Annotated in this window: 37 protein-coding genes and 4 pseudogenes; 22 read left to right on the top strand and 19 right to left on the bottom strand. The window is 34.7% G+C overall.

Annotated elements, in window-relative coordinates:
• Nucleotides 1–465: 465 nt before the first annotated feature.
• Nucleotides 466–2,421: an alpha-amylase gene (locus CJF42_RS11210; protein WP_095366769.1), complete on the bottom strand. Its 1,956-nt coding sequence runs from the start codon at nt 2,419–2,421 to the stop codon at nt 466–468.
• A gap of 371 nt (nt 2,422–2,792) precedes the next feature.
• Between CJF42_RS11210 and CJF42_RS11205 the strand changes: the two are divergent.
• Nucleotides 2,793–2,930, top strand: a pseudogene (locus CJF42_RS11205) (IS4-like element ISMps1 family transposase); the annotation flags it as partial.
• Between the two features lie 99 nt (nt 2,931–3,029).
• Here CJF42_RS11205 and CJF42_RS11200 read toward each other — a convergent pair.
• Nucleotides 3,030–3,602 (bottom strand): response regulator, encoded by a 573-nt coding sequence (locus tag CJF42_RS11200; RefSeq protein WP_095366767.1) that lies wholly within the window; start codon nt 3,600–3,602, stop codon nt 3,030–3,032.
• 1,016 nt (nt 3,603–4,618) lie between these two features.
• Here CJF42_RS11200 and arfB (CJF42_RS11195) point away from each other — a divergent pair.
• Nucleotides 4,619–4,873: pseudogene (gene arfB / locus CJF42_RS11195) on the top strand (alternative ribosome rescue aminoacyl-tRNA hydrolase ArfB); the annotation flags it as partial.
• 159 nt (nt 4,874–5,032) lie between these two features.
• On the opposite strand, the gene CJF42_RS11190 reads toward arfB (CJF42_RS11195), so the two are convergent.
• From CJF42_RS11190 to CJF42_RS11175, 4 genes are read right to left on the bottom strand one after another with little or no spacing between them, the layout of a single operon-like run.
• Nucleotides 5,033–5,377: an arsenate reductase/protein-tyrosine-phosphatase family protein gene (locus CJF42_RS11190; RefSeq protein ID WP_095366765.1), complete on the bottom strand. Its 345-nt coding sequence runs from the start codon at nt 5,375–5,377 to the stop codon at nt 5,033–5,035.
• Between the two features lie 6 nt (nt 5,378–5,383).
• Nucleotides 5,384–5,728 (bottom strand): hypothetical protein, encoded by a 345-nt coding sequence (locus CJF42_RS11185; RefSeq protein ID WP_095366764.1) that lies wholly within the window; start codon nt 5,726–5,728, stop codon nt 5,384–5,386.
• Nucleotides 5,729–5,745: 17 nt separating this feature from the next.
• Nucleotides 5,746–7,227 (bottom strand): DEAD/DEAH box helicase, encoded by a 1,482-nt coding sequence (locus tag CJF42_RS11180; protein ID WP_095366763.1) that lies wholly within the window; start codon nt 7,225–7,227, stop codon nt 5,746–5,748.
• 15 nt (nt 7,228–7,242) lie between these two features.
• Nucleotides 7,243–7,746, bottom strand: a complete 504-nt coding sequence (locus CJF42_RS11175; protein WP_141235541.1) for a VspR family transcription factor — start codon at nt 7,744–7,746, stop codon at nt 7,243–7,245.
• A 139-nt stretch (nt 7,747–7,885) separates the two neighbouring features.
• Here CJF42_RS11175 and CJF42_RS11170 point away from each other — a divergent pair, with 139 nt between their 5' ends.
• From CJF42_RS11170 to CJF42_RS11120, 11 genes are all read left to right on the top strand, one after another.
• Nucleotides 7,886–8,134 (top strand): helix-turn-helix domain-containing protein, encoded by a 249-nt coding sequence (locus CJF42_RS11170; protein ID WP_095366761.1) that lies wholly within the window; start codon nt 7,886–7,888, stop codon nt 8,132–8,134.
• Nucleotides 8,135–8,194: 60 nt separating this feature from the next.
• On the top strand, nt 8,195–9,448 hold the full coding sequence (locus tag CJF42_RS11165) for a hypothetical protein (protein WP_095366760.1): 1,254 nt from the start codon (nt 8,195–8,197) through the stop codon (nt 9,446–9,448).
• Between the two features lie 184 nt (nt 9,449–9,632).
• Nucleotides 9,633–10,202, top strand: a complete 570-nt coding sequence (locus CJF42_RS11160) for a restriction endonuclease subunit S (RefSeq protein ID WP_095366759.1) — start codon at nt 9,633–9,635, stop codon at nt 10,200–10,202.
• Between the two features lie 52 nt (nt 10,203–10,254).
• Complete coding sequence (locus CJF42_RS11155; protein WP_095366758.1) at nt 10,255–11,772, top strand: type I restriction-modification system subunit M; 1,518 nt, start codon at nt 10,255–10,257, stop codon at nt 11,770–11,772.
• A complete protein-coding gene (locus CJF42_RS11150) occupies nt 11,762–13,009 on the top strand; it encodes a restriction endonuclease subunit S (protein ID WP_095366757.1) in 1,248 nt (415 codons plus the stop codon). Before CJF42_RS11155 ends, CJF42_RS11150 begins: the two co-directional genes overlap by 11 nt.
• A gap of 13 nt (nt 13,010–13,022) precedes the next feature.
• A complete protein-coding gene (locus CJF42_RS11145) occupies nt 13,023–14,759 on the top strand; it encodes a hypothetical protein (protein WP_095366768.1) in 1,737 nt (578 codons plus the stop codon).
• On the top strand, nt 14,756–16,504 hold the full coding sequence (locus CJF42_RS11140) for a hypothetical protein (protein WP_095366756.1): 1,749 nt from the start codon (nt 14,756–14,758) through the stop codon (nt 16,502–16,504). The genes CJF42_RS11145 and CJF42_RS11140 overlap by 4 nt, the downstream gene beginning before the upstream one ends.
• Nucleotides 16,504–18,432, top strand: a complete 1,929-nt coding sequence (locus CJF42_RS11135; RefSeq protein WP_095366755.1) for an ATP-dependent nuclease — start codon at nt 16,504–16,506, stop codon at nt 18,430–18,432. The genes CJF42_RS11140 and CJF42_RS11135 overlap by 1 nt, the downstream gene beginning before the upstream one ends.
• Nucleotides 18,429–21,755: a type I restriction endonuclease subunit R gene (locus CJF42_RS11130; protein ID WP_095366754.1), complete on the top strand. Its 3,327-nt coding sequence runs from the start codon at nt 18,429–18,431 to the stop codon at nt 21,753–21,755. Before CJF42_RS11135 ends, CJF42_RS11130 begins: the two co-directional genes overlap by 4 nt.
• Nucleotides 21,756–21,764: 9 nt before the next feature.
• Nucleotides 21,765–22,562 (top strand): M48 family metallopeptidase, encoded by a 798-nt coding sequence (locus tag CJF42_RS11125; RefSeq protein ID WP_095366753.1) that lies wholly within the window; start codon nt 21,765–21,767, stop codon nt 22,560–22,562.
• A complete protein-coding gene (locus CJF42_RS11120) occupies nt 22,555–24,258 on the top strand; it encodes a hypothetical protein (RefSeq protein ID WP_095366752.1) in 1,704 nt (567 codons plus the stop codon). The genes CJF42_RS11125 and CJF42_RS11120 overlap by 8 nt, the downstream gene beginning before the upstream one ends.
• 41 nt (nt 24,259–24,299) lie before the next feature.
• Here CJF42_RS11120 and arfB (CJF42_RS11115) read toward each other — a convergent pair whose 3' ends face one another.
• From arfB (CJF42_RS11115) to CJF42_RS11095, 5 genes are all read right to left on the bottom strand, one after another.
• Nucleotides 24,300–24,713: an alternative ribosome rescue aminoacyl-tRNA hydrolase ArfB gene (arfB, locus tag CJF42_RS11115; RefSeq protein WP_054201514.1), complete on the bottom strand. Its 414-nt coding sequence runs from the start codon at nt 24,711–24,713 to the stop codon at nt 24,300–24,302.
• Between the two features lie 212 nt (nt 24,714–24,925).
• Nucleotides 24,926–26,317, bottom strand: a complete 1,392-nt coding sequence (locus CJF42_RS11110; protein ID WP_095366751.1) for a tyrosine-type recombinase/integrase — start codon at nt 26,315–26,317, stop codon at nt 24,926–24,928.
• On the bottom strand, nt 26,318–26,839 hold the full coding sequence (locus CJF42_RS11105) for a hypothetical protein (protein WP_095366750.1): 522 nt from the start codon (nt 26,837–26,839) through the stop codon (nt 26,318–26,320).
• Between the two features lie 8 nt (nt 26,840–26,847).
• Nucleotides 26,848–29,205: an integrase gene (locus CJF42_RS11100; RefSeq protein ID WP_095366749.1), complete on the bottom strand. Its 2,358-nt coding sequence runs from the start codon at nt 29,203–29,205 to the stop codon at nt 26,848–26,850.
• A 29-nt stretch (nt 29,206–29,234) separates the two neighbouring features.
• Nucleotides 29,235–31,598, bottom strand: coding sequence for a hypothetical protein (locus CJF42_RS11095; RefSeq protein ID WP_095366748.1), 2,364 nt, complete (start codon nt 31,596–31,598; stop codon nt 29,235–29,237).
• Nucleotides 31,599–31,746: 148 nt separating this feature from the next.
• On the opposite strand from CJF42_RS11095, the pseudogene CJF42_RS11090 reads away from it, so the two are divergent.
• The 3 genes and pseudogenes from CJF42_RS11090 to CJF42_RS29290 all read left to right on the top strand — a co-directional run.
• A pseudogene (locus tag CJF42_RS11090) lies at nt 31,747–31,944 on the top strand (alternative ribosome rescue aminoacyl-tRNA hydrolase ArfB); the annotation flags it as partial.
• A 34-nt stretch (nt 31,945–31,978) separates the two neighbouring features.
• Nucleotides 31,979–32,173, top strand: a pseudogene (locus CJF42_RS29295) (transposase); the annotation flags it as partial.
• Nucleotides 32,169–32,258, top strand: coding sequence for a hypothetical protein (locus tag CJF42_RS29290; protein WP_353651681.1), 90 nt, complete (start codon nt 32,169–32,171; stop codon nt 32,256–32,258). The pseudogene CJF42_RS29295 and the gene CJF42_RS29290, both read left to right, overlap by 5 nt.
• A gap of 217 nt (nt 32,259–32,475) precedes the next feature.
• Here CJF42_RS29290 and CJF42_RS11080 read toward each other — a convergent pair whose 3' ends face one another.
• On the bottom strand, nt 32,476–35,886 hold the full coding sequence (locus tag CJF42_RS11080; protein ID WP_170940579.1) for a PKD domain-containing protein: 3,411 nt from the start codon (nt 35,884–35,886) through the stop codon (nt 32,476–32,478).
• A 549-nt stretch (nt 35,887–36,435) separates the two neighbouring features.
• Between CJF42_RS11080 and CJF42_RS27445 the strand changes: the two genes are divergently transcribed.
• Nucleotides 36,436–36,600 carry a hypothetical protein gene (locus CJF42_RS27445; RefSeq protein WP_170940578.1) on the top strand — a complete coding sequence of 55 codons (165 nt, stop codon included), beginning with the start codon at nt 36,436–36,438 and terminating at the stop codon, nt 36,598–36,600.
• On the opposite strand, the gene CJF42_RS11075 is transcribed toward CJF42_RS27445, so the two are convergent.
• The 5 genes from CJF42_RS11075 to CJF42_RS11055 form a co-directional block, all read right to left on the bottom strand.
• Nucleotides 36,538–37,050, bottom strand: coding sequence for a YehS family protein (locus CJF42_RS11075; protein ID WP_095366747.1), 513 nt, complete (start codon nt 37,048–37,050; stop codon nt 36,538–36,540). The two genes, CJF42_RS27445 and CJF42_RS11075, sit on opposite strands and share 63 nt — an antisense overlap.
• A gap of 176 nt (nt 37,051–37,226) precedes the next feature.
• The gene (hspQ, locus tag CJF42_RS11070) at nt 37,227–37,538 is read right to left on the bottom strand and encodes a heat shock protein HspQ (RefSeq protein ID WP_095366746.1); all 312 of its coding nucleotides are present in this window, start codon (nt 37,536–37,538) and stop codon (nt 37,227–37,229) included.
• A 279-nt stretch (nt 37,539–37,817) separates the two neighbouring features.
• The gene (locus CJF42_RS11065; RefSeq protein ID WP_095366745.1) at nt 37,818–38,366 is read right to left on the bottom strand and encodes a hypothetical protein; all 549 of its coding nucleotides are present in this window, start codon (nt 38,364–38,366) and stop codon (nt 37,818–37,820) included.
• Nucleotides 38,345–39,505, bottom strand: coding sequence for a peptidylprolyl isomerase (locus CJF42_RS11060; RefSeq protein WP_095366744.1), 1,161 nt, complete (start codon nt 39,503–39,505; stop codon nt 38,345–38,347). The genes CJF42_RS11065 and CJF42_RS11060 overlap by 22 nt, the downstream gene beginning before the upstream one ends.
• Nucleotides 39,506–40,516: a phospholipase C/P1 nuclease family protein gene (locus CJF42_RS11055; RefSeq protein WP_095366743.1), complete on the bottom strand. Its 1,011-nt coding sequence runs from the start codon at nt 40,514–40,516 to the stop codon at nt 39,506–39,508. It lies immediately after the preceding gene.
• 244 nt (nt 40,517–40,760) lie between these two features.
• Between CJF42_RS11055 and CJF42_RS11050 the strand changes: the two genes are divergently transcribed.
• Nucleotides 40,761–42,794: a methyl-accepting chemotaxis protein gene (locus CJF42_RS11050; RefSeq protein ID WP_095366742.1), complete on the top strand. Its 2,034-nt coding sequence runs from the start codon at nt 40,761–40,763 to the stop codon at nt 42,792–42,794.
• 12 nt (nt 42,795–42,806) lie between these two features.
• Here the strand turns inward: CJF42_RS11050 and CJF42_RS11045 are convergent, their stop codons facing one another.
• Nucleotides 42,807–43,181 (bottom strand): hypothetical protein, encoded by a 375-nt coding sequence (locus tag CJF42_RS11045; protein WP_095366741.1) that lies wholly within the window; start codon nt 43,179–43,181, stop codon nt 42,807–42,809.
• Nucleotides 43,182–44,235: 1,054 nt separating this feature from the next.
• Nucleotides 44,236–44,499 carry a hypothetical protein gene (locus CJF42_RS26770; protein WP_141235540.1) on the bottom strand — a complete coding sequence of 88 codons (264 nt, stop codon included), beginning with the start codon at nt 44,497–44,499 and terminating at the stop codon, nt 44,236–44,238.
• 140 nt (nt 44,500–44,639) lie between these two features.
• Here CJF42_RS26770 and CJF42_RS11035 point away from each other — a divergent pair, with 140 nt between their 5' ends.
• The 4 genes from CJF42_RS11035 (at nt 44,640) to CJF42_RS11025 (ending at nt 48,473) form a co-directional block, all read left to right on the top strand.
• Nucleotides 44,640–45,449 (top strand): hypothetical protein, encoded by an 810-nt coding sequence (locus tag CJF42_RS11035; protein WP_095366739.1) that lies wholly within the window; start codon nt 44,640–44,642, stop codon nt 45,447–45,449.
• Between the two features lie 52 nt (nt 45,450–45,501).
• Nucleotides 45,502–45,648, top strand: coding sequence for a hypothetical protein (locus tag CJF42_RS27440; RefSeq protein WP_170940577.1), 147 nt, complete (start codon nt 45,502–45,504; stop codon nt 45,646–45,648).
• Nucleotides 45,649–45,656: 8 nt separating this feature from the next.
• Nucleotides 45,657–47,078 (top strand): hypothetical protein, encoded by a 1,422-nt coding sequence (locus CJF42_RS11030; RefSeq protein ID WP_095366738.1) that lies wholly within the window; start codon nt 45,657–45,659, stop codon nt 47,076–47,078.
• A gap of 111 nt (nt 47,079–47,189) precedes the next feature.
• On the top strand, nt 47,190–48,473 hold the full coding sequence (locus tag CJF42_RS11025; protein WP_095366737.1) for a Glu/Leu/Phe/Val family dehydrogenase: 1,284 nt from the start codon (nt 47,190–47,192) through the stop codon (nt 48,471–48,473).
• The last annotated feature ends 82 nt before the right edge of the window (nt 48,474–48,555 follow it).

The raw sequence follows: 48,555 nt of genomic DNA, 5'->3' as shown, positions 1-48,555 counted from the left end.
CCTATATACCCGTGCTACATGGAAATACATAATTTCAGCAAGTCGATAAGCGTGCCAAATGCAAGGCATAATATGTATCGTTAAGTTATTCTCAACACAAATCTTATAACAACGCAGTTAGCAACTTATCGTCTTACCCTACGGTAGTTTGGGTAGAAAACGATTATGACGTTATGATCCATAATCAGGGAATATCATGAATTACAAATAATGCCTTGTACTCGTATCCTACCCAAGCTCTGTAATCTGCATTTCCACGTAGCGCTGATATACCCAAGCTACTTGGAAATGCATGATTTCAGCGGGAATTTATCTGGTAACTAATCACTACGTTACATCAGTTTGAAAGGCAATATCCTAAAATGATGTGCCTTGTGCTAACTCACCTGATAAATTCTGAAACAAGCATTAAAGTGGTTTGGGTATATATGTCATACCAATATAAATGAACTAACTGTTAACGGCTTAAAACTCGTAAACTTCTGCATTATCATTGTTGAATCTAAACATATTGATTTTTCCACACTGCGCAAAATGATTATTAGATATATAAGGCGAAGGCACTTGAACAATATTAGCCTCCCAGCCTTGACCATTTTTAACAAAAGCTTTTACTTCAAACTCACCATTTACGGTTTGACTACAATCCATCTCAACATCTAGCATCCAATAATGTTGGCCCCAAATATTCAGAGGATCTTCACCATAACCGTCTGTTGCGGTAGTGCGTTTAACCCCCCATTGACTTAGCCAAAAATTAGTAGTCCAATCTAGCGGCGTTCCCTCTACTTCATTACTTTGACTAGATTCATTACCATACCAATCTAAATACAATTCATTGTTTTTCCAGGGTGTAGTCGTGGCATTTAGTAAGTTATTGTGTTTGATAGGAATAGCACAATTGTAATTATTAGCTTGGCAGTTTTTACCTAAATAATTATTAGCATAATCGTGATCAATACCGCCACGAATAAACATATCTTGCCCACTTTGAGTTTGTGCTTGAATAAAAATTACCGTGCGCTGCCAATTTTCTTCAGGCGCAACCTCAAGTTTTGCTCCTTGATGAATAGCAAAAGCATCCCATGCCCCTACATTAGCATTAATAGTACCATTGCTATTAACAACAACCGTTTCGCCTGAACAGGATTGTTTATCCTCTGATAATTGACCTTTTAGCACATTACAATACGACCCTGCCCCCATTTCCGTGGTTAAGATGGTATTTAAATTGAAATCTTCTTTGTTAATGGCAACAAACCCCGAGTTACCCCGACCAAAGGCTATCTGATTATTACCATTATCCCACCAATGATTAATATTCCAGTGATCAGTAGTATTATTTCTAAAGTCCACTGCACCCGCAATGTAAGACCATCGGTGCTCACACTGCCAATTCGAACCAAAACAGTCTAAGTTTCCATTATTATGTACTGGTGTACTGGGCGAACCTGCATCGGTATCTCCATGGTAATCATAGCTAGACATTACTTTCGGATAACCATAAGGGTAAGCCAACATAAATACGTTGGCTAAGTCGTACAAGCGACCATCTTCAAATGTTATTACACTACCGGCACCACCATGGCCACGCTGATTATCATGATTATCAACAAAAACCACTGCAGAGCTACTAGCCATAAACCCCCAAGCTTTACCAAAGTTATTTAACCAAGCCAGTTTACCATTATTAAAGGTTTCACCTAATTTGACTGAATATTTAAACTCTGTAACTAATCCTGTACTGATATATTCGTCAGAGCCTATAGCTTCACCACCTTGATCAATCACCTCTTGAAATACTAATGGTGTCCCATTGATTTTTGATAAAATATTTTGAATATCCTCAACAGCCATATGTTTTGAAGCATCAAAGCGAAAACCTGCGACACCAATATTGATTAAATCATTCAAATATTCAGCCAAGGTTTCTTGAACATAAAATGAGTCGGTATTTAAATCTGGTAAACCAACTAATTGACAGTTTTGTACTTGCCAACGATTAGTATAATCATTAATAGCACAATAATTATGAAAATCTTGAGGGCTATATATAGGATAATTATTGTTGCCATAACTGCTGCCAGCTGTACCGATACCACTTCCATTAGCCATATGATTTATAACAGTATCAACATAAATATCAACACCAACTGCGTTACAACGATTAACCATATCAACAAATTGTTGACGTGACCCACCACGGCTTTCTAATTGATAACTGACGGGTTGGTATCTGGTCCACCACTGTGCTCCTTGCATATGTTCGTTAGGTGGTGAAACTTGCACAGCTGCAAAACCTTTGGGTCCTAAATAACTTTCACACTCTTGGGCAATATCTTGCCAGCGCCACTCAAATAAATGCACAAAAGTAGTCGCTTGAACATCGGCCCTTATTTGCATGCTAGTTACTAAAGGCATTGCTATTACTGTTCTAATTAAATTTTTAGTTAGTTTGTATTTCATTGCAGTTCCTCTTATTACTGGTTTTATTCGGTACTATTAATATGAAACCCTCTAGATGATTGCTCAAAATTAAAACACTGTCATGGTTAATTTTCTTGAATACGTATGCAGTGAACGGCATAAACAACATAATTCAGCCATACATTTTTTGAGTTTTAACATTATTGATAACCAGATCAATAATGTTAAATTATCATCAAATTTTTAAATAAAATGCTTATAAAAGGGTAAGTAATATATTTGTAAATGCTAAATTAGGAGATAAACTGCGCACTCAGCAACTAGTCAACAACGACTTATAATACCGTTTTCGCCTTAGGTGATAATCGGTTGATTCTCAGATCGATTTATACAGTCACTTTGTTAAGTTAACGGAAACAGATGTTCAATATAAACCTTTTCACAATCAACTAAGCAAGCCTCAATTTGTAACCTTGATAAAATCATTAGTTAATATAGCGTTATATTCTCTAAAATGGGGTTTTATGGATAGGGATAGGGATAGGGATAGGGATAGATTTAGTAGAAAGGATATAAGATAAAGAATATATGTTTAGGCAATGTTATTTAAAATAACTTTTAAACTTATCTAGAATCATTTTTTGATTTACAGGTTTTACCATATACCCTGTGGCACCCATGTTAATCCCATTTAAAATATGTTTTTTTTCTGATAACGATGAAATAAGATAAAAGGGAGTTCGCCACAAATCCTTATCAATACGGATTTTCTTTAATAATGTTAACCCACTTACTTTTGGCATTTCCCAATCCGATATAATCAAATCATATGGATGATCATTATCTATTGCTTTCTTCATCATTAGGAAAGCACGGTTGCCATCTTCTGCTAAATCAATATTTTTAAAACCAGATTCCATAAAATAATGTCGATGTATTTTTCGCATGGATTCAACATCATCGACAATTAATAATCTTATTTTTGTTGATCTATTGTCTTTTTCAGCTTGTTGATGATCTAGTTTGTTTACAATTGATACTGTAACAATTAGTTTCTGCTCAAGTTTATCTCGACGCACCCCTTCAATGGCTGGATTATCTAGCATAGTTTGAATTTTATTGATGAAATTATGTAGTTCATTTTTCAAAAATGAGATTTCAGGGGATGAAAACATGATAAACCTTATTATGTGTATCTTTTATTAAGTATTTTCGATTATTCAAATAAAGCAAGTAAGTTACTATGGACTTTCCAACAGGAATAACTTTGTTTACGATATCAGATTCATTTTATTCAACCATATGAGCAATAGAACAACATACCCTAGCAATTGATGTTTTAATTATGGCAACAAAAATACAAATAGACACATATTCGAACAATAACTTTGACCATAGACGTGCTTGGTTAATTGACCGTTATATAGAGTAGATGAAACAGCTACTTTAAATTGCATCATGTATGTTATTTTAAATCCCATAAGAGCCAAAATAACTAGGGGTTCTTGATGATTTAGTTTTAACTTGACTAAAAATGGATTTTCCAATCATTGCCTGCATACTTAAGTTTTTTGATGTACTTAGCTCAATTTTTACTTTTATTTTGGGCACAGATCTAGCTGCACAGCTAAGTAGCTTCTCTCTATCCGTTTTTTATGATTTTTTCGTCGCGGCTACCTCGTAGTTATCTGGATTCAACATTAAACCCATTAAGTTCTCCCAATCATCTACTTACAATCATCCTTATGTTGGTTCTAAAATTTCCCATAAATGGGATTTTGAGCCAAATGACAACCGACAGACTTAATATACCCAAGCTACTTGGAAATGCATGATTTCAGCGGGAGTTTAAATGTATTAAATCGACTTTATATAATATAGCCCTCTAATACTGTAAAATAGCATTTCAACTAATTATTTATATCCATTCCGATAATTAAGTGGCCACTCAGAGCTTATGAGGTTTTACAATTCTAGGCATATCAGTGAATTCATATTCCCTTTAGAGCTGACATAACAACGAAGTGTAAATTCTCAAAAGTTCCTTTTAGGCGGCTTTCAAAGCGCTTTGAACTCCCGCTGATTGACCACTTTATTAACGGAAATGGTATTAATACTCTTAAATAGCTTATAATATACTTCTGAATGAAGTGACTATATCTAATCTCAAATGTATTGACTTAGGAATAAAATGCTAGAAATTTCTAATACTGTAATATTGTCAGAGTGGGAGATTGAATTAAATGCGATACGTGCTCAAGGCAATGGTGGACAACGCGTTAATAAAGTTGCGACTGCAATCCATTTAAGGTTTGACATCAAGCGATCTACCTTACCTAATGTATACAAGGAACGATTACTTAAACTGACTGATAACCGAATTACATCAGAAGGTATGGTAGTAATTAAAGCTCAATTTCCCAGATACCCTCAAAACAACAATAAACTAGTCAATCAGTTGGTGTCTTAATTTACTTACCTTGTTATTTAATTCAGCTTTATTAGCAAACATATTGATCTCTATATTTATGTGTAAAAGTAATTTCAAAACTAATGTAGTGAATAATTATAATATTTTAAAGTTATAAAAAAGTCAGTTAAAACTTTACAAACATTCATTCTGTAAAAAGCTACACCTTTCCAATATCAACAAAATAAGCTCACGTTGAAAATACTGATATTCATCTTTTATTTGTAGATTTAAAATTTTAGAAAGAAAAGCATCACCAGTGTATTTTTTAATACGTTCAATATGTGCATTTTCAAAGACATAAATCTTGTCTGCCCAAGCTAACATCTCTTCAGTGCAAAGCGTAGTATTAGCCTTAGCGACATATTTAGCACTTAAGCCGGCTGATTGGTAAGTATTGGCTTTATCTAAAGCACTAAATAGCTCTTCAGCTGTTCGACTTCTTTGCTTATTGGCGGTACATAAAAATAAAATATTCATAGCAAACTAAGAAAAGTCACCTTGCTCCAATCGCTCTATTAATCCTAAAACTGCTTCTTTACCACCAGGGTCACTAAGCATTGAAATAGGTGCATTACCTTGTAGGTAGCTTTGTTTTTTATTAAGCCATTGAAAAACATAATCTTCAGTTTTGAACAAGCCCATTAACTTATCGAAAACGTCAGTTGGAACATTTATGCTTTTGCTTTTCCATATTTTAATGTGAGGATCGCAACTAAACTCAATTTGATCACCAGATGATAGTTCAAGTTTATCTTCAATAGTTTTTGGTATTGCTACATAGTACTGATTATTTATAACTACTATGTTTAAAGTTAGTTTATTTTTCATTCACGAATACCCTGAATTTAGTGAGGCGAGGCATTATTAAGATCACTCAATTTCTGCATTGAAGTATCAGATATTTGGTACATACCTAAGTCAGCAATTTCTAATTGCTCATGACTAAATATTCCCTCTATTGCCATGTCATGAATTTTTGTATTAAGAGCTGCTTCATTTGCAGTTCGTCTGTCTTCCTCAAGCCTTTGGTTACATTGATCGGAAACCTTTAAATTGATACATTCAGGGACTTCTACACATAGCTCATCTAGCTCACTTTTTTCAACGGTTTCGGCTTCTGAAATATCAGCATTTAGTTCTTCGTTCATAGTAGTAAGGATAACCTTGCTTAAACCATCTGGTATGTCCTGAGCCACACGAAAGGCATAGTCCAGTAAGTTTGGTTCAGCGGGTATAAACATGAATGCATCTTGATTCTTTGACTGAGTTTTCCTTAATATTCGCCCTAATATTTGACGAAAATACATTTCGGTCTTCACATTAGAGAGGTTGCAACAAACCTGAAGCCTTGGGATATTTGTGCCTTCGCTTACCATGCCAACGCTAATAAGCCATTTATCCTTACTTTTCCTAAATTGTTTGATGATAGCGCTAGGTTTCTTTTCGTTACTGGTGACAATAATGGCATCAGTGTTAAGCAAGCATTTCATTATATTTTTGATTGAACAGGCGTGTTCAATCGATGATGCGACAACTAATCCTCCGGCATTATGATTAATACCCCTAATCTCATCTAGTTTATTGATGGCTCTCAGCAAAAGCTGCTCTACAACAAGTTCGTTTTTAACTAATTGAGTGTATGGAATGATATTTTGAGAAAGCAACTCTGAAAAGCTTTGAAAGTTTTGATGCTCTTGATTACCAGTAATGGTGATCTTATCGTTATCAACTGCAATTATTTGGGGTATTCGACAAACGTTATCTCGTACCGCTTCTTTTAACCCATAAATGTAATCGCAGAGCACTTTTCCAGATTGCTCGCAATACTCTGACAGTGCTATTGGTAAAGAGTCAGAACGCCAAGGCGTTCCTGTTAATGCAATTGTGTACTCCGCTTTGTCCCTGATTTTATTAATAATTGGCGTGCCCCATGCGTTGGCATCATGCTCACTAGAACCTGCGCAATGATGGATCTCATCAAAGATCACAAACACGCGATATTGATCTAACAAACGCCAAGTCTGCTCAGGTATTGAATTTAACTTTTGATAAGTAAATGAGTCACCCAAAGCACCAATTGTACCGTCAAAGTGTGTACCAAATTGCTCAACCAATGCATCACTAAAATCAGAAGAAACCACTGATGAAGGCGCAAAGCAAATTACTAAATCAATTAGGTCTTGCTCATACATTTTCTTGGCAAGCACCGATGCCATGTAAGTTTTTCCAGCTCCTGGAGTCGCTAAGCCTAAAAAGTGTTTTTTAAAACTCTTATATTTTTCAATTGCTGAATTCACACATTCAGACTGCCAATTTCTTAATTTCACCTATTTCAGTCCTTGTTAACTTGTACTCAAAATATCTTTAAGCGCTCTAATCTTACCTTCTAAGATATGATTATTTTCTTGCACAGCTTTGTACTTATTTTTAAGCTCGTGGCTTTTGTTCGGGTATTGCTGCCATAAATTCATGTAAGTCTCCAATGCACCTAGCCCTTTAAGTAACTCAATATTCGATTCATTGAGTGAACGTTTAAGTTGTTTTTTTAGACTGGAGTCAGGTGTTTCAGAGGGAGTCTCTTTGGTTACATTTTCTTTTAATGTGTCACAATCAAATAGCTTCGTTTTCTTAAAACGAGAGATCCCTTTAACATCAGATGTTGTTTTGCTCAGCCAACCTCGCTTAACCAATTTGTTTAATTCGGCATATACAAACTTCCTTACAGTCACCTTATTTAGGTTAATGTTGTTAGAAAGCATTAAGTAAGCAGTTCTCACTTCTACTACGGTGAAGTGATCAATGTTGGGCATCGTGATAATTTGACAGACTAAAGGATCTAATTTCATTATTATTATTGCTATAAAAGTCAACTTTTTGACAAAAAAGTTCTTTAATTGATATATATGTAAATTAGTTTCATTATATGTCATGGGTTGAGCCACTGCAATATGGGAAGATTTATTCTTTTACTAGTGGAATACCTTAATGCAGCCGGTACAAAAGTTGATAGGCATGAATATAAAACTTGCCCGTACGAAGCGCTCTATAGCTCAGGCTGAGTTAGCAAGTAAAATAGGAATAGAGGCAAGTTACCTCAGTCGAATTGAAAGAGGTAATGTACCTGTTTCATGCGAAAGGATATACGAAGTTATTCATTTCCTTCAATGTGGTATTAGTGAAATATTCCCAGAGCCATCTGAGGTAGAAACACAATTTGATAGGCATGAAAAATAGCCTACTCACACCTACATTTCGCCACTTCATCAATTACACTAATATCAAAAGAATAACTATATGATTTCAAGTCAGGATGTAGCCATTTTAATGGATCGATATAACCACATAGAAAACGTTAATGATCTTGTTGGGAAATGGATGCTTGATAATCGCACTATAAAAGGCATCACTATTTTATATGGTTTTGATGATGCTGGTAACGAGATGCCAATTCAGTCAGGAGTCGGGGCATATGATGGAGAAAAATTCTTTGTAAGGAGCATCTTCTCAAAATCACAAATCTATTTGCTTAATGAAAAAATTTTTAGTGATATGACAAATCAGCAAAGGTTTCCTATCAATTCGGAATTGCTATTAGACACGCAAATAGGTAAGTACGCACTATCTTATTTTAATGATAGGGAAAAATTTATAACAGGTCATTTAGGGCAGAGCTTTGAACAATTAATAGATTTCATATTCAAGTCTGATATTACGTTTAACTTTGCTTTCTACAACTTTGAAAATTATGCCAACTATCTCATAGGCAAAAATAAAGAAATTACCAATCAGTTATTTGCGTTGCATAAACTAGCAAATATGGATCGTGAGCACTTTTTGAAAACGAGAGAGGTAAAACTTCCTTTTGATGGTAATACCCTGAAGAACAAAGTATTTGATCATTTAGAATCTTTTGAAAATAAAGTTACTGTAGAGGCGTTCGATAAAAAAGAACAACTGCAAACTCACATAGCAGCTATTGTACTTAAGTCCGTACTATTGAAGAAAAGCTCTTTGTCAAAAGAAGATAAAGTTTTAAAACTCGTGGAGTTTATGGACGAAACTCTATCAGTAATCATGATGCGTGAGCTATACATATGTGGTGAATGGCTTTTAGGTGAAAATATTTCCTTATTTGACCCAGTAAATGGAGGACAAAACCTACATGAAATGCCAAAAAATATAAATGGTATTGCATGGGACTTATTGCTTTTAAGGTTTACAGAAGAGTTCAGTACCATTATTAAACATGGTGTCCCAACTATTGCATATTACGCTTCTTTTGATCGCAGAATTATCGAAGTCGGTGAGTTGTTTAAATCCAAAGGTGCTATTTTCCCTGGCAAGGAATGGTCAAATAAGTTTTATATGATTCCTGATGTAGATATACCTTCATGGGTTAATCGCACAATTGGGGAGTCAAAAAATAATGAAGTGTTCAATCACGAAGCCATGAATAGAAGAGCTAAAAATAAGCCTTCATATACCAGAGTAGCTACTATCAGAAAGCAACTGGAATATGAGGTAATAAAGGCCTTTTCTGCCAAATAAGCATATATATTAATACACACTCCAATCTCGTGGATTGTATCCATATCTAGATAACTAACCAACATTTTCTGCCTTATATTCATTGTGCACCATTTAAAAGATGCAAAATAAAGCTTGACTAAATAATCATCGCGAATCATTATTTATGCATCATTGGTATGGTGCAAATAATTGAGTATGGCAAATGAATAAAACATTAGCTGATATTGCGATTGTAAAAGCAGGCCACCCGTTTAGGGGAAAAATACCTGAATACAAGGATGGTAACGCCTATGTGGTACAGATCAGGGATATTGATAACGATGGGTATATTCATTGGCAGCAAATCATTCGTACAGAAATAACTGGGCGTAAAAGCCCTGAATGGCTTCAAAAAGGTGATGTACTTTTTGCAGCTCGTGGTGGTCGCAACGTTGCTGCATATGTTGATGATATTAATCAACCGACAGTTTGTGCTCCGCATTATTTTTTAATTCAAATTACAGATAAAACCGTTTTACCTGAGTTTGTTGCTTGGCAACTAAACCAAAAAAATGCTCAACGTTACTTTGCAAACTCTGCCGAAGGCAGTGCGCAAGTGAGTATTAGAAGAGCCGTTTTAGAAGCGATACCGTTAGTCATTCCAAGCATCGAAAAGCAAATGGCAATTGTAGGGTTTGATAACAAAGTTAAACAAGAAAAGCGTTTGTTCAATGCTTTAATCGACAACAGAGCCAGCCAGATGCAAGGCATCGCACAAGCATTACTTGGTTAAGCATTGGCTAATAAAGGTTTAATACAGAATTTAAGTTTAAGGAAATTAAGATATGACAACAACACAGATTAATCAGGATGAAATAAATAAGGCCGTATGGGCAGCTTGCGATACCTTTAGAGGCACGGTAGATCCGTCTATCTATAAAGACTTCATTCTTACCATGTTGTTCTTAAAGTATATCTCTGATGTTTACCAAGACGAATACGACAAACTTGTTGAGCAATACGGGGATAATCCTGAGCTGATACGTGCAATGATGGCAAAACAGCGTTTTGTATTACCAGCAGGGTCAAGTTTTTGGGATTTATATGAAGAGCGCCATAAGGCTGGCAATGGCCAACGCATCGACCAAGCGCTTCACGCTATTGAGGAAGCCAATGGCACTAAACTTAAAAACGTGTTTCAAGACATCAGCTTTAACACTGATAAGCTCGGCCAAGAAAAACAAAAGAACGATATTCTTCGTCATATTTTAGAAGATTTTGGTAAAGACATTCTTAATTTACGCCCTAGTCGTGTTGGCTCGCTCGACATTATTGGTAATGCTTACGAATACCTAATCAAACACTTTGCCGCTGGCAGTGGTAAGTCGGCAGGAGAATTTTATACGCCACCGGAAGTTTCAGATTTGCTTGCCACTATTTTAGAACCAGCAGAAGGCGACCAAATATGTGACCCTGCATGTGGCTCTGGCTCACTATTAATGAAGTGTGGCGCTATGGTGCGCAAAAACTCGGGTTCTAAAAAGTATGCTTTATTTGGGCAAGAAGCGATTGGATCTACTTGGGCACTTGCCAAAATGAACATGTTCCTACACGGTGAAGACAATCACCGTATTGAATGGGGCGATACCATTCGCCACCCAATGCTGTTAGATAAAGAAGGTACTGGCTTACTACATTTTGACATAGTAACAGCAAACCCTCCGTTCTCACTTGATAAATGGGGACATGAAGGAGCAGCTAATGATGAGTTTGGACGTTTTCGCCGTGGCGTGCCACCAAAAACTAAAGGTGATTATGCGTTTATCAGTCACATGATTGAAACGCTAAAACCAGAGTCTGGCCGTATGGGAGTTGTAGTTCCGCATGGTGTATTATTTAGAGCGTCATCTGAAGGTAAAATACGCACACAACTCATTGAAGAAAACTTACTAGATGCCGTTATTGGCCTACCTGAAAAACTCTTCTTCGGTACGGGTATTCCCGCCGCCATTCTTATTTTTAAGAAAAATAAAGCAGACAAGAATGTCATGTTTATCGATGCCAGCCGAGAATTTAAGTCTGGCAAAAATCAAAACCAGTTAACCCATGAGAACATTCAAAAAATTATCGACACTTATAAAACTCGTGAAAATGTTGATAAATATGCTTACTTAGCAAGCTTTGATGAAATAAAAGACAATGATTTTAACCTAAACATTCCTCGCTACGTAGATACCTTTGAAGAAGAAGCTGAAATTGATTTAGTCGCTGTACGTACTGAGCGAGTGCAACTACAGAGAGAATTAAAAACACTTGAAGCAGAAATGGAAAGCTACTTGAAGGAGTTAGGTTATGGTGCCTAATCAACATACAAAACTTGAATTAATTCAAGCTCAGGTAACTTTCATTCCTGATGATTGGAAGTTAGAGAAGGTAGGCAATGCTTTAAATATTAGGAATAATTTCCGTAAACCAATAAGCCAAGAAGTTCGGTCAACTATGCAAGGTAGTTACCCTTATTATGGGCCAACTAAAATTCAGGATTATATTTCTGATTATGAACAAGATGGTATATATGCATTGATTGGAGAAGATGGTGACCACTTCCTTAAATACTCGACAATGCGTCAAACTCAATTTATAAGCGGCAAATGTACTGTAAATAATCATGCACATATTATAGAAAGCTCAAAAGAGTGTGATTCAGAGTGGTTTTACATCTTTTTCAAGCATCGTAACATTACCAACTTCCTTTCGAGGCAAGGTGCTGGGCGTTTTAAATTAAATAAAGCAACTTTAGAAAAACTTCCCCTATTGGTTCCTCCTCTAGGGGAGCAACGAAAAATCGCAAAAATCTTATCAACTTGGGATAAAGCGATTAGCACTACCGAGTGCTTAATCGACAACAGCAAACAGCAGAAGAAATCCCTAATGCAACAACTGCTCACAGGCAAAAAGCGGCTACTGGACGATTCAAGTAAACCGTTTAAGGGTGAGTGGAATACAATGTTAATTAGCGAAGCATTTGAAGTAGGCTCTAGTAAAAGAGTTCTTCAAGCTGATTGGTGTGATCGCGGCGTACCATTTTTAAGGACTCGTGAATTAGTATCTTTGACGAAGAGAGAGCCATTCAAAAGTGAAATTTTTATCAGTGAAAAGTTATTTTCTCAGCTTGAAGAAAAATATGGTTTACCGAAGGAGGGTGACTTTTTAGTAAGTGGTGTCGGTACTCTGGGTATTATTTACCAAGTAAAAAAGGACGATAGATTTTATTTTAAAGATGGTAACGTTTTGTGCTTTAAGTCTAATGGTTCTGTGGATAGTAATTTCTTTAATTATTGCTTTGAAAGTACATACATTCAAAACCAAATTTTAAATCAGACCACGATCACTACAGTCGGAACCTTTACAATTTCAAATGCAAAACAAACTAAATTTTTCTGTCCCCCAACTGTTGAAGAGCAGAAAAAGATAGCAAAAATTTTATTAAATGCGGATAAAGAAATCGAATTGTTAGAAAAGCAACTTGCCGATTTAAAAAAAGAAAAAAAAGCGTTAATGCAGCAGTTGTTAACAGGCAAGCGCAGAGTATCGGTATAGGAATTAAATGATTATGGATGAGCTTAAAGAAAAACTATTAATAGCTAATGAGGATGGCAACTTTTTTGAGTTCATCCAAGACATTTACTATCAAGACAGAAAAGATGAAAAGCTTCTACCAAGCACGTTGGCTGAATTACATAATGATGGAAATTTGAACCTTATAGGGTTATTTCAAAATTTTAAAAACACACCTGAAAATCATGATTTCTTTTCAGTAAGGCGAGTTTTTGAAGAGGTTTTACCTGATATAAATGCTCCGGTAAAAGGCGTAGCTCAATGTGTGAAGCATCTTACGCTAGAAGCTGGTCAAGATGGTTTCGCTTACACACTAATGTCACCATTCAAAGAGTTCTGTATAAAGGGTGATGATAGAGCCAAAGCTCTTTTGGATATAGCTTTAACCAATATTGATGAAGACTTTGACCATTTAACTACTGCTATTGAAGCAGGTGCAAGTAATGATGAAGTTACTTATGTAAATCAAGCTATTGAACTGCTTACTCATGAAAATGAGTTAATTATACAAAGAGCCATTTTTGCATTGGGTAGAATTAACTTCCAAGACAAAACGCTCTTGGAACCAGTTGCAATAGCTATCACTAAATCATCCATTTCTTCACCAACTGATTTGATTTTGGCTACATCAATGCGAGCGATGTTTACCGTTGTTTCTCAGTCTGATGATTTAGAATGCTTGTTCTTAGATTTTTTAAACACGCATTCAGATCACTTAGATGATCGTTATATTCATGCTGCTTCAGAAATATTGTTTTATGACGAAAAAAAGGTAAGCAGTAATGTTGAACCTAATTTGTTGAATATTTGCTGTTATACCAAACCTGAAAACAAAGGCACTATCAATAATGTTGACTTTGCTTTGGATAGACTACTAAAAAGCAATCGATTCGATGATTGTGTGCTTTTTTTAGAGCGTTTTTTCGAATTAAGCGAGTACAAATTATCAGTAAAGTATTTTGATAGTTTTGTTCGAGAACTACATAACCACCGAGATACTCACCTATCCGCATTACTTACAAGATGGTTGTTATCAAAAAGAATTAAGCTAGGGAAATACGCTTTTGACCTTCTTCGTGATTTAGACAAAGGCATTTCTATTGGCTTTGATCGTGCCCTCGTAGCCAAAGAAAGCAAAGGCGTACACCTTTTCTTAGCGAGAAAAGCTTGTGGGTGGTTCTTCAATCAGCCTAAAACAGCAATTAGCTTAATTGAGTCGTTAGTTCTTAATGCTCCTGATGATGAATTAGCAGATATTCAGCAACTTATTTTTCACCCTCTCTGTGTAAGTTACCCAGGAAGTATTCGAGATCATTTGGAAGCATTGAATGGGTCAAAAGAACACAGGGTTAAACAGCTTGCAACGGATGTGCTATCTGAATACAAAGAATACCAAGCATCAGTAAAAGCAGCTTTTAAAATAAACGAATTAAGCCCTAGCCAGCAAGATAGGCATACATATTGGCGGCATCACAATAAGCTAATGAATGAATCTATGAAACAGGCTAGAAAAAAGTCGATTTTTACCTCTTTGTTAGGTGGAAATGAGTCAGTATTGCTCTATGGAAACAAGTCGATTCACTATATACATCATGGTGAGCAAAAGACCCGTCAGGAAGTTCCACTTAGTGAAATCAGTACATCATTTGAGTTTGCATCAATGCACAATCTTGACCCACACGGTTTAGAAAATATGATCTGGCAGTTTAAAGCGGAGGGATGTACCTCATGAAATTAGTGATAAGACAATATTTAGCCTCTTTGAAAGAACGAGGCGAATTGGATGCTTTATTACCTGATTTACTATCACAAATGGGCTTAGAAGTTTTCTTGAAACCAGGTGTTGGCAGCAGACAATATGGTGTGGATGTTGGTGCTTTTGGTAAGTTGTCTAGTGAATCAGAAAGTAAGGTATATTTATTTTCGGTAAAGTCTGGCGATTTAGACCGTAGGGATTGGGACAGTGCAAATCCACAAGACTTACGCCCGTCCATTAATGAAATTATTGATGTATTCATTCCGACCCGTATTCCAGCTGAGTACAATGAAAGTCCTGTTGAAATTTGTTTATGTTTTGGTGGTGAAGTTAAAGAAGAAGTAAGATCTAACGTAAGCATGTTTTTAGGCAAATTAAAAGCAGATGATTTAAGTTTTTCTGAATGGAATGGTGACAGGCTTGCTGATTTAGTCGAGCAACATATGCTTCGTGAGGAACTGTTACCTAAGAACTGTCGCAGTTTACTTCGCAAGTCATTGGCGATGATTGACGAGCCAGAAGTGTCTTTCAAACACTTTAGCCAGCTTGCCATTAGTCTCACTTGTACTGATGATAAAAAGCCAAAAGATATTTTAACGGGTATTCGCCAATTATATTTATGCCTTTGGATTTTATACTCATGGTGCAGAGATGAGGATAACCTAGAGAGCGCATTTCTATCAGCAGAGTTTACGATGCTAAATGCCTGGGAAGCAGCAAAGTTTGCGTTTGGCAAAAAAAACAAGGTAGCAGTTTCAACAATGACAACTTTGGATTCAATTCTTAAGTTAAATTTACAAGTATCAAATCAGTACATTGAAGAAAAAATAATACCTCATTGCAATAACTTGTATGCTTTATCACATGCAGTAAATCCGTCTTGTTCCACAGATGTAAACTTAAAGTTGTTCGATGTGTTAGGTAGGTTAGCCCTAACTGGTTGTTGGTCATACTGGTATTTAAGCCAAGTTAGTGATGAAAATGTAGAAGCTGGAAGATTTTTTTCAGAAGCAGTAACTAAATATCAAGATAGCATTAAGCAGTTAATCGTAAACAATCCTATTTTGTTTACACCATACAAAGATGAGCAAGCTATCGATTTAGTATTAGCTCTTTGGTTCCTTTCTCTCGATCATAAACATTGGCGTGATATCAACTCTTGGTTAAGCAATATGTCCCGAGAGATATATCAAATGTTTAAGATTGGTGATAAATACCCAACTACAATTCAAAGCTATGCTGAATTAATAGAACACCCCATTGATAAAACCGAAGAGTATAGAAAGAGTGTTACTAAGGGGGCAATACTGTACCCCTATATATCTACCTTTTCAGCAATTATGGGGGTTACAGAACCATATGAAATAGTTAAAAAAATTAAAGAAGAATTTTTACCGCACTGTAACTTTCAAGTGTATTTTCTTGATGAGTCTTCCGAAGAACACTTTTACCGTTTCGATAAAGTGCATGGTGCAACGTTATCTGATGTTTGCGTGACTGAAGAGCCAGAAGAGTTGATTAAACAGTTGGTTAATGAGTGCGACCAATCAAATAAAGTTTATGATATGTCTGCTTTTCAATTTTCTTTTTGGCCGATTATCTTAACTGGATGTAGGCATTACAGGTTGCCCGTACCAATGCATTTTATTATCGATATTTATAAGCAGAGAACAGAACAAGAAGAAGCTGGTAGCCAAAAAAGCGCTGAGGGAATTAAATAATGCAAATACGATTGAGTGAGATCCAACTAAAAAACTTTAAATCTTTTGAAGATTTAACTATTTCACCAAATAACAGCTTTAACATAATCATTGGTGAGAATAGCGCAGGTAAATCTACAATATTTGAAGGCATTCATTTATGGGAAAAGTGCTATGAAGCATTCATTTTAGCTTCAAGAAAAGGTTTTTATAAAGTTCGAAATTCGACTAGCCGTTATGTTAATTATCAAGAGTTAGATTTTCTAAGACTTACTAGTGATAATGATTTATTTTTTCATTCAGGCCGAACAAGAAATGCAGAAATAACTGTTACTTTATGCGTTGATGGTGAGCAATTTAATCTTGGGTTTAAGATTTCACGACCTACTTCTATTTCAAATGCATTTTTTCGGATTCAACCTATAGAGCAAAATCAATTCTCTAGTTTTGCTGAAAAAATTGTGGCTGATGGCAAGACACTAGATGAAGCAATATTCATATATCAAACAAGGCCCGTTGCTGGTGTTTTACAATACGAACCTTATTTGAATGACGCTCAGGTCACCAAAAAAATACAGAAAGGTATCTCTCACGAAGTTTTGAGAAATAAGATCATTGCTAAACGAGAATCTATAGAGCAGCTAGAAGAAGCAATAACAAAGATATTAGATAAAACAGTTAAATTCGATTTACCGCCTAAGACACGTGCAAGAACTGATGAATTTGTTTCGATCAAAGTCACTATAGGTGCAGGTAAAAAGCAAGACTTACATTTACAAGGCAGTGGTTTTTTACAAATAGTAGAAATCCTATCAACTATAGAGTTTCTAGATGCTCCATTAAAACTGTTACTTGTAGATGAGCCAGACTCGCATATTCATACTAAATTACAATCAAACCTTATTAGTCATTTGCGAAGTATTCTTGATAATCAGTTTTTTATTATTAGCCATAATGACCAGTTTGTTACTAATGCAGGGGAAGGAGAAGTATTCTTTCTTAGTGAAGAAGCGAAGGCTGACAAGCAGCTTATTCCAATAGAACACCGAAGCTTTGATACTATCAAGCGAGCATTAGGTGGCGTAATTCTATCGTTAGAGCATCTAAACCAAGCCAAGCATATCGCTTTCGTGGAAGGAAATGATGATGCAGAGTATTTAAAGGCTATTAATGTAAAACTAAAAGATATCACTGAAGTTAGCGGTTGTTTATCTGATGTATCATTTTTTCCGTTAAGAGGTAAAGATAACATTCTTCAAAAAGTTGAATATAACAAACGAACACTGACCTCTATTTTAAGAGGGAAAACTTGGAATGTTATTTTTGATAGAGATTTTTCAACTAATGAAGTTGATAGTGAACTGAAGAGACAAATTCAGGGTAAACGTTGTAACCCGTTCAGCCATACAGGATATTGTGTCGAATCAGTGTTATTTTCCGACATAATAATTTTAAAGCGATTTATTTATACTTTTGTCGATTATTTACCAGAAGCTGATGTAAATAGACGAGTCGATACGATTTTACATGACTCTATCTTACAGCCTATCAGTGATATTCATTCAGATTTAAACCAAACTGTAGAGAGTAGATTTAATGGTCAAAAAAGGAATAGACCAGAGTTTTCAAATCTAGAGTATGCCGATGTTATGCGCTCTTGGACTATAGACGGCAATTTTCAAACGGCTTTGGTAATGTCAAAACCATTTATAAGTCTATTTGTAACTAAGCTAGAAGAAAGTCTAGGTCGTTCATTGTTTATTCGTACTTCCAATGATGATGAAGAAATATCTTCAAAGCTTTTTCTCGCTTATATTGAGTTTTTAAATGACATTAACGATCTTTATCCATCACTAAGAGAGTTGTTTGTTCAGTTAGAGGTTTTAGTGGAAGCAGATGAGCAACAAGAGCAAGAAGGACAAGAAGGACAAGAAGGACAAGCAGCATGACTATAAGTTTAGCAAACTTCAAGGAAGAGTTTAGCTCGAAAATCCCAGCCCTTACTCTGCTAAGTAAACTTGGGTACTCGTTTATTCCTCCTCGTGGTTGCGAAAAAGCTAGGGGGAACTCTATAGCGGATAAATCAACTGGTCAGGTAATGTTATTGCCTGTTATACGTGAGTTTTTAAGTAAACAAACCTTCCCGTTCGCAGGTAAAGACCACAAACTATCAGATGCCGCTATTGATAAGATCATGCATGAACTTAACCCTGCGATGAATGAAGGGCTAAAAGGTGCAAATGAGAAGTTATACAACGCCTTGATGTATGGTGTCGGCGTCACTGAGTTTATTGATGGTAGAAAAGCCTCACCAACTATTCAGTTGATTGACTGGCAAAACACAAAGAACAACTACTTTCACTTTACTGAAGAGATGGTGGTGCAAAACGCTGAAGGTACAGGAAATCGAATTCCTGACATTGTCTGTTTTGTAAATGGGCTACCTTGGGTAGTAATTGAAGCAAAACGTCCAGACTCATCTACTGAAGGTAAATCAACATTAAATGAAGCAGTGTCGCAGCAAATCCGTAATCAAGGCCAAGCTGAAGTCCCTCACTTATTTGCTTATAGCCAGTTATTACTGGCTGTTAATGGTCATGACGGTTTGTACGGCACATGCGGCACGCCTGAGAAATTCTGGGCTAAGTGGAAAGAAGAAGAAATAGTTGAAGATGAATTTTCTCGGTTAAAAAATGCAGGTCTAAGTGCAGAGCAATTAGATGCGATTTTTGCGCACCGTCCAGCCGCAGCTAAAGACGAGTATTTATCATTATTAGCGGGTGGTGAGCTTGCGGTAACTGGTCAAGATAGGCTGATTGTTAGCCTTCTTAAACCTGAACGTTTGTTAGAAATGACTCGCTTATATACATTGTTTGATAAGAAAGCAGGTAAGATTGTGGCTCGTTATCAGCAGGTGTTTGGTATTAAATCTTTAGTAGAACGTATTACTAGCTTTGATGAAACAGGTACTCGACCAGGAGCTAGAAATGGCGGTGTAATCTGGCATACCACCGGAAGTGGTAAGTCTTTCACGATGGTTTTCTTGTCAAAGGCACTTATTTGGTTACAAGAGCTTGCTCAATGCCGAGTGGTTATTGTGACTGACCGAGTAGATCTTGAAGATCAGTTAAGTAGAACATTTGCTTCTGGTGGCGTATTAACTGAACGCGATAAAAAAGATGCGATGGCGACATCAGGCAAACGTTTAGCACAGCAAATTGGTAAAGGTAATGAGCGAGTTATCTTTTCAATCATCAATAAGTTTGGCTCTGCAATAAAATATGATGAGTGCTACAACGATAGCCCTAACATTTTGGTATTGGTTGATGAAGGACATCGAAGCCAAAATGGTGAAAATAATATTCGTATGCTGCAAACCTTGCCAAAGGCAGCGTTTATTGCATTCACAGGTACTCCATTACTTAAAGATGATAAAACCGAAAATAAATTTGGCTCGATTATTCACTCTTACACTATGCAACAGGCAGTTGAAGACCAAACGGTAACACCATTGCTCTATGAAGAGCGTATTGCTGATTTAAACGTGAATGACAAAGCTATTGATGCTTGGTTTGATCGTATAACTGAAAAACTAACAGAAAGGCAGAGAACGGACTTAAAGAAGAAGTTTTCACAAAAAGGCCAAATCTATCAAACTGAAGGCCGTATTGAGCTAATTTCACATGATATTTCTGATCATTTTCAAAACTTTAAGAAACAAGGTTTAAAAGGCCAACTCGCTTGCGATTCTAAAGCGTCTGCTATTCGCTATAAAGAAGCTTTAGATAAAATAGGTAAAGTTACCTCTGTTGTTGCAATGTCGCCTCCTGATACTCGTGAGGGGCACGAGGCGGTAGATCAAGAAAGTAAGGATATTGTGCAGAACTGGTGGAAAGGCAATGTTGCTGACTCCTTCGGACAAGATGAAAAAGCATACACCAAATCAATAATTGAAGATTTCAGCAAAGATGATGGCCCAGATATCATGATTGTTGTTGATAAGCTACTAACGGGCTTCGATGAACCGAAAAATACAGTTCTATATATCGATAAACCACTAAAAGAACATAGTTTGATTCAAGCTATTGCTCGTGTAAATAGGCTACACAGCAAGAAACAGTTTGGTTACTTAATTGATTACCGTGGCATTTTGAAAGAACTCGATATGACCATTGAAAAGTATCAAGAACTGGCAGAACGCAATCAAAATGGTTTTGACGTTGATGACCTCAAAGGTTTGTATAACCGTATGGATACGGAATACAAAAAGTTACCAGGTTTATATAACGATTTATGGGCGATTTTTGAAGGGGTGCCAAACAAGAAAGACCATGCAGCACTTAGACAGGCTCTTACCCCAAAAATAGAAGATGTTCAGGGGCAGTTGTTAGATAAAAACCTTAAGAAAAGAGATGAGTTTTATTCCGCATTAACGGCATTTTCAAACTGCATGAAAGTCGCATTACAGTCAGCAACCTTTTTTGATGACAAAAGCTTTGACGGCCCTGCATCGGCTAAAGGCTCTCGTGATCATTTAAAAGAAACACTAAAAATGTTCGTTAACCTTCGTAAACAGGTACGTGAAGATGCGAACGAAACGGTAGATTATGATGTTTATGCAGAAGATATACGCCAATTATTAGATAAACATATCGCAGGTATTGAAGTTAAAGAGCCTGATGGCGCGTATTTGGTTGGTAATTTAGGGAAAGATGTTAAGCCGCAAGACTTAACTGATGATGAAGCTCGTAACCAAACAGATAAAATCACCGGCCGCATCACTAAGATGATTGAACAAGATCTTGCTGATGACCCATATGCTCAAGAATACTTCTCTAATTTACTCAAGAAAGCGATTGACGAAACTAAAGCGATGTTTGATGCACCCGTTAAGCAATACATATTGTTTGCTGATTTTGAACAAGAAGTGAAAGAGCGCAAGGTTGAAGGCATGCCTGAAGCATTCACTGATGCTGATGGAAAACAAAACAAACATGCTCAGGCATACTTTGGCTTGTTTAAGCACCTTTTTAAAGATGGTGTACTAACGAGCGGCAATATCGATGAAGATAAATTAGTGCAATATGCGTTTGATATCGACGATGTGGTTAAAACAGCAGTTGCTGAATTTTCGATAAACCCTGGTGAAATTGAAAACGCGATTAGTGTAAAACTACTTCCAATGCTATTTGCTGACTTTGGTATTGAGAGTGCTCAGAAGCTAATTGAAGAAGTGCTTAAAATCACTCGTCTAGGATTATCTCGTGGGTAGCTTAAGTAAATGAGTGAAATAAGTAAAACGACTCAAGAGCAAGGTAAGTTTGTTTATGGTGAAGAAGTCATTAATTATGACATCGTTCGTTTAAGTGAATCGTGCCGCACTGTTGTTGATAACAACTCAAAGGCTAAAGCTAGAAAGGTAGTGATAAAAGTTCATCCTGACCAAAGGGTTGTAGCAACAGCACCTAGTGATGCTACACCTGAAGCTATACAAGAAGCTATGTTAAAGCGTGCTCGTTGGATTTGGGAAAGTATCGTTGAGTTCTCTACTCAGCAGGAATATGTGTTGCCGAGACAGTATGTAAGTGGTGAAACACAATTCTATTTAGGTAGACGCTATGTACTAAAAGTGATTATAGATCCTGAGCTAACACCAAAGGTGAAATTGCACAGGGGTAAATTAACCGTCACTTTTAAAAAAGACTGTGATGAACGGGCGGTAAAAATAAAAGCACTTTTAGATAAGTGGTATATCCACCGGGCTAATGCTGTATTCCATGAAAGACTGCAAGCGATGTTACCTAAAGCCTCATGGGTTAAAGGCTTACCTTCATTTCGTATTATGGTGATGAAGAAACAATGGGGAAGCTGTTCTACAAAAGGTAGCTTAATGCTTAACCCACATTTAATCAAAGCCTCTAAAGAGTGTATTGATTACGTGATCCTTCATGAACTTTGCCATATTGCTGAACATAACCACAGTGACCGTTTTTGGCGTTTGCTCACGCAGGTAATGCCCAATTGGAAAGAAGTTAAAGCTAAGTTAGATGATATGGCGGAGTTGTATTTGAATGAGTGAAGATCAGAACTTTATGATTAGTAAACCAACATTAGATGAATCTAACTTCAACCGTGATTTGGAGTTAGAGCTTAAAATTGATAAAGCTTTAGCTCTTCGTTGTAAACCAGGAGTTTATGGTTTTCTAACTAACATTGATGAATACATTCAGATGACCTATAACCCAAATCAATTGAATCAAACCTGGGGAAATAAATCATTCAATGATTTAAAAAAGATGCTCGAACGAATTCATACCAATATTAGTTATGAGCATGAATCCTTTTTGCCCATCGAACTTAGAGAACATTTTGTTAAAATTAAAGACCATATATCAAGACTCCATAAAAAACATGTTGGAACTAAGGTTTATCTTGAGGATATTCTAAATGAAATTAATCGACTTCTTGATCGGCCTGTTTACAATGCAAGTGATATGGCCGAACTGATTTCAAAGCATGCTTGGTTGAATAAAAAAGCAGAAGGAATATATGAAGTAGAAGAAAACTTGGTCATATTACTCAATAGAGGGAAAGTAAAAATAGAAATAATATTTAATATAAACTCTATAAAACCAAACGTCTTTTCTGACTCATATTTATTTTTTGTTGGAAGCTCTATTGATAATCATTTCATTAAAAATCTGATTGAAAATGATACCTCTATCAGAGGAGTATTTCTTAATAGAGAAGATAGATACCTTCACAATACAACGATTGTAACTGATGCATCTAGAAGATTAGCAAAGTTGCGACTCCAAATTGAGGAGAATTCATCTCAATTTCCGTTGGAAAATTTGGGCCATATAATAAAAAAAATAGAAAATAGGCTAAATGAACTTAATGAATACTATGAGCGCTATAGGCCTTATGCTAATTTGAACACTCCAAATGCAAGAGGTGTTGTAAATTCGGTTAAACTTATTCGAGCCGATTTCTTAAAACTACTCAGTAAAGATCTTCATTATATTTATGACATAAAAGTTAAAAGAAATATTCTTGAAATGCTCGAAAAATCTAGGCTAGAACTACTTTTATTAGCAAATAGAATTGAAGTATCTAGTAATTTTGATAGCAATCTAATGTTTTGTTTAGACGAAATTAAACAAAACAATACTTTATATCTATTGTCTAAGAATAAAAATAAAACAACAAAAGAGGTAGACTTCACTCCATTCAATGAAGAAAACTTGTCAGGAATTATCGCATCAAACTTACGTTCTATATATCGAACTGAAAAACATGTTTCAGTAAGCACTGAGTTGTTTTTGGGTTGTGGGAGAACTGATATAACTATCAAATCCCACAATAAAATAATGGGGCACATTGAATTCAAGCTGCTGAAAAAACAAGAAGATATAAAATCAAAAACTATAGACGGATTATTTCAGATATTTGGTAGATACAGTGAAAACGATGGTATTGATAATAGATTTCATACAGGACATTACCTTGTATTATTTGCACATGATAAACGAATTATAAACTTCATTGATAAAGTTAATGATGGAATCCAACATTATGCAACAAGGGAAAAGTTATCTCTTACATTATTGAATGACTTTAAAAGTGAAGGTAGGTTAACTTTTACTTTACGCCAATCCAGAAAGCCATTTTCAGATAAAGTTCGTGAAATAACTGTAGTTATATGTAATTTAGAAGTTGACCATAATAGCCGAAGAGCTGAGGTTAGAAGAAAATCTACTTACACACCTTAGCTGTAGCTTCATTGAGTTGAACTGGTCAACTCAGGGGGGGACTAAAAATCCACCTTTTTTCTCAACGCTTTAGAAGCTCCTCGTTTGGTTTTACTATCCATTCGGCGGCGTTGAGAGCTTTTCGTTGGCTTTGTAGCTCTCCGACTTTTTTGCACAACCATGGCTGATAAAATGAGCTCTTTTAAACGCTCCAGAGCAGCTTCTTTATTTAGTAACTGTGTTCTAAATTGCTGTGATTTGATAATGATAATACCTTCCGATGATATCCGGCTATCAGATAATTTCAGCAGCTTTTCTTTATAAATAGCGGGTAGAGATGATCGATTAATGTCAAAACGAAGGTGAATAGCAGTAGCTACTTTATTAACATTTTGCCCACCATTACCTGCTGATCTAATTGCATTGAGTTCAACTTCCCAATCGGCAATTGTTACGGTATTTGAAATTATGAGCATACAGCGCCTATTTATTCTTAATTAAAAAATCATTTTAATCCCCTATTAAACATCGAGAATTAATCTTCTCATAGTACCAAAAAAATAGTTTTCAACATACTAAAGAGGTGTACTTTGCTAATCAATTATGAGACTTGCATAATGTATTTTAGCTATGATGCCTGTGTTCTCAGAAGTGAAGAATGATTTTAAAATGTCAATGAGGGTTTAGATTAGTGCCTTTCATTTAATGATTGTTCTATATCTTTTTCAAATGCAGATAGTGTTTCCTCAATTAGATGCATTCCTTCAGTCACTGTTATTTCCTTACCTTTTAGTTGCTGCTTAACTCGCTGAATTTGTCGTTTAACAATTTTCACTGAATCATTTAATTGAACAGCATTATATGCGGTGCTGTAGCCATGTAAGTCTGCAAAGACTAGGTCTATATAGGTATTAAGCGAATGTATATGTGTATGTCCTGTCCACTGCTGTAATTGTATCTTAAAACGCTCTGTATGCAGTAAATGTTCGCGAAACTTATCAGCTGAAGTAATGTCTTTATGCTGTAAAATAATTTCTTTAAGTTTATTTGTTATAAATGCGTGCCTATACAAGTGAGGGTGTAACTCACCTTTAATACCTAATTCATCTTTCCATTTGTTCATGTACCTAGTCAATGTTGCACTCTGAAGTGCTCTTCCTGTAGTTAGTGAAACAAATAAACAACCATGGTCCTTATTTTTTCCTAATGTACGCTTTATGATTTTTTTTCTAACTTTGTTAATGTATTGCTTAATATCGGTAAGTAGCGCTGAGGTTACAGGTATGCTTCGAGAAGAGTCATCCTCTTGTTTTAATGTTGTTATGGTTAAATGCGGATTGACTCCTGATTTAATCGCATTGTCAATATCTTCTAACGTGATTAAGTGGATCTCACTCACACGAGCGCCAAGCTCCTCTAGGCACTGATACAGTGCTATATCACGAAGTCGCTTCTCCCGGTTTTCTTGAGTTTTTATAAAATCCCATACTTTAAGTGCATCATCTTCACTTACTGGAAATCTGTTTTTAACAGCATCTTTGGTTGGTATGCAAGCATGACTAGTAACCTCAACTTCTTTTTTTTTCTTTGAGCCTTCGATTGATATTCGATGAATTTTTATGGTGATTCGGATTGCGTTCTCAGTTCCTTTACCAATAAAGTTATTAAGGTCATGGCAACTTTGCACAAAGCAAAGAAAGTTCAGACATCTTTGCGCTATTTGAATGACGTGGTTGTTGCTACGAACAAGTTCACCAAGTTTATCGCGTTCTCCCTGTAGGCCTTGAACAAAAAGTGTGAAAGTAGAGTCCGTAAGTTGACTAAAACGTAATTTGTTTCTGTAGCAAAAGCGCACTATGTGATGAATATGCTTTGCGTAAGTTTTTAAAGTTCCCCCTTTAACACGTCGAGACCTTGTTAACCCCAGCTGTTGATTCATATACATATTTGCCTCAAAACAAGGCATACCATTATCGTAAGTGACGAAAGGAGTGTTGCTGGCATCTACCATTTTTAGTTCACGATCGAGCGGAGAGTAAAAGCCCCAACGCTCAAAGTCTTTCAAAAGGGAAATTGGCATTTACAGCTCTCCGTAGAGTACATAATTTAGTTTTGCTTCAATTTGGCGGTTGAGATATTGATAGTGTGATTCCTTTTGGTCAGGCGTGTCATCTGAATAAGCCATTCTTTTTAGATCACCGCGTAATTCGGTAATAATAGTTTCTAATAAAAAATTACTTTTTTTCATTGTATTTAATTTAGACTCTAGGTCATCAACTAGATTCCTCAACCCTGCTTTTGTTGCTTTATCGGCCTTGCTGCCTACCACTGCTTTTTCTATTGCATTCTTGGCATTAATTCGCAATTCATTTAGCTCAACAAAGCCTCTATCTAGCAATAGCTCAGAGGCGTTTTTAAGTGTATTTAGTGAACAAGGAGCGATGCCTCTTTCACTATCACTAAATTTAGCTAACCCTTGCTGTGAGTGCAGTGCTGTACTTATTTCATCAATGGCTTTGAAATTTTCAGGTGTTGTAATTATTTCTATTAGTAGTGACTTTGTTTCGAGCACCTTTTTTTGGTTTACTTCTAACGTTTCCATGCTTATCTCTAACCTATTTCATTGATTTGAAGTGTTAATGAGAAGTCATTGACTTTTTGGCCATCTTGTTCAATCGTGAAAAATTCTGGCTCTAAAGAAATAATTCCGTCTTCTAATAGTTCGAGAACTTGTGATTCTAACTTCTCTTGCTTCTTTAGTTCTTCGATGTGCGGTATTGTCTTGTACTCCGATGTATCTTCATAATCATCGGTTGCATCGGTTATTGTTGAGAGTGAGATATTGGCGTTATTCACCCCATAACGTTCTGCTAGTTTTTCAACCAACTCTTGCATATTATCAAGCTTGTTTTTATCCATAGCATCAATGATATACGATGCTTTAATACCATTTAATACAGCGCCTGTTTCACTTTCAGTTATGTAGCGATACAGATGCTCTAGATCAGTGTGGCCAAGCATCCACCTAAGAGTATCAAGTCCATCAAAGCCCTTTGACCAAAAAAAGACCATTGCAAAGAATCGCCTAAGTTGATGTTGACGAACGTAATATCTGCGATGCTCATCGTTTCCGAAAATGACAACCGGTAGCTCAAAGTAATCACAAACAGCATTCAAATGTGAATTATATGAACGAACATTAACTTGTCCTATTTTCAACTTTACGGGGTCAATGTTGTTAAACAAAGATAAACTCGATTTTGTTAAGTTTGCTTTTATCAGACCTTGATTAAATTGTTCTAGTTTCCAAATTATTAGAGCGAATGAGCGAGGAATTGGTCGTGCAATAGATGAATTTTTTCCATGCTCACCGCCGCTACCAGATTTCTTTAAACTGGCTACTAATTCATATTCTGTTTTCTTACCCTTTTCACTTGTTGGGTCAATGTTAGGAGACAAGTTATGATGAGGTTTAAGCGTTATTAATTCATCAATGCGCTTTGCCATTATCACGCCAGTTAGGGTTTGAATTGAGCCAATGAGTACATTATAAAGATCGAAAAGACTTTTATTATTACGTCTTTTTTCAAACACATCTTCTTCTGTGCCAGGTATTGATAACCGATCAACACCTAAGTTTTGTAGTTTGTCACAAATTAAAAGTAAAGCCCCTGTATTAGTCCATGCCCCTCGTTCAGTGGAAGGGATATTAGGGTCATGTTTTGGACTCTTGTGTTGAAAAAAATCTTTATTCGAGTTTTTGCCGGTACTTTTGGTTAGACCTTCTGCAAGAACAGACTGCACGGAGCTGAAAATGGACTCTTGATATTCTTGAATAAATTCATAACAGTTTTTAATTAAATTAAAAACTAATTGAGGTGGTAGTGTTTTAAATCGACCTTTCTTTTTCAGTTTGACATGCTCTCTAATTCGAGAGCATGTTATTGATGTCATTATGGTTGGGAAATACTGGCTGGTATCATCTCTCCCATTAACTGTGTTTAATAACTTAAGCGCACTTATATAGTTTTCAATTAATGTTTCACTCATCTCCCCAGTTATATCTTCTGTACATGGGATACTTTTAAATTCTTTATCTTCTACTTTTTCGTTAAGTTTTAATTCTTCAAAAGTTGAAATACCTTTATTATTAACAGGAATAATTTGACCGTCATAGATGAAGTTATGAAGAATAGCGGAATTTCCTTGGTGGTGATTTCGTATCGATATTCCAGTCTTGCTTTTTTTACTTTTAACTTCACCTTGGTAGTAACCTATACTATTTAGCCAACAGCATGCTTTTACCCTCTGTGTAACAGATAGTCCAAGGGGCATTTCTTCAGGAAGTAATGTTCGAGCACAAAAAGGGTATTTCTCTTTAAACTCTTCAGCTTCATTGTCACTAATAATCGATATGTGTTTTAGCAAAGTTTCCCGAACTTTATTGTTATAATCATAGAGTCCATTTAATGTACCTAATGATCCAAGCCTGACCATTAGAGACATTAGAAAGTCCTCTGATAAAGCTGAAAAGTGTAACTTTGCAAGCTGGATACTTTCACCATGAATCAATATTGCATTAATAAGTGCTGTAATTAATTGAATGCTAAAGTTAACTGATACTCCTTTTTTGAATTTACCTCCATTCTCTCTAGGGTTATCTGTCGCAGTGATCCAGTACTTAAATGCGTTAAGAAGCGGTATGTGTTTTTGATCAGTTAACAGAGAATTATCTGCGAAAGACACTGCACTCCAATCAATAGTTCTTGTAAATGTTTTACTATTATCTTTGATCTCAATATGCCAAGTGTTTGATGGAAACTCACTCAATAGCCAGTATGGCTTTTGTTCTTCATAATCGTAGATCCCTGTTACATTGTTTGTTGCGAGCTTTAATACTCGAAAATCTCCATTATTAATAGATGCTTGATGTAAAGACCAAAGCTCATCTTCAGTAAGAGCTGACAAAGATTTAGATTCATCTAAGATGCTTTCAATTAATTTGAGTGAAATAAGATATTCTCCTTAAATACATTAAGATTCAGAGGGTTATTTAGTGCTGATTCGTATAATGGAATTGCTTCTTCTGGTGGTCTTCTATATTTCTCACCTTTCTGACTTAATTGGAAATGGTTTAAAATAAATACTGCGGATTGATACCATTTATTGATAATAGGTATAAATACCTCATCATTTTTTGCAGTATCGATAACGCTTTGAATAGCCAGTAGTACTTGTAATAAAGGTGTACTCAATGTGAAAACTAATTCATCTAGATTGTTGATATATTCTTTGTTTTCTTTTTCATTCGCACTGATGCGTTGAAGATTATCAGGCAAATCACCTAGACGATGATTTTTAAGAAATTCATCAAGTGCGCTTTCATCAAAATCTAGCGCATCAAATAAATAAGGAGAATCTTTTAGCGCTTCAAAAATGATGGCATTTTGGAATTGACGAACCCATCGCTTGTTAAAATACTCCATGAGTGGTTTAGGCAAGTAAACCTCTAACAATTCCAGGCGTATTTCTTTATGACCTAATGCCTCAGCAACCGCCTTAAGAGATTGTGTTTTCAAGTAAATTTGCAAGCCTCTAGCTCTACGAATACTTCGAGGCGTGACTACTTTCGCTAAATTCGTAGCACTCTCCTGGTTCAGTAGTGCCTGCTGATTATTATCATAAGACTCTACAGCAAGTGCTTTTTGGTACGGGCCATGAGCAGCTAGTTGTTGACCTAAATTTTTAGGTAGGCTAGCACCTTGTAAAGTGGCGGTTAACATCATATAACGCCAGTCACTACCTCCATTGCTTTTAAGTGCATCCCTTGCAAAGCTAGTGTGTTCAATTAATACGTCGATGATTGTTTTAGTGTAATCGGTCAAGATCACTTCTTGTTGAGCAGTTGTTGCCCCTTTCCGATTTTTAAAGCTTACGGCTATCCATTGTTTACCAGTTTGCTTTAACCCAACCTGATTTCCATTTCTATCGTATAACTCCCATTCTTGAAGCCAGCTTGGTGTAATTTTGGGGTGCTCTAATATTAAAAGTGAGGCGATAATATTTAAGCTCTTAGTTGTAGGTAAGTTAAGTTCTTCTATTAATGCGTCTCCTTGACCATCGAAACCTAAAAAAGTTGATGTTCGACTGCCAACAGCGAAACCATGATGATGAAATGTAGCTACAGTGTTTTTTAAATGATCAATACCGGTTGGTATTTTATCCCTTTTACCTGTGTTACTTGGGAGAGGCTTTATTTCACCACTTTCAACAAATTTTTTATTGCGTTTCTGTCGTGATTGAATGCCTTCAAACATTCTTTTAGTTAAAGTGCGTATGTGTTCAAGATCGAGGTTTAAGCGTTGTTGAATCACTTCTAATGCAGTTTCATCTTTGATTTCTAAGGGAATACCAGTAAGCCAACGGTCCTTCTCCTCTTCTTTCAAATCACCACCTATTGAAATCGAATGAGAGCTTGTTTTCGGCTCTTTAAACTCAGGCATTAGAAAGGGCTTTAACGGCTCTTCAAAAAAGCTCGTTTCAATGAAGCATTTATTAAATAGCTGAATAGTCTTAGTCCAATTTTTTATGAAATTTTTAGGATCATGATTTTTTATCATTGATTTAAACAGCATTGAATTTAGAACTTCTTCCATGAATATTGGAGAGTTTTCACATTCTAGCGAGCGTCCTAAGGCTTCTTTAGTTTTGCAATGCAAAGTAAATTCATTTAGTAAAGCTAACAGCTTAGATAGTATGCTTGAGATCCTTGTTGTTTTATGAGTTATAGTAAAGTTTGATATTACTGTATGTATTAAAGAAGTGAATTCAGCCCCATATGTATCGCACCATGTAGCTAGGTGCAGCATATGTGAATTTCCTAATTTATCTTTACACATCCAGCCCGAATAATACTCAATAAGCTGAGTGTTGGTAGTTATGGATTGGTATAATGTAATGCAACTATTTGTATCATCAACAAGCCTAGTGTCTGATATTTTAATGTTGGTTATGTGCATACCGTAACGACCAGCGAATTCAGCAAATACTTTTTTAAAATAATGAGCATACTTGTATCGAGCACCTAAGGAGGCTTCAACCTCTTTATAAATAAAGCCAATAAGTGCTGAAAGGTGGGTATTTAGTGTTATTTCATTATTTCTAATATCTAATGCACTATATGGAGTACCAGATGTTCTAACGCTGATATCTACAAAGCAATAATATACATTTAAGCATGGAGCAATTTCGCTCCCCTTAGCTTTTGCTGCTGATGAAAGAAGATCTTTTACTTCCTTCTTGTACCCTGTAGCCAAGACACCTTGAAGCCTTGGAAAGAAACTAAGTTGCTTAACTTGCATTTTTAATTGTAGACCTCATTTAATAAGTAACTAAATACAACATAGTAGACGACTGACGATTGTCAATGTAAATATTGATTTATATTTATCTTTAAGTTTTTGTTTGTATTGGTAAATATGTATGATTGACTGTTTTTTAAATTCTGGGAAAGCGCAATCATATAGAACGCAAGATCAAAATAAAGCTGATGCCCTTGAGCGATTGAAAGAATTGATCCTATCAGCAATGGTTGTTCAAAAAGCAAGAAGAGCGACTAAACCAACAAGAAATTCTCAACGCAGGAGAATGGATAGTAAGACAAAAAAAGGTTCAACAAAAACTTTAAGGGGCAAAGTGAAGTTCTAAGTAGGGTATGCGCATGAGCGTTTAAAAAACACTCATGCGCATACCTTGGTGGATACCTAAGTATCGACGTAAAATTTTTTTTGAGCCTTATCGTGAAGCGATGAAAGTTATAATTCAAAAAATTGCTTACAATTACGACATAGGTATAGTTGAATTAGAAATACCAGAAGACCATATTCATATGGTCGTAAGAAGTGAACCAAAAAATATCACCAAGTCAGATCATGCAGATGATAAAAAGTATTTCAGCAAGAGAGTTTTTCAAATTATATCCAGATATAAAAAGACGTTATTTCTGGGGTGGGAAACTTTGAATTCAAAGTTATTTTGTCGAAACAATTGAAAATGCAACAGAAGATACTATTCATAAATATGTGCAGAACCCAATTGGTTGAATTAGATAAAAAAGAAGTTCACGCAAGTCAGTTGTAAATTCTTTTGCTCTATAGATAACCTCTGTATCAATATAATAAAATATGGATAACCTAGGTGATCCATATTTCAAATAATTTTTAATTTATTTTATAAATTTTAACGACATCCTTGAGCGTCCATATCAACAATAATCGTTGTGCCAGAAGCACCGCCTGATAATTTTAAGTAAGACCAATAGTTGGTACCTGCTGCAACTTCAATACACGTTGTAGTCGAGCCTGATGCAGCGCCATCATTACTATTAATACTAGGCCAGCCGCCATTTTTGTATAAAATATCTATATTTCCTTGTCCATGGCCAGTAGTAATTGCAATTGTTTGGTGGTTATTTACTTCAGGAATACTAAACCACATAGTTGAAGTATTACCTAAACAAGCAGCAACGCCATTTTCTAACCTACCACTTGTAACTGCATTTTGTGTTGCACATGCATCAACTAAAGTTGTTGTTGGCATTGTAGGTGAAATAACAACTTGTGCTGTATCTGTATGTGTAGCACCTTGATTATCAGTTACCGTTAAAGTAACAGTATAACTTCCTGCACTTGCATACGTATGTGTAGGATTGATATCAGCACTTGTATTACTTGGTGAACTTGTATCACCAAAGTTCCATGCATAAATTGTAATCGTACCATCAACATCAGTTGAACCTGAGCCGATAAAGTTCACCATATCCCCCTCTGTTGCTGCATAAGATCCATTAGCATTTGCTACTGGATCTTGGTTTGTAGCTGTACTTACTGTAACAGTATAATCTTCTACTTCACCATCACCTAAGTTGTCACAAGGGTTTATCGCTTCACTACCATATTTCATAGCAATACGCATACGAGCAGATTTTCCGGCCATATAATTTGGAATTATAATGCTTCCAGTTACTTGATTACTACCAGATAAACCAGATAATAACTTTTCATTATTATCAAAAGTACCATCGTTATTTAAATCAACCCATGCAGCCCAATGCTCTGTATAACTGCCACCAGCTGTTAACTCAATTGCATTACTTCCAATCATCATAGGTATAATGACAGAGGTGTTATCAGCATAACCTTCTTGCGTACTTGCATGCGACACACCCGATGATGAAACATTTGCTATCCATTCATAACCTGTACTACCTGATGCCGAACAATATGAAAGATCTGTTACAGTTGCATTTGTCGTTGCTGTAGAAGTTAAACCACCATTATCCGTTACACTTAATGTAACAGTATAATCACCTGCAATTGAGTATGTATGTTTTGGATTTTCTTGAGAGCTTGTATTACCATCACCAAAATTCCAAAAATAAGTCACAATTGAACCATCTGAATCAACAGAGCCTATACTATTCATAATAATTTCTTGACCTGAAATCGATGAATATGGACCATTAACTTTTACTATAGGCGCTTCGTTTGATGCTTGAATAACGACATTTGCAGTATCTGAAGCTGTGTTATTATCATTATCAGTCACTGTGAGTGTTGCGGTATATGTTCCTGTAGTAGTGTATATATGCTCAGGGTTTGCGATATTGCTTGTATTTCCATCACCGAAATCCCACAAATAACTATTTATTGTGCCATTTGTATCAACAGTGCCTGCGCTGCTAAATAATACTTTTTGTCCTAATAATGCAGTATATGCACCATTAGCTTCAGCCAAAGGTAAATCAGATCCCAGTGCTCGTTCATAATAAACTCTAAACGTAGCATTGGCGTAATCTAAAAACGGTTCGATTATTATATTTAATTCACCACCGCCAGCATTTAATTCACAAAACTCACTCAATCTAGGCGCACTAAACGGGCCACAGTCAAAAGTAGTGGTATCTGGAACGCTATTCATGCTTACATACATATCAGGATCACCAGTGTAACCGCCTGAAATAACAGCAACTGTACGTGTTGCATCAGAAGGTACTTGATACTTAAATATTTTAACTGCATCACCTTTTGTTGCACTTAGACTTGTTTCTTCAGCTAAAAATACACGCTCACAACCATTACATAATGTTTCATCATCAACTGCTAAAACTTGTAATCGTGCATGTGAATAAGCACTAAATGCATCAATAGTCGTATTGTATTCTAACGTTGAAGAAGGTGCAGACACAGTAACTAACTCAGGTACACCTTTTGATTTGAATGATATAAAATCAGCAATCCAGGTATCACCATTTTTTGTAGGTGCAGTACCTTTAGAAACATATAAGTCAGGATCTTCAGTATATCCATCTAAGTAAAATGCCACAGCTTCTGTACCAATTGGAATATTAACTACATGATTATCAATACTACCTATCATTGCAGATAAATTTGTATGTTCACTTATCACAGTACCAGTAGGTGCTATGTCTATGCCTGAGCCATCCCAGTAATGCTCTGCTGTACTTGTTAAGTCAGATAGACCTGTTGCGATTAAGTTTTCATTTGACCATAAAGTTGCACGGGCAGGACCATGCAATGCAGCTGTCATTCTCTTAACTTGCCCAGCTGTATACATGGCATAATTATCAGAATAATGCATAAAATTTTCTGTATTAGTCGGCTGCCCTAAGCAATTTAGTGTGTTATTTTGTAAAATACTGCTACTCATTTGAGGCGTATCACAGTTATTATCGCCTGTTGCAGCACAAAATGCTTCTTGATGTATAGAACATACATCACCATCAAAAGTATGAGGTAAATTTAGCCAATGACCAAATTCATGAGTAAATACCGAGCGGAAATTTTCATTTGAATTTTCACCTAAAAAATTACCGTTATATACCACACGGGAAAGACTTGCTTGTGACATATTAAGTTCAGGATACCATGCAACCCCTGAGCTATTAGTTGTACCATCATTGTATAAATCTTGCTGAATATAAATATTCATATACTTGAAGTTATCCCATGCATCAGCTGAGATCTCACTATCAAATTTAGAACCATCACCATAACCAGATTTAGCACCATGACGAACAATACCATTAGTCGCTTTACCAGTTGGGTCTTTTTTTGCTAAAACAAATTCAACGTTTAAGTTGTCACGTATTGCTTGGAATTGTGCTGAGATTGGTCCATCTAATGTATTTGTACCAAGAAAATCTTCATTAGTTCTGTTAAGTGCATCTAGGATTTTAGCTTCGGTTAAACACATTGCACTTTCATCAGTACAATTGAATTCATTGCCATAAACATGAAATACAACAGGTATGTAATAACGACCAGCGATTCCGTTGCCTTCAGCAGCTTGAATATCAACACTATTATTTGATAATTTTTTTAAAACGGCATTAGCAATACTTGATTTATCTTTCAGTTGGAATTTGTTAATTTTTTGAATTTTGTTCCAGTCTTGCAAGTTTGTATCGGTACCACATACAGTGCCTTGCTGGATTTTTGTTTGTTGAGTTGAATCTAATTGATTTTTAAGTGTATTAACGCTTAATTGACTTGAACCAGCCATTGCAGAAACACTGGTTAATGCGAATATAGCTGACAATAACCTAGATGCATTATTTGTATAAAACATTGATTTCCCTTAGTAATAGTTTATTTTTTATAAATTTTACACTCATATCAGCTATTTAAAGCAGACATAGACCAAATACCAATATGTGAAATTCAACTATGTAAACTCCATTAAGCCTTTCGACTGAGTTAAAATTAAGTAATGATAAATGGTACAATACAAAATAATGTATACAATATTTAATATACTTGCAACCTTTAATTCACAATTAAACCTAATACAAACACAAGAAATTGATCTAAATTTCGATTGTTGAGTATTAATCAATAAAATTTTTAATCTAGATCAAGTTGTATAAGAGTTACTTTAGGAGGGTTATAGCAATTATAGATTGAAGGCAGTTTTAATGGCCGCCTTAAATTTGGAGTAAAAACTAAAAAAGAGTGATGACTATTTATACCCAAACCACTTCAAGATGCAGGATTCAGTTGGAAGTAGAAATACTTTAGGCTAGGCATTGATTGAAGAACATGGTTATTCCCTTTTCAAAATCAATAACGCTGCATAAAGTATTTATAAACCAACCTTACAGGGACTTCTGAGCAAATCATGCTCGTTGTTGCCTGCATGGATGTAGGTACTAGAGCAATGCAGGAGCATATTGCCGGTCCATCTTTTTTTAAGGGAGTAACCATTAATGCAAAGATGCGCCTAGATCATGAATTGCTCAGCAGTCCTGAACCTCACATCTTGAAGTGGCTTGGGTATAGTTGAGTTTTTTAAGGTGACACCTTTCATAAAACACGCTAATGTTTGAGAGGTACACTTTTTGTAATGTTTGTTAGCGGGTTTTCTAAAAAAAGCACTGATTTCGTGTTTACTTAACTCTAAACCAGCAATTTCAAAGTGTGCAATTAAATCTTCTGCTTTTAAATTAAGCGCAATCTTTAATTTGGTAAAAATAATGTTGTTATTAAGCTTTATTGATAATGCTGGAATGCCTTTATCACTTGGTCCACGTTTATGAACAATGTAACCATTTAAAAATGTTTCTAAACTTTTATCATCACAAGGTTGTGAACCTGCTTCATCTGATTTTAAAATCCAAGCATTTAATTGTGCTTCGGTAACTATTTGCTCCGCAAGCGCAAATATCTCAAGCATTTCAAGAGTTGTATGATTAAAGATAGTGTGGATCTTAAATAGTAAATCGTTATTTGTCATTTATGTGTTCCGAATAGTGTTTAAGTAACTAACCTGCCTAAATAGAATTAGACAATTTTAACAGGTTTGAACACAAACACATTATTTTATTAACTTAGAAGATTAAATTGTATAAGCCGGCTAAGATTGTTTAGATCATAAAACACCTCATTATTACGCATGCTAATTAATATCAATTAACTCAATTTAGCCTTAATGAAATATCTCTTGCCATCGTATTTATTGAAATAACGACCTAATAATGGATGTTCTATTTGCGACATATTTTCACTTGATATCAAGTTTCTTTGTGCGACATAGGTAATATCAGATGATTGATCGACCAGTACGTTATACCAAGGTTTATTTTTTGGCGGCTGTGTCACTGCCATTTGTTCATACCATTGATTTGAATTGCTAAATATAGGATCAATTTCAACAATCACGCCTCGATAATTAAAGCGTATATGATTTATGATTTGGCCTATATAAAATTTAGATTCAATCATCATTTAGCCTTATAGTTAATTTAGACTTTCGAATGTGAATATTCATTAACTATAGTTCTAACAGAACTCTTTCATAGTGATATGGCTAATTAAATTTTATGAGATTATACCCAAGCCACCTGATAAATTCCCTACGGGCGGGTTTTAAATGGTCAACTACTGCGTTATTTATGTTGATAAGGGAATACCATTACCTGCAATAAATGTCTTGTATTTGACCATTTAAACTCCCGCTGAAATCATGCATTTCTAAGTAGCTTGGGTATATATCTATAAAGTTTAATATTGATTTAAAGTTATTTCTTTTACCAATTTTTTGTTTAGGGTTTTTAAATATTGTATTTTCTCTTTTGCAAATGCCATTTGTTCTTCTGAGATCCCTTTTACTTTTTCTTGGGCTAAAAAATGCTCTAAAAATTTAACTTTATTGTTACTTGCTTCGATAAAACTTTGTTTTAAAGCTTTGTCTTTATGTACTTCAAACATTTTATATTGATCAAAATCATTTAAATCACCTTGGTATTCAATTCCTTTGATGGAATGATTAATGATTGGAATATAAACTTTCAATTTATAGTTTATTTTCCGATCTGACTTAATTTCTTCACTCACGTTTTTTCCAGAAATCGTATTGTTAACAACATTAATTCGATAACCCATTTCTTTCTGAACTATGACATTTATTTTTTTATCATGAATCTTACTTGGTGTAACTACAACTTCATTAACCTTATCAACATGAATATAAATAAAAATTAATATAATGAGCATTCCAAGTAATATCAATGCTAAAATATTTATGCACTTTAGTTTTGTGATTTTAGCCATTTATTGAAACCTGAATAATAATTTTTTTTTGCTAGTAATTTTGCTATGTGTTTTTTAGCTTGATACTTCACTGTTGTTGTATTTAGTTCATATAACTCGTAAATTTTATTACCGTTACTTAATACTAACCAATGTCCTTTTGGCGAACGAATTGGTGGAGAGATTTTATTTTCCGGATAATTAAACGCTGTTTGAATAGCCCAGTTGTTTGAATTAAGCTTTCTGCTTAACCTATTATGATACTTTCTAAAAATATCATTCAGAGCCGCATTTTTTACGGTCTTATTCCAGCCCGCATTATTTACACTAATATAAAATTTTTGTGCTTTATCATGAGTGTCAAAATACACAGCTTTTGATTTTACATGAGATAAGTATTTAAAGTTTTTTATATTATCTTTATAAAAATCAGATATTTGCTGTTCAGTAATCATCTTTTCATAATGAACTAACATGATAGACTCTGAATGCATCGTTTGGTTAATACCAAAGTAATTCTGCATTGGTGAACGTAGAATTTCTGCTAATGCGATATTTTCAAGCGCTCTAAAGCTTATATTTTTATGTGTTAATATAGGTTTTATGTATTCACTTATTTGTCTAAATGCATACCTAAAATTAACCTCTTGAAGTAATATACTTTCATCTCCTTGATGCAATTTAAATCTATTTTGCATCGACAATGATTGGTATATCTCAAAAAGTGTTAAGTTTATTAATTTATTACTTATTAGTTTTATAGATTTTAGTTTGATCTTTTGGTTTTTACTCAACCTGCCATTAATTGGATATGTACCTAAAATTTCTTGCAATTTTTTTTTTGATATTGAATCCACTTGTTTAACAACAAATTTACTGTTTAAAAATGGTTTAAATAAAGTTAATAAGTAACGACGTTTATGATAGTTAGTATCAAAACCTACTTTTGACTGCCTTTTAAGTAATTTAGGTTGAAGTATTTTAGCTTGAGCTAATAAATATTGATCTTCAATTAATCTTCTAACCACTTCTTTTTTTGATAAGTCAGAATTGTTACCGTGATAGATATTTTGCATTAATACAATTTCTTCATTTGAAAAATGTGTCATAGCGCAAAGTGGTAGACAAAAAATGCCTACCATTAGTAAATAAAACTTCATTTATAATTGTTCCATTGCATGGTTTAAAATATGAACTACCATAGCAATAGCTGATGGAATGACTTGTTGGGCAGTACTCACACGATCAAAATGATTTGTTGAATTAAGCACTATGCCACCTTGCGCATAAGAAAATGCACCTCCTTGTGTCAAAAGCGGCCTTACATCAAGATCATTTTTATTGAGCGGTGTAAAATTATCTATCGCATTTCTAACTAAGCCAAAATTGTTTAAGTTTTCTTGATCATAATAATCTTTTACCCATGCTTCCCAACCACTATGATTTAAATCGGAAGTTGTCCATGTATGGTGAGGTTGGAGTAAGTCTGTTGTATGAAATACGAACCCAAGAATTTGTGGGTTTTTAGAAGAAATAAAAGATTGGTACCAATATTGACCTAAATTATCAATCGGTTGAAATGGCGCCTCTTCGAAGTCATCATACATTTCATAATTTGATTGACTATCTATTCTATAATTCGCCTCAGTGACACCGTAGCTATTATATTTCGTTTTATCAGCATTGAACCAACCAGTTTCACCACCTTGTCCATCATCTAAGTAATCCCCTTTTAACCATGTAGCGGCCATTGTATCTATGGCCCCCCAAACGGTTAACTTTTCATAGTTATAACCACCAAAATCATTACCATGTGCATCGTGACCTTGACTATGATTTTGAAAATGCCAATAACTTGTATATTTAACAATATTTTCAGCTGCTCCCCATATAGGAGCTTGAACACAAGATCCTGTTATTGCACCACATAAAAACGTATCTTCAAAGTCATCAACGTCATATGCAGCTTGACCCATCAAATTACCTAATGCCTCAGGAGTTGTATTTAAAGTATTTGCCCATTCTTCTAATTTGTTATATTGAGTTGTCTGCGGATTTTGCTTCATATATTTAACAGCATCAATCACAATTTTTTTATGTGTTTCTTGACTAAAAGCGTGTGAAGTAACGGAGAATGTCAGCAACAATGTACTTGCTATAATTGTTTTCATTTTTATTATCCAAGTATTATATTAGGAACAACATTAAAACCTAGAGTAATGACAATAATATGACAATTACCTTACAAAATGATTACACGACAAGCCTTTTTTATGAAAAAATAAACAAATAATTAAGAAGTATTCAACGAATATTCTGCTAAAATTCTATGATAGGAGCTTAAATACTATACATGTTAATAAAATGTGATTAAAATCATTATAAATAGAGGGTTTACTCTAATTAGAGGTATTAATGTCACACCTGCAAGCAACCATAAAACAAAAAATCATTTTAGGGTTTAGTACGATAGGAATTTTATTAATAGCAGGAAGCAGCTTTTTTTACTACTCACTTAACTCAATCAGCATAGCAAACAGGAATGTCGAAACGATTGCTGTACCAGTACAAAAACAAAGTAATGCACTTCAAATTAAATTACTAAATATGATGAAAATAAGTGCTTTGGGTTTTACTCAAAATGATATTTCATTACTCAATAAGAGTCTCAATAGTTTTTCACAATTCAATAATGAATATTTATCAGCTGTTGTTATATTAGAAAAAAAACTCTCTAAGCAACCAAAAATGCTGGATACATTAAAACAAACACAAAGCCACTATCAAAAATTTTTGAAGCAAAGTAATACCATTTTTAACGCAAAAATAAATATTGCGAAGGCAAAAATAAACTATGCTAGCCATTACGACAAATTTGAAGTGAGTCGGAACAAAGCCAGTGATAATATGCTTGATTTAGAAACCATTGAAGCACCTAAACAACTAAATTTACTTGATGTTGTAATAGGGAGTGGAACACGAGTAGATGACTTATTGTTTACTTTGAAAAATACGATGCAAGCACTAAAAAGAGTCGATAAACTTGATACTATTGGGCAACATAAAGAAGATGTCAGTTTTTTACTGAGTAACATTCAAAATAACTTTAACTATTTGAAACAACAAGCAAAACCATTAAAAGATACCCGCCTATTAAATGAATTTACAACAAACTTATTTGATTTAAATATATTATTAAGCAAACCAGGTCAATTGTACGTATTGCAAACACAGTCAATATATTCAAACTTACAAGCTCAAAAAGCCTATATAGCTGCTGAGCAAGGCTTTAATGAAACCTATAAAAAACTCTCACTATTAGTTAACTTGGCGGATCAAAAATTTCAAGCTTTACAAAATACAGCCAAAGACAAAATCAATACAGGGGAAACCTTAGCGATAGCTATGGCTATTATTTTTGTTCTGCTCGCTAGTTTTATCGCATCAATTACGACTAAAGCGATGCTTGTGCCATTAGCCTCAGTTAACAAAGCACTTGACCGGATAGCTCAGGGAGATTTTAGCCATAGAATTAATAAACGCAGTAATGACGAGTTTGGTACTTTAATTTCAAATATCAATAAGCTTAGTAATGAATTAACTATTTTACTTAATGGTATCAGTAAAAATGCACATTTACTTGATGAATCAGCCCTTTCTACAAACCAACAAAGTCAAAATATTACATCTGCTACAAATGAGCAAATAAATCGCGTCGATAATGCAAAACAATTAGCTGAACAAATGTATTCCAGTTCATCTTTAGTTTCTGATGAAGCCTCCTTAACGGCCGAACATGTTTCAGAAGCAACAAGGTATAGTCACGAAATTAGAGATATTGCCGATTCTAACAATAAACGCATTTTATCTTTATCAACAGGATTAAGTGAGTCAGTAGATGTCATGTCTCGTTTAAGTGATCACAGTAATAATATTGGTGGAATTCTAGATACGATTGGTAGTATTGCTGATCAAACAAATTTATTAGCATTAAATGCGGCTATTGAAGCCGCAAGAGCTGGCGATCATGGTAGAGGATTTGCGGTAGTTGCAGATGAAGTAAGATCTCTTGCTTCTCGTACACAAGATTCAACTACTGAAATACAAACAATGATCAATGCATTACAAAGCGAAACTCAAACCGCTGAAAAAGCAATTTTTCAAGGTCAAAACCAAGCCTCTGAATGTGTTTCACAAAGCCAAGAGCTCGGCAGAGCAATTGAGCAGATTGAACAAGCACTACAAACGATAGATAAAATGAGTAAAAGCATTACCAATGCAGCACAAGAACAATTAACTTTTAGTCAAAACATCGAATCAACGATGAGCGAAGCATCAACTGCAGCTAACAGTAACGCAAAAGAAGCAGCTAATATGTCAGATCGAAGTAGGGAGTTGAATGAACTAGCTCAATCACTTACCAGTTCTGTTGCAAGATTTAAACTTTAATCAGAAGTTATTTTATACAATAAAATGAAATAGTAAATTAAGGTTCATTTTTATGCCTAAATAATCTTTCATATTTCCAAGTTGCATTGCCTCTCGAATATTAATCTTATAATTTTTATTACTAGGATTAAGAGATATAGCTAAATAAAACATTTTTGAAGCCAGTTTATATTGCTTATCAATAAAATGTCGTCTACCAAGTTTATTATACATATTAGATTGTTGTTTATTTTGATAAATATAATTAAATGCCACTTTTTGTAATAAAGCGGCATATAATCTACGTGCACTGTGAGAAAGGTTAGAAAATTCACAGTTGCCACGATAGATCAGTTTAAAAGTCGATTCCGCATCACCACTTATATGATTGACACACACTGCAAGCATATACGTACTTTGATCCTGTTTTAACCACTACCACTTTTGATTTAATTCACACAGGTTTTGAGCCGATTTTTTGTCATTCATTTTTAGTATTGATAAAAGCAAATTTATATATTCAAAGTCAATTAAACCCGACATTCTACAGCACTTTTAGGAATATAATTTATGATATATGTTACCCATACAATTAATGATAATACTGCTCCTCTCTTGCACACACATTGAAGACTAATTGTTGTTCACTATCAATTGTTAATTCATGAAGGTGCAAAAACATCAAAGGCCAGAGGTAGCACCTCAATTTAAACCCGTATATAAGCAAGCATCTAATTCATTTTAAAATTTCATTTTTTACCTTTAAAAGAATTTATTAATCCTTGGGCATACACATATTTATACTATTTACCTAGTGATTATAAAAGCATACCAGTAAAAATATGACTACATACGATTTCATTCAAAATCTTAAGAAAATGATAACATTCAATTAACTTAAATGAGAGTAGTTACCATTTACAGGAGTGGTACAATCACGTAAAATTCGATCCATTATTTAGGTAATACATCCGGAATGATATTAATGTCAAATTTTCAAAATGAAGATACACAAGCAAAATATTTCTCGGGTTTATTTTATACTTTAGCAATCTTATTCTTTTGTTTAATAACATTCTTTTTTACTGAAATTTAAATTAGAGACAATGGCTCATCTCGTATTTATATATTTTATAAATCCTTGATTTTATCTTTGTATATTTATTATCAATAACCACCCTACTGCTACATTGTTAATATCAGTGACGATTGATACGCTACTAAAAAACCCCTTAAAATCTTTTTTATGCCTTAATGCAACCTCCAAATAATTAATATCAAGGCAGTTCTGAGAGTTTATCTTAGATTTATAATTGGTGAAATCAAAATGTAACACGACTACTTTAACATCCAATAAATGCCTTTTATGGGTACTATAATTTATCTATTTAGGAGTTTAATGTGAATATAAATATTTTATTTGCGGGTTTAGCAATGCTTCAATCAAGTGTCACTTTTGCATCTATTTATTCAAACCCAGGAACAGTAGAGCAAGATACACGATATGCAGTAAAAAACTCTGCAATTGATAATATGCTACAACATCGAAACCAAAAAGCATGGGTATATACCCAAGCCACTTCAAGATGTGAGGTTCAGGACTGCTGAGCAATTCATGATCTAGGCGCATCTTTGCATTAATGGTTACTCCCTTAAAAAAAGATGGACCGGCAATATGCTCCTGCATTGCTCTAGTACCTACATCCATGCAGGCAACAACGAGCATGATTTGCTCAGAAGTCCCTGTAAGGTTGGTTTATAAATACTTTATGCAGCGTTATTGATTTTGAAAAGGGAATAACCATATTCTTCAATCAATGCCTAGCCTAAAGCATTTCTAATTCCAACTGAATCCTGCATCTTGAGGTGGTTTGGGTATATACAGACAATACAAGTTCAGGTGGTATATCCGGAGAATATAGTGCAGGAAATTGGCTTAAAATTCATGATCGCACAATGAAAATTGGTGTTGGATCTATTTCTTTTGAGTTTAACCCTGCCAAAACTGACTGCACTCAAGGCTTATCCTTCAACTTAGAAGTAGGAGAAGATACTGTCAGCGTTTTTAAGCCTAATTGCGACGAATTGTTAGATGCATCCATTACATACCCTATAAGTCATTATTTTGATCTTATCCCTGATGTAATAAAACCTAAGGTTGTTGTCCCACTAGACCCTCTTGGATTATTTCAAATAGGCGTTAAGTTTGGTGTTGGAGTTGAAGTCGGTGCTGAGTTTACCGCTGGTGGTGTGATAGGAGGTCATAATAATGAACAGCCATTTACACCTAATGAAGTTAGAAATCCAGATTATATTTATGCATCAATTGAACCTTACGTTGGCGGACAAATATCAGGAACAGCCTATACAACATTTGGACATGGTGTAGCAGAAGCTGGCGTTAAAGGGAAATTTAATATCGTAAAAGTAAAAGCTAAAGGATATATGGAAGCCGGAATTCGTCGTATTGAAGATGAGGGTAATATAAAAGAACAAGGCTTTTTAGAACTAAAAGTGACAGAGAAATTATCCGGAGGGGACGGTAAACTAGATGCTTATTGTAAAAAATTATGGGGATTATTGTATTTGAGTGCCAATTTAATGAAGTGGGATCCTATTTATACATATGAACGTACCTTCTTTGAATACGCAAGCCCAACTTGGGAAAACCTTTAACACAAAAAAGTAATAGTGAAGGTTTTATTCACTATTACTTAAGGAAAAGACAATGAAATTTATGATTGAATTTAAAATAATCATGTTAATTATAGTAACTGTAATTCTCCTTTGTTTTGCTTTAGATACAACTACAAGTGTGCCAGTAACTGTTGTTAATATTGAAAATACTGCAGAACATCAATCAATAACATCATAACAAAAGAAATGGATGTTATTGCATTTGACTATATAATCAAAACCTCACTAAAGATTGATGGCAAAGTAAGTAATAAATCGGTATTTTCTGGCAAGCTTGCGATTAAATATCTGAATAATAGTGAAAAGTTATATGGGCAGATTATAGAAGGAGAAATAGTTAATTCTGTTGATAATAAAACTAATATCATTCAATTAAATAGCCCGATCCCATTTACATCCAAGCACATAAAAAATGTATATCACACTATAAATTTATTAGAGTTAGATACAAGTCACCCAGCTAATGCCATAACAGTTTTACTACATCAAATGTCTTATCAGTTTAAAAAACCATTAACAATTAGTAGTGCAACCCATTCAACTGACTATATATATGAAAAACAAAAAAATCTAATAACAAGAGATGCAATCAATAGACAACATTTAAACGCAGATTTAAATTTAAAACTAATTGATGAAAATGAAAATTGGAAATTAACACTAAATATTTATCAAAGTGATTCAAATAACTTAGAGCTATTACAAGATATCATCGTAAAATCATTGGACTATAAGCCCGATTTTAATACTAATCATTTTAAGGATAATGCAAACTTGGATCTACCTGCTGTTAGCTTAATTACAAAAAAACCAATCAATATTTTAAATGAAAGTAATTTACTTAACTCAATATTACAGCTAAAAGATAATATGCAAAATGAGGAGTTAGCAAAAGCTATTGGTATATATCTCAGTGAAAACTACAATACAGAACAACTGTTATTATTTTTAAATCAAAACTCATATCCATCGGTCATTATCTACGCTATTCAAAAAGCAAATACAATCGCAGCTGAAACAAGTTTAATTACTTTATTAGAACACCCTGATTTAGATATACAAAATCAACAAAGGGTAATATTATCTTTAGGGCGTTTTAAAAATGCGACTGATTACACTTTTACCAGTTTAAAAAATATCTCAGATGATAAACAGCATAAACTATCGAAAACAGCGCTACTTAACTTAGGGACTCTGTCAAAAGTAGCTTCTAATTTAAGTCTTCAGATAAATCAATTTTTAACTGATGAATTAGAAAATTCTAACAACACAGCTATTTCTCTACTCGCAATCAAAAACTCTGGAATTACTACCTTAAACAATAAAATATCACATCTTCTTGGACATAATAATTTTGAAATAAATATTGCAGTACTAAAAATACTCGCGAAAGAACCGCAATATCATAGTCGACTGATAGAATTTGCAATTAATAGTATAAACCCAAAAGAAATCTCAGCCCTCACACAAAGCTTTCAAGCTAGTAACCATATGCTAACCCAAAATCAGAAAGAGATTATCACAGATAAATTATCTAGAACTAAACACCCTATATTAAAGTCTCAATTATCAGCTTTGCTCAATTCATCAAGTTATTCTTTTCAATAATTAAATCAGAGATACTTATAAGTATCTCCGATTTATCCAATTTTAAGCCACATAGTCTACTCTTTAAGTCAAATAATGAAATTTATAGAATTATTATTCAAAGGAATACCTATGTCTGATCATATTTTTAAAGATGCTATTGAGCGTGTAAAAAGAATTGGTTCACAAGCAAATGTTAGTTTAGATGTTATTAATGCGCTAATGCATCCACATGCAACATTAACAGCTAGCTTACCTGTCAGAATGGATGATGGTTCAACACAATATTTTACTGGTTATCGTTGCCGTTATAATAATTTACTAGGGCCTTCAAAGGGGGGGATCAGATATCATCCAGATGTAAATAGACAAGAAGTAGAAGCGCTTGCTTTATGGATGACTCTCAAATGTGCCATTGTTGGCTTGCCCTATGGTGGTGGTAAAGGCGGAATTACAGTTGATGCAAAACAACTTTCAGCAATGGAAGTAGAAAGGCTTTCTCGTGCTTATGTACGTGCTATGGCTGACTTTATAGGACCTGATACTGATATTCCTGCACCGGATGTATATACCAATGCCAGAATTATGGGCTGGATGATGGATGAATACGAAACAATAAAACGTGTAAAAGCACCTGGCGTTATTACCGGAAAACCAATTAGTTTAGGAGGCAGTTTAGGCCGAGATGATGCAACAGGTAGAGGCGCTTATTTGTGCATTAAACAACTCGAATCTAAAAATGAATGGAATCCAAAAGATATTACTGTTGCAGTGCAAGGTTTTGGCAATGGCGGTTATCATGTATCAAGATTATTACATGATGACGGTTACAAGATTGTGGCAATTAGTGATTCTCAAGGTGGTATTTATTCTAACAAGGGTTTTGATGTAGACAGTATTTATAAAGGAAAACAAGAGACTAACCGAATTACCGCGCTTTATTGTAAACATTCAGTATGTGAACTAGTTGATCATGATGTTATTACCAATGAACAGTTACTTAAACTCGATGTTGATATATTAATTCCCGCTGCGTTAGATGGCGTTATTACATCAAAAAATGTGCAAGAAATACGCGCTAAAAATATTGTTGAAGTTGCGAATGGCCCTATTATTGGGGAAGTTGATCATATTATTAAACAAAAAGGTATTACAGTAATACCCGATGTATTAGCAAATGCAGGTGGTGTAACTGTAAGTTATTTCGAATGGGTGCAAAATAAAAATGGTTATTATTGGCCATTAGAAGAGGTGCATAATAAATTAGAAAAAATCATGAACCAAGCTTTTGACGAGATTTGGCAAATTTCAACAAATGAGAAAATAAGTATGAGAGAAGCAGCTTATACACTTGCTATGAGACGTTTCGATAACGCCGTTCATGCACATGGTACACAACAGTATTTCTCCCGTTAATGAATGATATATGACAAAACTTATGATTAAAGCCCATTTAACCAAACTAAAATGGGCTGTATAATCGACTCAAATATTACAT

The sequence above is a fragment of the Pseudoalteromonas sp. NBT06-2 genome, from assembly GCF_002276045.1.
In the GTDB taxonomy this organism is placed as follows: Bacteria; Pseudomonadota; Gammaproteobacteria; order Enterobacterales; family Alteromonadaceae; genus Pseudoalteromonas.
The sequence above is the reverse complement of the archived record's forward strand: the minus strand, read 5'-3'. Positions and strand labels throughout refer to the sequence as shown.

Bases quoted from the DNA above. Each gene is read 5' to 3' on its own strand.
- CJF42_RS11210 (WP_095366769.1), bottom strand. From the start codon at position 2,421: ATGCCTTTAGTAACTAGCATGCAAATAAGGGCCGATGTTCAAGCGACT.
- CJF42_RS11200 (WP_095366767.1), bottom strand. From the start codon at position 3,602: ATGTTTTCATCCCCTGAAATCTCATTTTTGAAAAATGAACTACATAAT.
- CJF42_RS11190 (WP_095366765.1), bottom strand. From the start codon at position 5,377: ATGAATATTTTATTTTTATGTACCGCCAATAAGCAAAGAAGTCGAACA.
- CJF42_RS11185 (WP_095366764.1), bottom strand. From the start codon at position 5,728: ATGAAAAATAAACTAACTTTAAACATAGTAGTTATAAATAATCAGTAC.
- CJF42_RS11175 (WP_141235541.1), bottom strand. From the start codon at position 7,746: ATGAAATTAGATCCTTTAGTCTGTCAAATTATCACGATGCCCAACATT.
- CJF42_RS11170 (WP_095366761.1), top strand. From the start codon at position 7,886: ATGCAGCCGGTACAAAAGTTGATAGGCATGAATATAAAACTTGCCCGT.
- CJF42_RS11165 (WP_095366760.1), top strand. From the start codon at position 8,195: ATGATTTCAAGTCAGGATGTAGCCATTTTAATGGATCGATATAACCAC.
- CJF42_RS11160 (WP_095366759.1), top strand. From the start codon at position 9,633: ATGAATAAAACATTAGCTGATATTGCGATTGTAAAAGCAGGCCACCCG.
- CJF42_RS11155 (WP_095366758.1), top strand. From the start codon at position 10,255: ATGACAACAACACAGATTAATCAGGATGAAATAAATAAGGCCGTATGG.
- CJF42_RS11150 (WP_095366757.1), top strand. From the start codon at position 11,762: ATGGTGCCTAATCAACATACAAAACTTGAATTAATTCAAGCTCAGGTA.
- CJF42_RS11145 (WP_095366768.1), top strand. From the start codon at position 13,023: ATGGATGAGCTTAAAGAAAAACTATTAATAGCTAATGAGGATGGCAAC.
- CJF42_RS11140 (WP_095366756.1), top strand. From the start codon at position 14,756: ATGAAATTAGTGATAAGACAATATTTAGCCTCTTTGAAAGAACGAGGC.
- CJF42_RS11135 (WP_095366755.1), top strand. From the start codon at position 16,504: ATGCAAATACGATTGAGTGAGATCCAACTAAAAAACTTTAAATCTTTT.
- CJF42_RS11130 (WP_095366754.1), top strand. From the start codon at position 18,429: ATGACTATAAGTTTAGCAAACTTCAAGGAAGAGTTTAGCTCGAAAATC.
- CJF42_RS11125 (WP_095366753.1), top strand. From the start codon at position 21,765: ATGAGTGAAATAAGTAAAACGACTCAAGAGCAAGGTAAGTTTGTTTAT.
- CJF42_RS11120 (WP_095366752.1), top strand. From the start codon at position 22,555: ATGAGTGAAGATCAGAACTTTATGATTAGTAAACCAACATTAGATGAA.
- arfB (WP_054201514.1), bottom strand. From the start codon at position 24,713: ATGCTCATAATTTCAAATACCGTAACAATTGCCGATTGGGAAGTTGAA.
- CJF42_RS11110 (WP_095366751.1), bottom strand. From the start codon at position 26,317: ATGCCAATTTCCCTTTTGAAAGACTTTGAGCGTTGGGGCTTTTACTCT.
- CJF42_RS11105 (WP_095366750.1), bottom strand. From the start codon at position 26,839: ATGGAAACGTTAGAAGTAAACCAAAAAAAGGTGCTCGAAACAAAGTCA.
- CJF42_RS11095 (WP_095366748.1), bottom strand. From the start codon at position 31,598: ATGCAAGTTAAGCAACTTAGTTTCTTTCCAAGGCTTCAAGGTGTCTTG.
- CJF42_RS29290 (WP_353651681.1), top strand. From the start codon at position 32,169: ATGCAGATGATAAAAAGTATTTCAGCAAGAGAGTTTTTCAAATTATAT.
- CJF42_RS11080 (WP_170940579.1), bottom strand. From the start codon at position 35,886: ATGTTTTATACAAATAATGCATCTAGGTTATTGTCAGCTATATTCGCA.
- CJF42_RS27445 (WP_170940578.1), top strand. From the start codon at position 36,436: ATGCTCGTTGTTGCCTGCATGGATGTAGGTACTAGAGCAATGCAGGAG.
- CJF42_RS11075 (WP_095366747.1), bottom strand. From the start codon at position 37,050: ATGACAAATAACGATTTACTATTTAAGATCCACACTATCTTTAATCAT.
- hspQ (WP_095366746.1), bottom strand. From the start codon at position 37,538: ATGATTGAATCTAAATTTTATATAGGCCAAATCATAAATCATATACGC.
- CJF42_RS11065 (WP_095366745.1), bottom strand. From the start codon at position 38,366: ATGGCTAAAATCACAAAACTAAAGTGCATAAATATTTTAGCATTGATA.
- CJF42_RS11060 (WP_095366744.1), bottom strand. From the start codon at position 39,505: ATGAAGTTTTATTTACTAATGGTAGGCATTTTTTGTCTACCACTTTGC.
- CJF42_RS11055 (WP_095366743.1), bottom strand. From the start codon at position 40,516: ATGAAAACAATTATAGCAAGTACATTGTTGCTGACATTCTCCGTTACT.
- CJF42_RS11050 (WP_095366742.1), top strand. From the start codon at position 40,761: ATGTCACACCTGCAAGCAACCATAAAACAAAAAATCATTTTAGGGTTT.
- CJF42_RS11045 (WP_095366741.1), bottom strand. From the start codon at position 43,181: ATGCTTGCAGTGTGTGTCAATCATATAAGTGGTGATGCGGAATCGACT.
- CJF42_RS26770 (WP_141235540.1), bottom strand. From the start codon at position 44,499: ATGCTCGTTGTTGCCTGCATGGATGTAGGTACTAGAGCAATGCAGGAG.
- CJF42_RS27440 (WP_170940577.1), top strand. From the start codon at position 45,502: ATGAAATTTATGATTGAATTTAAAATAATCATGTTAATTATAGTAACT.
- CJF42_RS11030 (WP_095366738.1), top strand. From the start codon at position 45,657: ATGGATGTTATTGCATTTGACTATATAATCAAAACCTCACTAAAGATT.
- CJF42_RS11025 (WP_095366737.1), top strand. From the start codon at position 47,190: ATGTCTGATCATATTTTTAAAGATGCTATTGAGCGTGTAAAAAGAATT.